At 71.6% G+C, this 48,229-nt stretch carries 49 protein-coding genes and 1 pseudogene; 27 read left to right on the top strand and 23 right to left on the bottom strand.

Features of this window, described 5'->3' with window-relative positions:
* Positions 1 to 451 precede the first annotated feature (451 nt).
* Positions 452 to 1,120 carry a hypothetical protein gene (locus AB0367_RS18925; protein ID WP_366227627.1) on the bottom strand — a complete coding sequence of 223 codons (669 nt, stop codon included), beginning with the start codon at positions 1,118 to 1,120 and terminating at the stop codon, positions 452 to 454.
* 696 nt (positions 1,121 to 1,816) lie between these two features.
* Here AB0367_RS18925 and AB0367_RS18920 point away from each other — a divergent pair.
* From AB0367_RS18920 to AB0367_RS18910, 3 genes are read left to right on the top strand one after another with little or no spacing between them, the layout of a single operon-like run.
* Positions 1,817 to 2,023 carry a hypothetical protein gene (locus AB0367_RS18920; RefSeq protein WP_366227626.1) on the top strand — a complete coding sequence of 69 codons (207 nt, stop codon included), beginning with the start codon at positions 1,817 to 1,819 and terminating at the stop codon, positions 2,021 to 2,023.
* 19 nt (positions 2,024 to 2,042) lie between these two features.
* Complete coding sequence (locus AB0367_RS18915; RefSeq protein ID WP_366227752.1) at positions 2,043 to 3,350, top strand: DEAD/DEAH box helicase; 1,308 nt, start codon at positions 2,043 to 2,045, stop codon at positions 3,348 to 3,350.
* A 47-nt stretch (positions 3,351 to 3,397) separates the two neighbouring features.
* Complete coding sequence (locus AB0367_RS18910) at positions 3,398 to 4,003, top strand: putative glycolipid-binding domain-containing protein (RefSeq protein WP_366227625.1); 606 nt, start codon at positions 3,398 to 3,400, stop codon at positions 4,001 to 4,003.
* A 5-nt stretch (positions 4,004 to 4,008) separates the two neighbouring features.
* Here AB0367_RS18910 and AB0367_RS18905 read toward each other — a convergent pair whose 3' ends face one another.
* Positions 4,009 to 4,455 carry an Lrp/AsnC family transcriptional regulator gene (locus AB0367_RS18905; RefSeq protein WP_366227624.1) on the bottom strand — a complete coding sequence of 149 codons (447 nt, stop codon included), beginning with the start codon at positions 4,453 to 4,455 and terminating at the stop codon, positions 4,009 to 4,011.
* Between the two features lie 185 nt (positions 4,456 to 4,640).
* Here AB0367_RS18905 and AB0367_RS18900 point away from each other — a divergent pair, with 185 nt between their 5' ends.
* A complete protein-coding gene (locus AB0367_RS18900) occupies positions 4,641 to 4,874 on the top strand; it encodes a BldC family transcriptional regulator (RefSeq protein ID WP_350554451.1) in 234 nt (77 codons plus the stop codon).
* Here the strand turns inward: AB0367_RS18900 and AB0367_RS18895 are convergent.
* The gene (locus AB0367_RS18895; RefSeq protein WP_366227623.1) at positions 4,831 to 5,469 is read right to left on the bottom strand and encodes a UbiX family flavin prenyltransferase; all 639 of its coding nucleotides are present in this window, start codon (positions 5,467 to 5,469) and stop codon (positions 4,831 to 4,833) included. The two genes, AB0367_RS18900 and AB0367_RS18895, sit on opposite strands and share 44 nt — an antisense overlap.
* A gap of 134 nt (positions 5,470 to 5,603) precedes the next feature.
* Between AB0367_RS18895 and AB0367_RS18890 the strand changes: the two genes are divergently transcribed.
* From AB0367_RS18890 to AB0367_RS18870, 5 genes are all read left to right on the top strand, one after another.
* Complete coding sequence (locus AB0367_RS18890; protein WP_366227622.1) at positions 5,604 to 7,064, top strand: menaquinone biosynthesis decarboxylase; 1,461 nt, start codon at positions 5,604 to 5,606, stop codon at positions 7,062 to 7,064.
* A complete protein-coding gene (gene mqnP, locus AB0367_RS18885) occupies positions 7,061 to 7,987 on the top strand; it encodes a menaquinone biosynthesis prenyltransferase MqnP (protein ID WP_366227621.1) in 927 nt (308 codons plus the stop codon). Before AB0367_RS18890 ends, mqnP begins: the two co-directional genes overlap by 4 nt.
* 179 nt (positions 7,988 to 8,166) lie before the next feature.
* Positions 8,167 to 8,301, top strand: a complete 135-nt coding sequence (locus AB0367_RS18880) for a hypothetical protein (RefSeq protein ID WP_366227620.1) — start codon at positions 8,167 to 8,169, stop codon at positions 8,299 to 8,301.
* A gap of 16 nt (positions 8,302 to 8,317) precedes the next feature.
* Entirely contained in the window at positions 8,318 to 8,779 is a 462-nt protein-coding gene (locus AB0367_RS18875) for a PH domain-containing protein (RefSeq protein ID WP_366227619.1), read from the top strand.
* Entirely contained in the window at positions 8,766 to 10,355 is a 1,590-nt protein-coding gene (locus tag AB0367_RS18870) for a mannosyltransferase family protein (protein ID WP_366227618.1), read from the top strand. The genes AB0367_RS18875 and AB0367_RS18870 overlap by 14 nt, the downstream gene beginning before the upstream one ends.
* A gap of 11 nt (positions 10,356 to 10,366) precedes the next feature.
* Here AB0367_RS18870 and AB0367_RS18865 read toward each other — a convergent pair whose 3' ends face one another.
* Positions 10,367 to 12,334, bottom strand: coding sequence for a SpoIIE family protein phosphatase (locus tag AB0367_RS18865; RefSeq protein WP_366227617.1), 1,968 nt, complete (start codon positions 12,332 to 12,334; stop codon positions 10,367 to 10,369).
* A 92-nt stretch (positions 12,335 to 12,426) separates the two neighbouring features.
* Between AB0367_RS18865 and AB0367_RS18860 the strand changes: the two genes are divergently transcribed.
* Both AB0367_RS18860 and AB0367_RS18855 read left to right on the top strand, forming a co-directional pair.
* A complete protein-coding gene (locus AB0367_RS18860) occupies positions 12,427 to 16,803 on the top strand; it encodes a HAMP domain-containing protein (protein ID WP_366227616.1) in 4,377 nt (1,458 codons plus the stop codon).
* A gap of 46 nt (positions 16,804 to 16,849) precedes the next feature.
* Positions 16,850 to 17,428: a response regulator gene (locus AB0367_RS18855; protein WP_366227615.1), complete on the top strand. Its 579-nt coding sequence runs from the start codon at positions 16,850 to 16,852 to the stop codon at positions 17,426 to 17,428.
* Between the two features lie 24 nt (positions 17,429 to 17,452).
* Here AB0367_RS18855 and AB0367_RS18850 read toward each other — a convergent pair whose 3' ends face one another.
* Positions 17,453 to 17,776 (bottom strand): STAS domain-containing protein, encoded by a 324-nt coding sequence (locus AB0367_RS18850; protein ID WP_366227614.1) that lies wholly within the window; start codon positions 17,774 to 17,776, stop codon positions 17,453 to 17,455.
* Between the two features lie 100 nt (positions 17,777 to 17,876).
* Between AB0367_RS18850 and hemL the strand changes: the two genes are divergently transcribed.
* Genes hemL through ccsB form a run of 6 tightly spaced genes read left to right on the top strand, consistent with a single transcriptional unit; the run spans position 17,877 to position 23,742 of the window.
* A complete protein-coding gene (gene hemL / locus AB0367_RS18845; protein WP_366227613.1) occupies positions 17,877 to 19,217 on the top strand; it encodes a glutamate-1-semialdehyde 2,1-aminomutase in 1,341 nt (446 codons plus the stop codon).
* The gene (locus tag AB0367_RS18840) at positions 19,214 to 19,858 is read left to right on the top strand and encodes a histidine phosphatase family protein (protein WP_366227612.1); all 645 of its coding nucleotides are present in this window, start codon (positions 19,214 to 19,216) and stop codon (positions 19,856 to 19,858) included. The genes hemL and AB0367_RS18840 overlap by 4 nt, the downstream gene beginning before the upstream one ends.
* A gap of 3 nt (positions 19,859 to 19,861) precedes the next feature.
* Positions 19,862 to 20,401 carry a TlpA disulfide reductase family protein gene (locus tag AB0367_RS18835; protein WP_366227611.1) on the top strand — a complete coding sequence of 180 codons (540 nt, stop codon included), beginning with the start codon at positions 19,862 to 19,864 and terminating at the stop codon, positions 20,399 to 20,401.
* 16 nt (positions 20,402 to 20,417) lie between these two features.
* The gene (locus tag AB0367_RS18830; protein ID WP_366227610.1) at positions 20,418 to 21,176 is read left to right on the top strand and encodes a cytochrome c biogenesis protein CcdA; all 759 of its coding nucleotides are present in this window, start codon (positions 20,418 to 20,420) and stop codon (positions 21,174 to 21,176) included.
* Positions 21,176 to 22,747, top strand: coding sequence for a cytochrome c biogenesis protein ResB (locus AB0367_RS18825; protein WP_366227609.1), 1,572 nt, complete (start codon positions 21,176 to 21,178; stop codon positions 22,745 to 22,747). Before AB0367_RS18830 ends, AB0367_RS18825 begins: the two co-directional genes overlap by 1 nt.
* Positions 22,747 to 23,742 carry a c-type cytochrome biogenesis protein CcsB gene (ccsB, locus tag AB0367_RS18820; protein ID WP_366227608.1) on the top strand — a complete coding sequence of 332 codons (996 nt, stop codon included), beginning with the start codon at positions 22,747 to 22,749 and terminating at the stop codon, positions 23,740 to 23,742. The genes AB0367_RS18825 and ccsB overlap by 1 nt, the downstream gene beginning before the upstream one ends.
* Before the next feature lie 16 nt (positions 23,743 to 23,758).
* Here the strand turns inward: ccsB and AB0367_RS18815 are convergent.
* The 8 genes and pseudogenes from AB0367_RS18815 to AB0367_RS18780 all read right to left on the bottom strand — a co-directional run.
* Positions 23,759 to 24,229, bottom strand: a pseudogene (locus AB0367_RS18815) (oxygenase MpaB family protein); the annotation flags it as partial.
* Positions 24,230 to 24,272: 43 nt separating this feature from the next.
* Positions 24,273 to 24,986, bottom strand: a complete 714-nt coding sequence (locus tag AB0367_RS18810) for a hypothetical protein (RefSeq protein WP_366227607.1) — start codon at positions 24,984 to 24,986, stop codon at positions 24,273 to 24,275.
* Between the two features lie 99 nt (positions 24,987 to 25,085).
* A complete protein-coding gene (locus tag AB0367_RS18805; protein ID WP_366227606.1) occupies positions 25,086 to 26,303 on the bottom strand; it encodes an ABC transporter permease in 1,218 nt (405 codons plus the stop codon).
* Complete coding sequence (locus tag AB0367_RS18800) at positions 26,300 to 27,022, bottom strand: ABC transporter ATP-binding protein (RefSeq protein ID WP_366227751.1); 723 nt, start codon at positions 27,020 to 27,022, stop codon at positions 26,300 to 26,302. The genes AB0367_RS18805 and AB0367_RS18800 overlap by 4 nt, the downstream gene beginning before the upstream one ends.
* 13 nt (positions 27,023 to 27,035) lie before the next feature.
* Positions 27,036 to 28,208 (bottom strand): efflux RND transporter periplasmic adaptor subunit, encoded by a 1,173-nt coding sequence (locus tag AB0367_RS18795; protein ID WP_366227605.1) that lies wholly within the window; start codon positions 28,206 to 28,208, stop codon positions 27,036 to 27,038.
* Between the two features lie 81 nt (positions 28,209 to 28,289).
* Positions 28,290 to 29,891: a HAMP domain-containing sensor histidine kinase gene (locus tag AB0367_RS18790; RefSeq protein WP_366227604.1), complete on the bottom strand. Its 1,602-nt coding sequence runs from the start codon at positions 29,889 to 29,891 to the stop codon at positions 28,290 to 28,292.
* Positions 29,888 to 30,619 carry a response regulator transcription factor gene (locus tag AB0367_RS18785; protein ID WP_366227603.1) on the bottom strand — a complete coding sequence of 244 codons (732 nt, stop codon included), beginning with the start codon at positions 30,617 to 30,619 and terminating at the stop codon, positions 29,888 to 29,890. The genes AB0367_RS18790 and AB0367_RS18785 overlap by 4 nt, the downstream gene beginning before the upstream one ends.
* A gap of 11 nt (positions 30,620 to 30,630) precedes the next feature.
* Complete coding sequence (locus AB0367_RS18780) at positions 30,631 to 31,803, bottom strand: HlyD family efflux transporter periplasmic adaptor subunit (protein ID WP_366227602.1); 1,173 nt, start codon at positions 31,801 to 31,803, stop codon at positions 30,631 to 30,633.
* Between the two features lie 203 nt (positions 31,804 to 32,006).
* Between AB0367_RS18780 and AB0367_RS18775 the strand changes: the two genes are divergently transcribed.
* From AB0367_RS18775 to AB0367_RS18765, 3 genes are all read left to right on the top strand, one after another.
* The gene (locus AB0367_RS18775) at positions 32,007 to 32,555 is read left to right on the top strand and encodes a hypothetical protein (RefSeq protein ID WP_366227601.1); all 549 of its coding nucleotides are present in this window, start codon (positions 32,007 to 32,009) and stop codon (positions 32,553 to 32,555) included.
* A gap of 411 nt (positions 32,556 to 32,966) precedes the next feature.
* Positions 32,967 to 33,458, top strand: a complete 492-nt coding sequence (locus tag AB0367_RS18770) for a hypothetical protein (protein ID WP_366227600.1) — start codon at positions 32,967 to 32,969, stop codon at positions 33,456 to 33,458.
* Positions 33,459 to 33,674: 216 nt separating this feature from the next.
* A complete protein-coding gene (locus tag AB0367_RS18765; protein ID WP_366227599.1) occupies positions 33,675 to 33,995 on the top strand; it encodes a hypothetical protein in 321 nt (106 codons plus the stop codon).
* A gap of 71 nt (positions 33,996 to 34,066) precedes the next feature.
* Here the strand turns inward: AB0367_RS18765 and ddaH are convergent, their stop codons facing one another.
* Positions 34,067 to 34,870 carry a dimethylargininase gene (gene ddaH / locus AB0367_RS18760; protein ID WP_366227598.1) on the bottom strand — a complete coding sequence of 268 codons (804 nt, stop codon included), beginning with the start codon at positions 34,868 to 34,870 and terminating at the stop codon, positions 34,067 to 34,069.
* A 68-nt stretch (positions 34,871 to 34,938) separates the two neighbouring features.
* On the opposite strand from ddaH, the gene AB0367_RS18755 reads away from it, so the two are divergent.
* On the top strand, positions 34,939 to 35,433 hold the full coding sequence (locus AB0367_RS18755) for an Lrp/AsnC family transcriptional regulator (RefSeq protein WP_366227597.1): 495 nt from the start codon (positions 34,939 to 34,941) through the stop codon (positions 35,431 to 35,433).
* Between the two features lie 12 nt (positions 35,434 to 35,445).
* Here the strand turns inward: AB0367_RS18755 and AB0367_RS18750 are convergent, their stop codons facing one another.
* From AB0367_RS18750 to AB0367_RS18740, 3 genes are read right to left on the bottom strand one after another with little or no spacing between them, the layout of a single operon-like run.
* Entirely contained in the window at positions 35,446 to 36,543 is a 1,098-nt protein-coding gene (locus AB0367_RS18750) for a hypothetical protein (RefSeq protein ID WP_366227596.1), read from the bottom strand.
* 46 nt (positions 36,544 to 36,589) lie between these two features.
* The gene (locus AB0367_RS18745) at positions 36,590 to 36,826 is read right to left on the bottom strand and encodes a DUF6457 domain-containing protein (RefSeq protein WP_366227595.1); all 237 of its coding nucleotides are present in this window, start codon (positions 36,824 to 36,826) and stop codon (positions 36,590 to 36,592) included.
* Complete coding sequence (locus tag AB0367_RS18740; protein WP_366227594.1) at positions 36,819 to 37,472, bottom strand: NTP transferase domain-containing protein; 654 nt, start codon at positions 37,470 to 37,472, stop codon at positions 36,819 to 36,821. Before AB0367_RS18740 ends, AB0367_RS18745 begins: the two co-directional genes overlap by 8 nt.
* Positions 37,473 to 37,706: 234 nt before the next feature.
* On the opposite strand from AB0367_RS18740, the gene fdhD reads away from it, so the two are divergent.
* Entirely contained in the window at positions 37,707 to 38,543 is an 837-nt protein-coding gene (fdhD, locus tag AB0367_RS18735; RefSeq protein WP_366227593.1) for a formate dehydrogenase accessory sulfurtransferase FdhD, read from the top strand.
* Here fdhD and AB0367_RS18730 read toward each other — a convergent pair.
* The 4 genes from AB0367_RS18730 to AB0367_RS18715 form a co-directional block, all read right to left on the bottom strand.
* Positions 38,449 to 39,717, bottom strand: coding sequence for a DUF4192 domain-containing protein (locus tag AB0367_RS18730; RefSeq protein WP_366227592.1), 1,269 nt, complete (start codon positions 39,715 to 39,717; stop codon positions 38,449 to 38,451). The two genes, fdhD and AB0367_RS18730, sit on opposite strands and share 95 nt — an antisense overlap.
* Positions 39,718 to 39,838: 121 nt before the next feature.
* Positions 39,839 to 40,372: a GNAT family N-acetyltransferase gene (locus AB0367_RS18725; protein ID WP_366227591.1), complete on the bottom strand. Its 534-nt coding sequence runs from the start codon at positions 40,370 to 40,372 to the stop codon at positions 39,839 to 39,841.
* Positions 40,373 to 40,611: 239 nt separating this feature from the next.
* Entirely contained in the window at positions 40,612 to 40,812 is a 201-nt protein-coding gene (locus AB0367_RS18720; protein WP_366227590.1) for a DUF397 domain-containing protein, read from the bottom strand.
* Between the two features lie 29 nt (positions 40,813 to 40,841).
* Positions 40,842 to 41,681: a helix-turn-helix transcriptional regulator gene (locus tag AB0367_RS18715; RefSeq protein WP_366227589.1), complete on the bottom strand. Its 840-nt coding sequence runs from the start codon at positions 41,679 to 41,681 to the stop codon at positions 40,842 to 40,844.
* A 175-nt stretch (positions 41,682 to 41,856) separates the two neighbouring features.
* Here AB0367_RS18715 and AB0367_RS18710 point away from each other — a divergent pair, with 175 nt between their 5' ends.
* The 5 genes from AB0367_RS18710 to AB0367_RS18690 all read left to right on the top strand — a co-directional run bounded on the left by AB0367_RS18710 (position 41,857) and on the right by AB0367_RS18690 (position 46,608).
* Entirely contained in the window at positions 41,857 to 42,114 is a 258-nt protein-coding gene (locus AB0367_RS18710; RefSeq protein WP_366227588.1) for a hypothetical protein, read from the top strand.
* Positions 42,115 to 42,728: 614 nt separating this feature from the next.
* Positions 42,729 to 43,871, top strand: a complete 1,143-nt coding sequence (gene pdhA, locus AB0367_RS18705) for a pyruvate dehydrogenase (acetyl-transferring) E1 component subunit alpha (RefSeq protein ID WP_366227587.1) — start codon at positions 42,729 to 42,731, stop codon at positions 43,869 to 43,871.
* Positions 43,871 to 44,854, top strand: coding sequence for an alpha-ketoacid dehydrogenase subunit beta (locus AB0367_RS18700; protein WP_366227586.1), 984 nt, complete (start codon positions 43,871 to 43,873; stop codon positions 44,852 to 44,854). Before pdhA ends, AB0367_RS18700 begins: the two co-directional genes overlap by 1 nt.
* Before the next feature lie 12 nt (positions 44,855 to 44,866).
* Positions 44,867 to 46,264 carry a dihydrolipoamide acetyltransferase family protein gene (locus tag AB0367_RS18695; RefSeq protein ID WP_366227585.1) on the top strand — a complete coding sequence of 466 codons (1,398 nt, stop codon included), beginning with the start codon at positions 44,867 to 44,869 and terminating at the stop codon, positions 46,262 to 46,264.
* Positions 46,265 to 46,473: 209 nt separating this feature from the next.
* Positions 46,474 to 46,608 (top strand): hypothetical protein, encoded by a 135-nt coding sequence (locus tag AB0367_RS18690; protein WP_366227584.1) that lies wholly within the window; start codon positions 46,474 to 46,476, stop codon positions 46,606 to 46,608.
* 325 nt (positions 46,609 to 46,933) lie between these two features.
* Here the strand turns inward: AB0367_RS18690 and AB0367_RS18685 are convergent, their stop codons facing one another.
* Both AB0367_RS18685 and AB0367_RS18680 read right to left on the bottom strand, forming a co-directional pair.
* Positions 46,934 to 47,386 carry a hypothetical protein gene (locus tag AB0367_RS18685; protein WP_366227583.1) on the bottom strand — a complete coding sequence of 151 codons (453 nt, stop codon included), beginning with the start codon at positions 47,384 to 47,386 and terminating at the stop codon, positions 46,934 to 46,936.
* 596 nt (positions 47,387 to 47,982) lie between these two features.
* Positions 47,983 to 48,229, bottom strand: a 247-nt coding sequence (locus AB0367_RS18680; RefSeq protein ID WP_366227582.1) for a hypothetical protein, incomplete at its 5' end; no start/stop codon positions are given.

Below are 48,229 nucleotides of genomic sequence, written 5' to 3'. Positions count from 1 at the left end.
CCCGCCACCATTCGGCACGCCCACGCCGGCCGCCGACACGCCGGCCACACCCGCCTTCGGCATCCCGGACGCCCAACCGGCACCATCGTTCGGCGCCGCACAACCACCGCCGCTCCCCGGCCCACCCCCACTGCCCGGCCCGCCACCGATCCCTGGCACGGCCGCACCCGCCTACGGCATCCCAGACGCGCAACCGGCACCATCGTTCGGCGCCGCACAACCACCGCCGCTCCCCGGCCCACCCCCACTGCCCGGCCCGCCACCGATCCCCGGCGCGACCGCACCGGCCGCCGACACGCCGGCCACACCCGCCTACGGCATCCCGGACGCGCAGCCCGCGCCGTCGTTCGGGGGTGTACAGCCGCCGCCGATTCCGAGCGCCCCCGCATACGGGATTCCGTCCGCGCAGCCGTTCGGCGGGGCGGACCAGACGCCGCCGCCGGTATCGAGCTCACCCTTCCTCGTGGCGGAGGAGCCGCCGCCGCTCCCAGCCCACGGCGCCCCTGACCAGCCGGCCGAGAAGGCGGAGACCCCGAAGACCCCGGAGGCACCAGCAGCGCCCGCGTTCACGACGCCGTCCGCCGAGCACCCTTGGGGTTACAACGACGCCGCGGCGCCGGCCGAGCAGGCGCCGCAGCGGCCGAGCGGGGCCGCACAGCAGGGCTGGAACCCGCCGCCCGGCCGGCCCGGCTGGGCCGCGCCGCCGCAGGGTCAGCAGGGCTGGGCCCCGCCCAACCACGGCCAACCGGGTCAGCCCGGACACCCGGGCCAGCCGTGGCAGCCCGGCCAGGCGGCACACCCGGGCCAGTCCGGTGCTCTGGGCCAGCCGGGTCAACCAGGCCAGCCGTGGCAGCCCGGCCAGCCAGGCTATCCAGGTCAGCCGGGGCACGCGGGCCAACCGGGCTACCCGGGACAGCCGGCCTATCCCGGACAGCCGGGGTACACGGGCCAACCGGGCCACCCAGCCCAGCCGGGTCAACCTGGTCAGCAGGGCCAACCGGCCTGGGGCCAACAGCCGGCCGCCCAGGGCTGGAACCCACCGCCGCAGCCTGGCTGGCAGCAGCCGCAGACCCCACCCGGGCAGCCGGGCTGGAACCCACCGTCGGGACAGCCGGGCCATCCCGGGCCGCAGCCTGGCTGGGGTCAGCCGCCGGCGTCGAGCCCACCCGCACAGCAAGGCTGGGGACAGCCACCGGCGTCGAGCCCACCCGCACAGCAAGGCTGGGGGCAGCCAGGGTGGAGCCCGCCCGCATCGGTGCCCCCGGCGCAGGGCTGGCAGCCGGCCGGCAACCCGCCGCCCCAGCAGGGCTGGACGCCGCCGCCCGCCTCGGCGGCACCGGCCCAGCCGGGCTGGAACCCGCCAGGACAGCCCGGACAGCAGCCGGGCTGGACCCCGCCGCCCGCGCAGCAGGGCTGGACCCCGCCCCCGACCTCGACCCCGCCCGCGCAGGGCTGGGGACAGCCGGCGACGTCCAGCCCACCGGCGCAGCAAGGCTGGGGACAGCCGCCCACGTCGACCCCTCCGGCCCAGCACGGCTGGGGACAACCCCCGACGTCCCCACCGGCGCAACAGGGCTGGGGACAGCCGCCCTCGCCGCAGAGCGCGCCGCCGGCGTGGGCTCCACCCCCGATGCCGGGTACGGGCCCCGGTGCACCCGGAACGGAGAACGACGATCATGGCGTACAACATCAATGGCCCGGGCGTGGGGACTTCCCGCCGCCGGCCAACCGCGCGCCGGGCGGTGACTAACCCCGCGAGCGGGGCGCCCGCGTAGTTCGCGCCGGAGCACCGGTAGCCCCGTCCAGCAATCGGCGAGTGATCATCATCATCGCGGTGATCGTGGTGGTGCTGCTCCTCGGCGGGTACCTGACCGTCATCCTCGCGCGGGATTACGTGGACAGCGTGTCCGGCGGGGGTACCGCAGAAGTGAGCCGCAGCACGGCGGCTGCGACCCGGCGACAGGGATCGGATATCCTTAGCCGTTCTCCAATCGGAAGGTCCCAGCTCCTTGCTGCTCGCTGACCCCAGCTCGTTCCCCTCGATCTTCGACACGGCCGACGCCCCGGCGGGCCACACCGGACCCGGTTTCGCAGGGCTCGGCCTGCCCCACAAGCTGGTGCGGGCGCTCGACACCCAAGGCATCACCGAACCGTTCCCCATCCAGTCCGCGGCCATCCCCGATGTGCTCGCGGGCCGTGACGTGCTCGGCCGTGGCCGCACCGGCTCGGGCAAGACGCTCGCGTTCGGCCTGCCCATGCTCGCCCGCCTGGCCGCCTCGGGCCGTTCCCGGCCGCACGCGCCGAAGGCGCTCGTGCTGGTGCCCACGCGCGAGCTGGCGATGCAGGTCAACGACGCGCTGACCCCGCTGGCCAAGACCCTGGGGCTGTATTGCAAGACCGCGGTCGGCGGCGTGCCGTATGACCGGCAGATCTGGTCGCTGGAGCGCGGCGTGGACGTGCTCGTGGCCACCCCGGGGCGGCTCGGCGACCTGATCAAGCGCGGCGCGTGCCGGCTCGACGCGGTGGAGATCACCGTGCTCGATGAGGCCGACCAGATGGCCGACATGGGCTTCCTGCCCGAGGTCACCGAGATCATGGCGCAGACGCCGGCGGCGGGGCAGCGGCTGCTGTTCTCCGCGACGCTGGACAAGGACGTCGACGCGCTGGTCACGCGGTTCCTCATCGACCCGGTGACGCACTCGATCGAGCCGCCGGTGGCGTCCGTGGGCTCCATGGATCATCACGTACTGCTGGTGCCCCCCAACGACAAGGTGGCGATCGCGGCGTCGATCGCGGCGCGCAAGGGCCGGACGATCCTGTTCGTGAAGACCCAGGCCGCCGTCGACGAGCTCGTGGAGCAGTTCGCCCGGGTGGGCGTGCGGGCCGGCGCGCTGCACGGCGGCAAGTCGCAGCGGGTGCGCACCCGCACGCTGGCCGAGTTCCGCGAGGGCAGCGTCGACGTGCTCGTCGCGACGGACGTGGCCGCCCGCGGCATTCACATCGACGACGTGTCCCTGGTGGTCCACGTCGATCTGCCTCGTGACCAGAAGGACTATCTGCACCGGGCCGGGCGCACCGCGCGTGCCGGCGCGGCGGGCACGGTCGTGACGCTGGTGCTGCCCCGCCAGCGGCGCCGGGCTGCGGCGCTGCTGGCCAAGGCCGGCGTGACCCCCAACGAGCTGCGCGTCCGTGCGGGCGACCCGGCGCTGGCCGAGGTCACCGGCGCCCGTCAGCCCAGCGGGGTGCCGGTGCGCGTCGTGCACCACAGCCCCGCCCCCGCACCGGGTCGCCGCCGGCAGAACGACCGCCGGCCGCCCCGGAGCCGCCGGTTGACAAATAGCCAGGGATGAGTCGCTAGCAACAGCGCAAATCGCATGCGGTCGGATACGGTCCGGGGATGACCGTGCTACCGCGGGCGTTCGCCTGGCAACGCACCGACACCACCGGCGGCGAGTTCGTCACCCTGGACGACAGGCGAGGCCTGCGCGCCAAGGGTGTCGCGTTCGCATCGGACAACGCGCTGTATTCCTGCCGATACGAGCTGCACACCGACGACGCCTGGGCCAGCACCCGCCTCGAGCTGGCCATCGAAGGCGGGGGCTGGCTGCGCACGCTGCGTATGGAGCGGGCAGCCGGCCGCTGGCGGGTGACCACCAGCGAGCAGGGCAACCTCGAGCGGGTGCTGCCCCAGGCGCCGTTCGCGGGCATCGAGGAGTCCGACCGGCTGCACGCGGTGCTCGACGTGGACCTCCAGAACTCGCCGCTGACCAACACGCTGCCGGTGCGCCGGCTTGGCCTGCACCGGGCGAGCCCCGGCACGGTGGTGCGGATCGAGGCCGCATGGGTGCTGCTGCCGAGCCTCGCCGTGCTGCCGGTGGAGCAGAGCTACGAGGTGCTCGGCCCGCGGCGGGTGCGGTATCGCTCGGAGCACTTCACCGCCGACCTCGAGCTGACCGACGACGGCTACGTGGCCGAGTATCCGGGCCTGGCGACGCTCGCATGATGCGCTCAACTCGCCGGCTGCGACCGCCCCTCCCATTTCGTGGAAAGCGCGATGGTGGTGCGGGTGCGCGCCACGCCCTGGACGCGGTTCAGATCGACGATCAGGCGCTCCAGATCACCTATCGTTTTCACCCTCGCCTTGCACAGAAACGATTCCTCGCCCGCCATGAAGTAGCAGGATTCGATCTCGTGGCGGGCGCGCAAGGCATCGAGCACCGCGTCGGTGTCGCCGCTGCTGTCCTGGACGATCCCGATCACCGCGGTGAGCGGAAGCCCCAGCGTCTCGGGCTCCACCTCGGCGCGGTACCCCCGGATCACCCCGGTGGCTTCGAGCTTGCCGACGCGCTCGTGCACGGCGGGGGCGGAAAGGCCGACCTTCCGGGCAAGCTCCGCATACGGAAGCCGGGCGTTGTCCCGCAGAAGGTCGATAAGCTGCCTGTCAATCGCATCCATCGCGACAAGCCTAACGGCCGGCCTTTTAACACAGCTAATTACCCAGAAGTGCGTTTTCCTCGTTTCCCGGACACGACACGTGAGCGGTGCTGTAATGGGCGTACATCCCAGGATGACTCGCGCTTTCAGCTTCGCGGCACGGGGGTGCGCGGATCGGGCGAGCCACCCAGGGTAAAGGAGGGGCCGTGGAGACGGGAGATCGTCTGCTGACGCCCGGAGAGGTCGCTGCCTTGTTCCGCGTCGACCCTAAGACGGTGACGCGTTGGGCCGCGGCGGGCCGGATCAGCAGCATCCGAACCCCGGGTGGACACCGGCGGTTCCGGGAATCCGAGGTGAGGGCATTGCTCGAAGGAGACGAAGCCCTGGATGACACCTCTAACGGGAACGGGAATGGCCGAGCTCACCCGACCAACGAGTGAAGAGACCGTGCGACACGCCGACGGCGTCGAGGACCTTGCCGGCGACGAAGTCGACCAACTGGGCGGCCGTGGCCGCGGCGCCCGCGGCATAGAAGCCGGGGCTCGCGGGCAGGATCACCGCACCCGCGTCGTGTAGTGCGATGAGGTGCTCCAGGTGGCTGCGCGTCACCGGGGTCTCGCGTGGCACGATCACGACCGGGCGGCGTTCCTTGAGGTTCACCTCAGCGGCGCGCTGAAGGAGGTCCTTGGACAGTCCGATCGCGATGCCGGCGCACGCCGCCGTGCTCGCCGGCACGATCAGCATGCCCTTGACCGGGTAGGACCCGCTGCTGGGGCCAGCTGCCAGGTCGCCGGCCGGCCAGTAGGCCGCGTCCGCGCCGTCCAGCGGGCGGCCGAGCCATGCCGCGAGGTCGTCCTTCCAGTGCGCGTCGCGGAAGGACACACCTGTCTCGTCGAGGACGGTCAGCCGTGCCGCGCGCGAAACGACGAGGTCGACGGCCTCGCCGGCGTCGAACAGCGCCCGGATCACGGCCGCCGCGTAGGGCGTGCCCGACGCCCCGGACACTCCGACGACCCACGGCCTGCGCTCATCCACGCACCAACTCTGCCATGGCGCAGGGCGGTCCCCGGCCGGGAGCCGTCCCTGAAACCGCGCGTCGCGCGACCCCTCCGGGGCCGTATGAGGAGGCCGCTGCGGGAAATGTCGTACCCGGTTGGGAGGATGACGGCATGGCGCGCGGATTTCCCTATGCAGACCTCAACGAGTTCCTGGCCGCTTTGCAGAAGGCAGGCGAGCTGCACCGGGTGACCGCGCCCGTCGATCCGCACCTGGAGATCAGCGAGGTCGTCACCCGCACCGTCCGGGCCGGTGGGCCGGCCCTGCTGTTCGAGCGGCCGACCCGCGGCGACATGCCGGTCGCCATCAACCTGTTCGGCACCGAGCGGCGCACCGCCATGGCACTCGGCGTCGAGCGGCTCGACGAGGTCGGGGCGCGGATCGGCGAGCTGTTGCGGCCCGAGCTCCCGGTCGGCTGGGCCGGGATCCGCGACGGCATCGGCAAGCTCATGCAGCTCAAGTCGCTGCCGCCGAAGCACGTCAAGACCGCGCCGTGCCAGGAGGTCGTCTACAAGGGTGACCAGGTCGACCTCAACCGGCTGCCGGGGCTGCAGGTGTGGCCGGACGACGGCGGGATTTACCACAACTTCGGCCTGACCCACACCAAGCACCCGGAGACCGGCAAGCGCAACCTGGGGCTTTATCGGCTGCAGCAGCACAGTCACAACACGCTGGGCATGCACTGGCAGATCCACAAGGACTCCACGGCGCACCATGCGGTCGCGGAGCGGCTCGGGCAGCGGCTGCCGGTGGCGATCGCGATCGGGGCCGACCCGGTGGTGTCCTACACGGCCAGCGCACCGCTGCCATCAGACATCGACGAATACCTGTTCGCCGGTTTCCTGCGCGGCGAGCGGGTCGAGATGGTCGACTGCCTGACCGTGCCGCTGCAGGTGCCGGCCAACGCGCAGATCGTGCTCGAGGGCTATCTGGAGCCGGGCGAGCGGCTGCCCGAGGGCCCGTTCGGCGACCACACCGGCTTCTACACGCCGGTCGAGGACTTCCCGGTGCTGCACGTGGAGTGCATGACGATGCGCCGCCAGCCGATCTACCACTCGATCATCACTTCACAGCCGCCGCAGGAGGACCACGGCCTGGGCAAGGCGACCGAGCGCATCTTCCTGCCGCTGCTCAAGCTGCTGATCCCGGACATCGTGGACTATGACCTGCCGGCCGCCGGCGTGTTCCACAACTGCGTGATCGTCTCGATCCGCAAGCGGTATCCGAAGCACGCGCAGAAGGTGATGAGCGCGATCTGGGGCGCCCACCTGCTGTCCCTGGCGAAGCTCATCGTGGTCGTGGACGAAGACTGCGACGTGCACGACTACGCGGAGGTCGCCTTCCGCGCGTTCGGCAACGTCGACTACACGCACGACCTGCTGCTCACGCAGGGCCCGGTCGACCACCTCGACCACGCCTCCTACCAGCAGTTCTGGGGCGGCAAGGTGGGGCTGGACGCGACGCGGAAGACGGCGGCCGAGGGCTACCATCGCGGCTGGCCGGAAGAGATGGTCATGTCGCCCGAGGTCGTGGCTCGGGTCGACAAGCGCTGGAGAGAGTATGGGTTCAAGTGACGCTCGCTGAGGCACCTGAGGCACCGTCGAGCCGGGTCAAGGCCTTCCTGCGACTGGTCGCGATCGAGCACTCCGTGTTCGCGCTGCCGTTCGCCTACCTGGCCGCCCTGACGGCGATGACGACCGGCCCGCAGTGGGGCGGCCAACCGCACGTCCGCTGGCTCGACCTGCTGCTGGTGACGATCGCCATGGTCGGCGCCCGCACGTTCGCGATGGCCGCCAATCGGATCATCGACCGGCGCATCGACGCGCGAAACCCGCGCACCGCCAAGCGCGAGCTGGTGACCGGCGCGGTGAGCGTGCGCACCGCGTGGACCGGCGCGGCCGTCGCCCTGGTCGTGTTCCTCGGCGCCGCGGCCCTGCTCAACCCGCTCTGCCTCGCGCTCGCGCCGTTGGCTGTGGTGCCCCTGATCGTCTATCCGTATGGCAAGCGCTTCACCAACTGGCCTCACGCGATCCTGGGCCTGGCGCAGCTCGTCGGGCCGGTTGGCGCGTGGCTGGCGATCACCGGCGACCTGCACGGCTCCGGCCCGGCCTGGGTCCTCGGCGCCGCGGTCGGGCTGTGGATCGGCGGCTTCGACCTGATCTACGCCTGCCAGGACACCGAGGTCGACCGGGAGATCGGCGTGCACTCGGTCCCGGCCCGCTACGGCGTCCCGTTCGCCCTGCACCTGTCGACGATCGCGCACGTCGTGACGTTCGCCCTGTTCGCCTGGTTCGGCCAGCTGGTCGGCCTGGGCTGGCTGTGGTGGATGGGCCTGCTCGTGACCGCGGTGACCTTCGCCTACGAGCACGCGATCGTGCGGCCCGGCGACCTGTCGCGGGTCAATCGGGCGTTCTTCACCGCCAACGGGTTCGTCGGCATCGCGCTGTTCGTGTTCGCCCTGCTCGACCTGGTCGTCCGCGGCGGCCTGAGGCCCTGACACGACCGGCCTGAAGCGATGCGAGGAGGCCGTGGCCGGGGCATGGTGAGGGCGACGGCGTGAGCGGCGCTTCCACGTTGCAACGAGCGGATGCGGAACCGGAGTCCCGGGAGCCGGCTGCACCGGAGGTGGCCGACCGGCCATGGCAGCGGCCGTGCTGTCCGCGCGGGATCTTCGCGGTGAGCAAGGCCGGGCTGACCGCGATGCCCACGCTCGGCGCGCGGCCGGTGCTCGATCGGGTCGTGCTCGCCCTGTTTCTCATGCCGCAGGCGATTCTTGCCGCTTACTTCGTGCGGGGCGGCCGGGTCGCGTAATCGTAGGAGTGTGCATATGCGCAGCGGTGCCTTTTCCGAACAGCCCGCGGCGTCGCCGACCAGCCGTCGCTGGCGGGTTTCGCCGGGCTTCACGGCGCTCAAGTGCGCCGTCACCGTGCTACTGGCGCTAGCCGCTGTCCTTCTCGCCGAGGACCGGCCGGCGCTGAGCGCCGCCCTGGTCGCCACCGTCGTCGCCGGCGCGTATGCGCTGCGCGACCTGCTGGCCCCGGTCCGGCTGGCGGCCGACCCGGACGGCGTGACCGTCGTCGCCGGCTACGCGGGCCACCGCCGCCTCGAGTGGTCGCAGATCGAGCGGGTCCGGGTCGAGTCGCGGACCCGCGCCGGCCTGCGCAGCGAGTATGTGGAGATCGACACCGGCGACATGCTGTACCTGCTGAGCAACTACGACCTGAACGCCCGCCCGGCCGACGTCGCCGACGAGCTCGTCCGCATCCGGACCGCTGGTGGGAGCGGCTGACGGCCCCTGGCGGCGGGCGCTGCTGTCCGGCCTCGCGATCTTCGCCGCGAGCCGGGCCGGCCTGGTCGCCATCTCGGCGTTCGCCTGGATCGGCGACCAGGGCCACAATCGCTCCGCCGCGCAGGTCGCCCGGCTGTGGGCCACGCAGTACGACTCGCCCTGGTTCATCGCGATCGCCGAGCACGGCTATCAGCGCACCGAGGACGCCTCGCCGGCGGCGTTCTTCCCGCTGTACCCCGTGCTGATCCGGCTTTTCACGCCGCTGTGCCTGGGCCGTTCGTGGGCCGCGGCCCTCGTGGTCGCCAACGCCGCCCTGCTCACGGCGCTGATCGTGCTGTTCCGGCTCACGGAGCACGAGCTCGGCCGCGCCGCCGCCGGCCGCACGATCTTCTACCTGGTGGCCTTCCCGACCGGCTTCTTCCTGAGCGCCGCCTACAACGAGGGCCTGTTCATCGCCCTGCTGGCCGCGACGGTGTACTGCCTGCGCCGCGAGCACTGGTGGCGCGCCGGCGCCCTGGGCGCGCTGGCGGCGGCGACGCGCTCGGCCGGGATCCTGCTGCTGTTCGCCTTCGCCTTCGAATACGCCCGCGCCCACGGCTACCTCCGCCCGCGGACCTATTTCCGCTCGCAGAGCTACTTCCGCACGCGCATCTACGTCCGCGCCCGCGCCCTCGTGCTGAACCGGAAAAGCAGGATAAATCCGGAAACGTCATATTCGGATTCATCTGAAAAATCGTCGTCGGTCGCAATCGGCGCAGGCGGTGCGACACAGGATATTCGCGCTCACGCCGGGGCAGACGGGCCCGGCGCCCACGCCGCGGCAGACGGGCCCGGCGCCCAGATCGCGGCACGCGGAGCCGGCGCTTATGTCGCGGCACACGGCGAAGGTGCGCACCGGGCCCGGACAGGGCTGCGCCAGCGGCGCAGGCCGGGCGGCGCGCGACCGCGCGACATCGACCGGCCCGCGCCGGACGGTCGCGACATCCCACCCGGCGACCGCGGGCCTAGCCACCGCGGCCACCGCGGCCTCCACGGCCGAGTCGCGGCGAGCGCGCTGGCCACGCTGCTCATCCCGCTCGGCCTGGGCGCCGTGATGATCGCCGATCGGATGGCATACGGCGACGCGCTCGCCTTCTCACACACCCAGGCCGCGCACTGGGGCCGGCACCTGGCGTGGCCGTGGCGCGCCCCGATCCACGCCGCCCGCGCCCCGGGGCCGCCGTTCACCGAGATCTGGGCCCACAATCTCCTGGAACTCGCCACGGTGGCGCTGCTGGGTGTACTGCTGATGCTCGCCCTCGCCGGCCCCTGGCGCCTGCGCCGCGATCAGCTGCTGTTCCCGCTGCTCGGCGCCGCCCTGCTGATCTTCATGATCAGCTTTCCGAGCCGGTACACGGCCGACATCCCATACCCGTTGTACTCCGCCTCACGGATCGGTCTCGAGGTCTTCCCTGCGTTCATGATGCTCGGCCGGATGGGCCGCAACCGATGGCTGGACCGGACGCTGCTCGCCGCGTTCCTGACCACCCAGGGCGTGCTGGCCGCCCACTTCCTGCACTCCGGTTGGGTGGCGTAACCGGGCGCGCGTCAGGCGTCGTTGCGTACGGCGAAGATGGCGATGTCGTCGCGCGGCGACTCGGGCGAGAAGCCCAGCGTGCGCGCCCGCAGCCGGGCCGCCACCACATCGGCCGGGAAGCCGGCCAGGTTGGCGGCCTCGTCGCGGAGCCGGTCGACGCCGAAGAGGTCGATGCCGCGGCGTCGCTCGGTGACACCGTCGGTGAAGAAGATGAGCGTGTCGCCCGGGTCCAGCAAGACCTGCGTGCGCGGGGTGCTGATGGTGTCGAGCAGGCCGAGCGCGGTGCCGCAGGCGCCGACAAGCTCGGTGCGCCCGTCCGCGCGCAGCAGGACCGGCTGGTCGTGGCCCGCCAGGTGCAGCGTGACGTCGAGCCGCCCGTCCTGGCGGCGCAGCACCTGGGCCAGGCAGAGCGTGCAGAAGCGCCCGCCGCCACGCTCCAGCAGGGTCTCGTTGAGGCGCAGCAGCACCTCCGGCAGCGGCCGGCCGTCACGGACCAGCACCCGGGTCACGTCGCGAACCAGGCCGGTGACGGTGGCGGCCTGCACGCCCTTGCCGGAGACGTCGCCGACCACGACCAGCCAGCGACGGCTGGAGAGCGGGACCACGTCGTAGAAGTCGCCGCCGACGTCGACGCCCTCGCCGGTCGGCACATACTCGGCGCCGAACTCGACCCCGTCCGCCTTCGGCAGCTGGGGTGGCAGGAGGGAGCGCTGCAGAGCCTGAGCCACGCTGCGCCGCTCCGCGTGGATGTTGGCGTTGTCGATGGCCAGGGCGGCTCGGCGGGCCACGTCCTCGACGACCGCCACCTCCTCGGCACTCTGCCAGGTGTCGCGGTTGCCGCCGACCGTCAGTGTGCCAAGGTGCTGCCCGCGGGCGATGAGGGCGACGACGTAGCCCTCCAGGGGCGGTGCCAGCGGTACGACGGCATCGGTCCCCATCGCCTCCTTCAGCTGCGGGGTGGCCTGGGCGAGCTCGTCGCGCAGGTCGCCGACCAGCGACTCGTCGGCGTGGGCGACGGCGGCCAGGCGCAGCTCGCCCCCGGCGTCAGCGGCGTGGATCGCGCACCACCGGCCGAGCCGCGGCACCACCAGCCGGGGGATCAGGGCCAGCGTGAGCTCGACGTCGAGGGACTGGGCGAGCAACTCGCCGGCCTCGGCGAGGAACGTGAGCCAGGTGCGCCGCTCGGCGTCGGCGCGGCGCAGCCGGTGGTTCTCGACCAGCAGCGTCAGACGGTCGGCGGCGAGAGCGGTGAGCGGGCGCGCATACGGGCTGTCCGGGCCTCCAGCACCGGCGACCACGAGCAACTCGGCACGCCAGGGCCGGGCGACGCGTAGCGGCACGCGGCGGCCGCTGTCGGTGGAGGTGCCGACGCGCCCGTACGCCGCGGCGGTGCGCGGCCCCTCGCCCTCGTCGACGGTGAGCGCCGCGCCCTGCGCGCCGATCACCCGGCACAGCCGTTGCAGCAGCTCCTCGGAGATCTCCTCGAGCGAGGTCCCCCGGCCCGACCAGGTCAGCGCGTCGACCGCCGACGGCAGGTCGATCACGGGCGCGACAGTGGGCTCGCCCGGCGCGACCGGCCGCCGCGGCGACGGCCGGTCGAGGCGAAACCAGACACCCTTGCCGCCGGCGAAGTGCAGTGTGCCCCAGGCGGTGGCCAGCTGCTCGACGAGCAGCAGGCCGCGGCCGCGCTCCGGCACCTCGCCGGAGGAGGCGTCGGGAAAGCTGGGTGTGACCGTGCCGGGCCGGAAGTCCAGCACGGATACCGTGAGCGAATCGTCACTTGCCGTGATCTCGACATCGACCTCGGTGCGGGCGTGCACGACGCTGTTCGTGGTGAGTTCGGTGACGAGCAGCAGCGCCTCGTCCAGGATCACGCCGAGGTCCCGTTCGTGCGTGATCGTCCGGATTGCCTCGCGGGCCAGACCGGGAGAGCTATGGTCGGCCGGGAGCCTGATCCTCCGGACGGTCTGGGTTGTCACGTATCGCAGTCTCCACTGAACGGTGGTAACAATCCAACCTGAAGGACGACGATGGGTGGACGCCGCCTGCCCCCGACACCGGTGGAGACGCTATGACCACAGTCGAAGAAGTCACCCAAAAGAGTCCGGAAACACTGCTGCTCGAGGAGCTGTCTTCTGCGCTGGACCGGCTGGCGGCCGGCGATTTCAAGATCCGGCTGAACCGGCGCGACGGGCTGCCCGGCGAGGTGGTCGAGCGCTTCAATCGGCTCGCGGAGATGAAGCTTCGGCACACGCGAGACGTGCTGCGCATCAGCCGGGTCGTCGGGCGCGAGGGTCGCATGACCGAGCGGCTCGACGAGGAGGGCTTCGAGGGTGCCTGGCTGGACCGCATCCACGCGGTCAACTCGCTCATCGACGACCTGGGGCGCCCGACCACGGAGATCGCCCGCGTGATCGTGGCGGTGGCCGAGGGCGACCTGACCCAGCAGCTGGCGCTGGAGATCGACGGGCGGCCGCTGCGCGGCGAGTTCATGACGATCGGCCGCACGGTCAACACGATGGTCGACCAGCTCTCGTCGTTCGCCGACGAGGTGACCCGGGTGGCCCGCGAGGTCGGCACCGAAGGGAAACTCGGCGGCCAGGCCCAGGTCACCGGCGTCGCCGGCACCTGGCGCGACCTCACCGACTCGGTGAACTCGATGGCGGCCAACCTGACCGGCCAGGTCCGGTCGATCTCGATGGCGGCGACGGCCGTGGCGCGCGGCGACCTGTCCCAGAAGATCACGGTGAGCGCGAAGGGCGAGGTCGCCGAGCTGGCGGAGACGATCAACTCGCTGGTCGACACGCTGCGGATCTTCGCCGAGCAGGTGACCCGGGTGGCCCGCGAGGTCGGCACCGAGGGCAAGCTCGGCGGCCAGGCCGACGTGCCGGGCGTGGCCGGCACCTGGAAGGACCTCACCGACAACGTCAACTCGATGGCGTCCAACCTCACCAGCCAGGTGCGCAACATCGCCCAGGTCGCCACCGCCGTGGCCCGCGGCGACCTGTCCCAGAAGATCACCGTCGCGGCGCAGGGCGAGATCCTGGAGCTCAAGGACACCGTCAACACGATGGTCGACCAGCTCTCCTCCTTCGCCGACGAGGTCACCCGCGTCGCCCGCGAGGTCGGCACCGAGGGCAAGCTCGGCGGCCAGGCCCAGGTCACCGGCGTCGCCGGCACCTGGCGCGACCTCACCGACAACGTCAACTTCATGGCGTCCAACCTGACCAGCCAGGTCCGCAACATCGCCCAGGTCTCGACGGCGGTGGCGCGCGGTGACCTGTCGCAGAAGATCACGGTCGACGCCCGCGGTGAGATCCTCGAACTCAAGTCCACCGTCAACACCATGGTCGACCAGCTCTCCTCCTTCGCCGACGAGGTCACCCGCGTCGCCCGCGAGGTCGGCACCGAAGGGAAACTCGGCGGCCAGGCCCAGGTCACCGGCGTCGCCGGCACCTGGCGCGACCTCACCGACAACGTCAACTTCATGGCGTCCAACCTGACCAGCCAGGTCCGCAACATCGCCCAGGTCGCCACCGCCGTGGCCCGCGGCGACCTGTCGCAGAAGATCACCGTCGACGCCCGCGGTGAGATCCTCGAACTCAAGTCCACCGTCAACACCATGGTCGACCAGCTCTCCTCCTTCGCCGACGAGGTCACCCGCGTCGCCCGCGAGGTCGGCACCGAAGGCAAGCTCGGCGGCCAGGCCCAGGTGCGGGGCGTCGCCGGGACATGGCGGGACCTGACCGACAACGTGAACTTCATGGCGTCCAACCTGACCGCCCAGGTCCGCAACATCTCCCAGGTGGCGACGGCGGTGGCCCGCGGCGACCTGTCGCAGAAGATCACCGTTGACGCGCAGGGCGAGATCCTGGCCCTGAAGTCGACGGTGAACACCATGGTCGACCAGCTCTCCTCCTTCGCCGACGAGGTCACCCGCGTCGCCCGCGAAGTCGGCACCGAAGGCAAGCTCGGCGGCCAGGCCCAGGTGAAGGGCGTGTCCGGCACCTGGCGCGACCTCACCGACAACGTCAACTCGATGGCGTCCAACCTCACCAGCCAGGTCCGCAACATCGCGCAGGTGACCACGGCGGTGGCCCGCGGCGACCTGTCGCAGAAGATCACCGTCGACGCGCACGGCGAGATCCTCGAGCTCAAGAACACGGTCAACACCATGGTCGACCAGCTCTCCTCCTTCGCCGACGAGGTCACCCGCGTCGCCCGCGAGGTCGGCTCGGAGGGCAAGCTCGGCGGCCAGGCCCAGGTGAAGGGCGTGTCCGGCACCTGGCGCGACCTCACCGAAAACGTCAACCAGCTCGCCTCGACGCTGACCACCCAGCTGCGCGCCATCTCGCAGGTGTCCACGGCGGTGACCCGCGGCGACCTGACCCAGCGGATCGCGGTCGAGGCGCTCGGCGAGGTGGCCGAGCTCAAGGACAACATCAACCAGATGATCGTGACCCTGCGCGAGACCACCAAGAAGAACGCCGAGCAGGGCTGGCTCGACTCCAACCTGGCCCGCGTCGGCGGCCTGCTGCAGGGCCAGCGCGACCTCGGCGAGGTCTGCCGCATGATCATGGCCGAGGTGACGCCCCTGGTCGACGCCCAGATCGGCACGTTCTTCCTGTCCGGCACCGACGCCGCGAGTGGGCTGCGGCTGCGCCTTGAGGCGTCGTACGGCTTCGTGGCCCCCGGCACCGACATCAGCTTCGTCCCCGGCGAGGGCCTGATCGGCCAGGCGTCGCTGTCGCGCCGGGCGATCCGCGTGACGGCCACGCCGGACAGCCGGCTGCTCGTGCGCTCCGGCCTCGCCGAGACCCCGCCGGCCGACCTGGTCGTGCTGCCCGTGCTGTTCGAGGGCGAGCCGCTCGGCGTGATCGAGTTCGGCAGCGTGTCGCCGTTCAGCGACCTGCACCTGGCGTTCCTCGACCGGCTCGTGGTCACGATCGGCGTGGCGCTCAGGACGATCCTCGCCAACCGGCGCACCGAGGAGCTGCTGTCGCAATCCCAGCGGCTGGCCCTCGAGCTGCAGGACCAGTCGGCGGAGCTGCAGCGCACCAACGCCGAGCTAGAGGAGAAGGCGACGCTGCTGTCGGAGCAGAAGGGCAACATCGAGAAGCAGAACCGCGAGATCGAGATGGCGCGCCTCGGCCTGGAGGAAAAGGCGCAGCAGCTCGCGCAGGCCTCGCAGTACAAGTCGGAGTTCCTGGCCAACATGAGCCACGAGCTGCGGACCCCGCTCAATTCGATGCTGCTACTGTCCCGCCTGCTCGCCGACAACCCGGACGACAACCTGACCGCCCGGCAGATCGAGTTCGCCGCGACCATCCACAACGCCGGCTCCGACCTGCTGGCGCTGATCGACGACATCCTGGACCTGTCGAAGATCGAGGCCGGCCGGATGGACGTCGAGCCGGGCGAGGTCTCGTTCGAGGACATCCGGGCGTACGTCGAGCAGGCCTTCGCCCCGCAGGCCGAGGACAAGGGCCTCGACTTCACCGTGGTGGCCGATCCCGCGCTGCCACCGGCGATCGTCACCGACCCGCAGCGGCTGCAGCAGATCCTGCGCAACCTGGTCTCCAACGCGGTGAAGTTCACCGACCACGGCTCGGTGACGCTGACCATCGGGGTCGCGCCCGCCGGGCTCGCCTTCTCCGCGCCGACGCTGGCCGGCGCCCGTCGCGTGATCCAGTTCGCGGTCTGCGACACCGGCATCGGCATCTCCGACGACAAGGTGGCGCTGATCTTCGAGGCGTTCCAGCAGGCGGACGGAACGACGAGCCGCAAGTACGGCGGCACGGGTCTCGGCCTGTCGATCAGCCGCGAGCTGGCCCGCCTTCTCGGCGGCGCGATCGGCGTGACGTCCGAGCTCGGGAGCGGGGCCATCTTCACGCTGTACCTGCCGGACGTCATCGCGACCGAGGTGATGCCGGCCATCCACCCGGTCCCGGCCCAGCCGCAGTCCCCGCCGCCGGCCGCCCGTCAGCTGTCCGCCGCCGCGCCGATGCTGCGCTCGCTGCCGGCGGCGGAGCGCCGCCCCACGGCCGCGGCCCACCAGCTCGACGGCGCCACGGTGCTCATCGTCGACGACGACGTGCGCAACGTGTTCGCCCTGACCAGCGCGCTCGAGCTGCACGGGATGACGGTGCTGTACGCAGACAACGGCACCGACGGCGTGCGGATCCTCTCCGAGCACCCCGGCGTGAACATCGTGCTGATGGACGCGATGATGCCCGACCAGGACGGCAACGAGACGACCCGCGCGATCCGCCGCAACCGCCGATTCGCCGACCTGCCGGTGGTCTTCCTGACCGCGAAGGCCATGCCCGGCGACCGGGAGTCCTCGCTCGCCGCGGGCGCGAGCGACTACATCACCAAGCCGGTCGACCTCGACGAGCTGCTTGACGTGATGGCCGCTTGGGTAAATGGAGAGGGTCGGGCGGTGTAGGTTGCCTCAGACGACACGGGAGAACTCCGCGAAGGGAGCGGCATCCTTGACTGGACCGGATCGGCCGGCGAAGGTGCTGCTCGTCGACGACCGGCGGGACAACCTGCTGGCCCTGGAGGCGATCCTGCAGGGCCTGCCGGTGCAGACCGTCGGCGCCGACAGCGGCGAGGACGCGCTCAAGTGCCTGCTCGTCGACGACTTCGCACTGATCCTCCTCGACGCCCAGATGCCCACGATGGACGGCTTCGAGACGGCCCAGCACATCAAGCGCCGCGAGCGTACGCGCCACGTGCCGATCATCTTCCTCACCGCCGCGGACCGGGACTCGCATCTCGCGCTACGCGGCTACGCCGCCGGCGCCGTGGACTATCTGACCAAGCCGTTCGATCCGTGGGTACTGCGTGCGAAGGTCTCCGTCTTCGTCGAGCTCTGGACGATGACACAGCAGCTGGCCGCCCAGTCGGAGCTGGTCCGCACGCGCGAGGCGGAGCTGCGCCATGCCGGCGTGGCCCTCGACGAGGCGACCGCGCTGCTGAGGGGCGCCTTGGCCGCGGACGGCGAGCTGGGCCGTGAGCAGGTCGAGAGGGCGATGGCCGCCCTGGCGAAGGCCCGAGGCAAGCTCTGACCGCCCGCCGCCAGGCACGCGGCGCTACGCCTCTTGGATCATCAGCGCGTTGCGCAGGCCGGTGATGTCCAGGACGCGAATCAGGAACGCGCCCACGTTGACCAGCACCAGGTAGCTCTGCGTCAGCGTCGCCTTCCGGCTGAGCACCACCAGCGTCCCGAGCCCCTGCGAATCGCAGAATGTCACCCCGGCCATGTCCAGCACGACCCGCGCCGGGGGCTCGTTCAGCACCTCGCTCACGGCCGCGGCCAGCCGCGGCACCGTCGACATGTCGATCTCGCCGGTCAGCGACACCACGGTTTCGGTCGGGGCGCGGACTACGGAGACGCGGAGATCGGGGCGATCCACCGCCACAGCCTATATCCGACCGGCCCGGAAGTGGTCTCGGGCACACGGGCCCGAGGGCCGCGCGGAGCTGGTCCGGCGAGGCTGTCAGAATGAGCAGGCTGTGACCGATTTTGACGCCGCCGGTCTCGGCCCGCACGCGGGTGACGCGCCGGCATCCCAGGCCCTGTTCGACCGTGCCCAGGCCATCGTGCCGGGTGGGGTGAATTCACCTGTCCGTGCCTTCCGGGCGGTCGGGGGCACCCCGCGCTTCATGGTCAGCGGCTCCGGCTGCTGGCTCACCGACGCCGACGACCGGCGCTACCTCGACCTGGTCTGCTCGTGGGGGCCGCTGATCCTCGGCCACGCGCACCCCGAGGTCGTCGCGGCGATCACCGCCGCGGCCGCGCGCGGCACCAGCTTCGGCACGCCGACGCCCGGCGAGGTCGCGCTCGCCGAGGAGATCGTCGCGCGCACGCCCGTCGAGCAGGTGCGCCTGGTCAACTCCGGCACCGAGGCGACGATGAGCGCCCTGCGGCTGGCGCGCGGGTTCACCGGGCGGCCAAAGGTGGTCAAGTTCTCCGGCTGCTACCACGGGCACGTCGACGCGCTGCTGGTCGCGGCCGGCTCCGGGGTGGCCACGCTCGCGCTGCCCGACTCGCCCGGCGTGACGGGCGCGGCGGCCGGCGACACGCTGGTGCTGCCGTACAACGACGTCGCCGCGGTCGAGGCGGCCTTCGAGGCCCACGGTGACCAGATCGCCGCGGTCATCACCGAGGCTGCGGCCGGCAACATGGGCGTCGTCGCCCCGCTCGACGGGTTCAACGCGAAGCTCGCCGAGCTCGCGCACCGCCACGGCGCGCTGCTCATCCTCGACGAGGTCATGACCGGCTTCCGGGTCAGCCGCGGCGGCTGGGCGGGGCTCGAGCCGGTGGACGCCGATCTGTACACGTTCGGCAAGGTCATGGGCGGCGGCATGCCGGCCGCGGCGTTCGGCGGGCGCGCCGAGATCATGGGGCGACTGGCCCCGGCCGGCCCGGTGTACCAGGCCGGGACCCTCTCCGGAAACCCGCTGGCCTGTGCCGCAGGCCTTGCGACGCTGCGCCTGGCCACCCCGGAGGTCTACGCCCGCCTGGACGCGACCGCGGTCACGGTCGGCAAGCTCGCCTCCGAGGCGCTTTCCGCCGCGGGTGTAGCGCACGTGCTTTCGTCCGCCGGCAGCATGTTCTCGATCTTCTTCACCGACCGGCCGGTGCACTCGTTCGCCGACGCGCAGACGCAGGACGTGGGCGCGTTCCGGGCCTTCTTCCACGAGATGCTCTCCCGCGGTGTGTACCTCCCGCCGAGCGCTTACGAGTCCTGGTTCGTCTCCACGGCGATCGACGACGAGGGGCTCTCGGTGCTTGAGGCGGCACTGCCCCACGCGGCGCGGGCCGCGGCGCAGGCGGGGACCCCGCGGGCATGAAGACCGTCGTTCACGTGCTGCGCCACGGCGAGGTGTACAACCCGGACAAGGTGCTCTACGGCCGCCTCCCCGGCTTCCGCCTCTCCGAGCTCGGTGTGCAGATGGCCAAGGCCGCGGCCGAGGCGGTGTCCGGCCGCGACATCACCTACCTGGTGGCAAGCCCGCTGGAGCGCGCCCAGCAGACCGCCGCGCCCTTCGCCGAGCAGCTCGGCCTGACGACCGCGATCGACGACCGGCTGATCGAGAGCGCCAACTTCTTCGAGGGCAAGCGGGTCAGCGTGGGCGACGGCGCGCTGCGCGACCCGCGCAACTGGTGGGTGCTGCGCGACCCGATGACCCCGTCCTGGGGCGAGGCCTACACGGCGATCGCGGCACGCATGTTCGCCGCGCTGATGGCGGCTCGCGAGGCGGCGGAGGGGCACGAGGCCGTCTGTGTCTCGCACCAGCTGCCCATCTGGACGCTGCGCCGGCACGTGGAGAAGAAGCGGCTGTGGCACGACCCACGGCGCCGCGAGTGCGCCCTGGCCAGCCTCACCAGCTTCCACTTCGAGGGCACCAAGATCGTCGGCATCGGGTATTCCGAGCCCGCCGCCCACCTCATCGCGCTGTCGGCCTCGGCGCGACAGGCCAAGGGGGCGTGACCGATGCGCCGCCTCCTAGCCGCCGTCGTGGTGACCGCGACCCTGCTGGCCCTCGCGGCCTGCACCGGCAGCACGCCGAAGAACGCGCTCGGCAGCCGCAAGATCGCGGTCGCCGACCGGGTCGCCGCGCCCGCGATGCGCGGCGAGCTCATGAATGGCGGCGGCCAGTTCGACCTGTCCCAGCACAAGGGCCAGGTCGTGGTCGTGAACTTCTGGGCCTCGAACTGCCCGCCGTGCCGCACCGAGGCGCCCGAACTGGAGAAGGTGCTCGCCGCCACCAAGGACCAGGGCGTCACCTTCATCGGCGTCAACGTGCGCGACCAGCGCGGCCCGGCCAACGCCTACCTGGCCGACACCAAGCCCACGTACGGCAGCATCTTCGACCCGTCCGCCTCGCTCGCGCTGGACTTCAGCGTGCCGCCCAACTCGATCCCGGCCACGCTGGTGATCGACAAGGCCGGCCGGCTCGCCGCCGTCATCCGCTCCACGGTCGACCAGAAGCTGCTCGAGCCGATCGTCCGCGACCTGCTGGCCGAGTCGTGACCACGGGGCGCCCGACATGACGACCGTGCTCGCCGACGCCAGGACGATCGCCGCGAGCGGCCCGCTGCTGGCGGCGATCGCGATCGCCGTCCTGGCCGGCCTGGCCAGCTTCCTGTCGCCCTGCATCCTGCCCCTGGTGCCGGGCTATCTCTCCTACGTCACCGGCCTGGCCGGCGCCGACCTCGACTCGGGCCAGCGCCGCGGCCGGGTGCTCGCCGGCGTCGGGCTGTTCATCGCCGGCTTCGCCGCGGTGTTCGTCGGCCTGATCGTGCTCGCCACCCAGGCCGCGATGTCGCTGATGCTGCACCGCCGGCTGATCGAGGTGATCGCCGGCGTGGCCGTGATCGTGCTCGGCCTGGCCTTCATGGGCCTGGTGCCGGGCCTGGAGCGGCAGTGGCGCATCCAGCGGCTGCCGGCGGCCGGCCTCATCGGCGCGCCGGTCTTCGGCATGGTGTTCGCGCTGTCCTGGGCGCCGTGCACGGGCCCGACGCTCGGCGCCGTGATCGCGCTCGGCTCGACCAGCGGCTCACAGGCGCGCGCGGTCACGCTGGCCATCGCGTACTCGCTGGGCATCGGCATCCCGTTCATCGCCGTCGGGCTGGGCTTCCAGCGACTCATCGGGGTCATCAAGTTCATCCGCCGCAACAGCCGCTGGGTGACCCGCGTCGGCGGTGCGCTGCTCGTGCTGGTCGGGATCGCGCTGGTGACCGGCGTCTGGAGTTCCCTCATGATCGCGCTGCAGTCCAACCTCGGGCCCGGATCGGTGCCGATCTGATGCGCTGGCTCTACCACACCGCTGTGGCCGTGAGCCGCCGCGCCTGGCGCCAGTTGACCAGCATGCGCACCGCGCTCGTGCTGCTGTTCCTGCTCGCCGTGGCGGCGATTCCCGGCTCGGTGCTGCCCCAGCGCAACGTGTCGCCGGAGAAGGTCCGCACCTATCTGGACACGCACAAGCAGTGGGGGCCGACGCTCGACCGGCTCTTCTTCTTCGACGTGTACGGGTCGCCGTGGTTCTCGGCGATCTACCTGCTGCTGTTCGTCTCGCTCGTCGGCTGCCTCGTGCCGCGGTTCCGCTCGCACATCGCGGCGCTGGTGAAGGTACCGCCGAAGGCTCCGAAGCGGTTCGACCGGCTGCAGGCTCACGCCACGCTGCCCGGCCCGGCCACGCCGGAGACCGCCGAGCGCATCCGCCAGGTCCTGAAGAAGCGGCGGTTCCGCACGGCCGTGCGGCGTGACGGCGACGTCACCGAGATCTCGGCCGAGAAGGGCTACCTCAAGGAGACCGGCAACCTGGTCTTCCACTTCGCGCTGCTGTCGCTGCTCATCGGCGTCGCGTATGGCTCGTGGTTCGGCTGGCACGGCAACCGCCTGCTGGTGCAGGGCGAGGACTTCGCGTTCTGCAACACGCTGCTCAACTACGACGAGCACGCCCTGGGCGCGCAGGTCGGCGAGAACGACCTGCCCCGCTTCTGCCTGCGCATGGACAAGTTCGCCGCGACCTACCTGCCCAACGGCCAGCCGATCAGCTACCGGGCCGACATCAACGTGAAGCAGCACGGCCGCGAGAGCGAGCGGGTGCTGCAGGTCAACGACCCGCTGCGGCTCGACGGCGCGACCGTGTCGCTGCTCGGCCACGGGTACGCGCCGATCCTGAAGTACACCGACAAGTACGGCAAGTCGTCGGTCAACGTGGCGCCGTTCCTGCCGAGCGACGGACTGCTCACGAGCCAGGGCGTGGCGACGTTCCCGGACGTCAACATCAACCCGCAGACCGGCACCCGCGACGACAAGTCGCAGATCGGGTTCTCCGGCGTCTACGTGCCCACGCTGCCGTCCGACCCGTCGGTGAACTCTTCGGCCTTCCCGGCCGAGAACGACCCGAGGATCATGCTGCAGCCGTACTCCGGGGTGCTGGGCTTCGACGCCGGCGCGCCGCTGTCGGTGTACACGCTGGACACCCGCCAGATCGAGGCCGGCCGGCTCACGAAGTTCGGCAGCCCGATGGCGCTCAAGCCCGGCCAGACCGGCACCCTGCCGGACGGCACGACCGTCGAGTTCGTCGGAACGGCCCAGTGGATCAGCCTCTCGATCCGGAATGACCCGGGCGAGCCGATCGTCCTCGGTGGCTCGATCGCGCTGCTGGTCGGCCTGCTCGGCTCGCTGAGCGGCAAGCGCCGCCGGATCTTCTTCCGCATCTCGCCCACCGGCGTCACGGCGGGCGGCCTGCCCCGCAGCGACTACCCCGGCTTCGCCGACGAGTTCGACGAGATCGTGCGCGCGACCGCCCCTGCCACGAGCGTCCCGGAGCAGGTGCCGCAGACTGAGGACGTCGAGGAGGTTGTGTGATGGGTGCACTGTCCAACCAACTGCTGGTCGTCACGATCTTTAGCTACGTGCTCGCGATGATGGCGTACGCGATCGAATACGCTTTCGGCGGCCGCAGCCTGGTCGCCCGCGCCGCGACGCGCGTGGCCATCCCGGTCGGCGCCGGCGTCGGCGCGGGCGGCTCGCTCCCCCCGGCCGACCTCCCCGAGATCCCCGCAACCCCCTCCGAGGTCCCGGCGGAGACGCCGGAGCGCTCGATCGGCGCACGCCGGGCCGGCGTCGCCGCGGTCGTGCTGACCGTGCTCGGCTACGCGGCCCACGTGGGCACCCTGGTCACGCGCGGCATCGCGGCGGAGCGCGCCCCGTGGGGCAACATGTACGAGTTCGTCATCACCGCCGCCCTGGTCGGCGTGACGGCGTGGCTGGTCGTGCTCGTCAAGTGGACCAACCTGCGCCACCTGGGCCTGTTCGTCACGCTGGTCGCCGCGCTCCTGCTGTCGGTTGCCGGCATGACCCTCTACGTCCCAGAGGGCCCGCTGGTCCCGGCCCTGCACTCGTACTGGCTGGTCATCCACGTCGGCGCCGCCTCGGTCGCGACGGGCATCTTCCTGGTCGGCTTCGTGGCCGCCGCGATGCACCTGATCCGCTCGGGCCACGACGCCGGCAAGACCCGCTTCCCGTACTCGCTGGGTGCGCGCCTGCCGCAGGCCGTCTCGCTGGAGCGCGTGACGTTCCGCATCCACGCCTTCGGCTTCCCGATCTGGACCTTCGGCGTCATCACCGGCGCCATCTGGGCCGAGGCGGCGTGGGGCCGTTACTGGAACTGGGACCCGAAGGAGGTCTGGTCCTTCGTCGCGTGGGTCGTGTATGCCTGCTACCTGCACGCCCGCTCGACCCCGAGCGTGAGCCGCCGCCTGGCGAGCTGGATCGCCGTGGCCGGCTGGGCGACGATGCAGGTCAACCTGTGGGGCGTCAACCTGTTCGCCAGCGGCCTGCACTCCTACGCCGGCATCTAATCGGACCCGGCTGCCACTACCGTCCGGCCCCGCGCACCGCGACGTCATCGGTATCGGCCGCGTCGCGGCGGGTCCGCGGGGTGGTGGGCACGGCGCGGGGCGGCAGCCATCGCACGACGCGGCGGCGCACGCGCAGCGCGGCGAGCACCACGGCCCGGGCCGGCGCGGGTGGCGTTCGCAGCCCCACGGCGGCGCGCGTGCCCGGGGCGAGCAGGGTCGCGATGAGCGGGCGGACGAGCGGGCGCAGCCACGGGCGGACGCGGGCGCGGGCCATCGCCAGGGTGCGCTCGCTGCACACGCGGCCGGCCGGGGTGTAGGCGAAGCCAGCCTCGCAGCGCTGCAGGTAGGCGGCCAGCCCGGCGTAGTCGCCCGGCAGGTCCGGGGCGCCCATGCGGCGGCCCAGTTCGGCGTAGAAGGTGACGATCGCGGTGCGCTCGGGCGGGGTGAGGCGGCGCCCAGCCCGGATCCAGGCCGGCGATGTGATCCATGATCTCGAAGCGGCGCACGCCGCCGAGGATAGGAAAGCGAGGCTACTTCGTCTTTGTGATGGACGTGGCGGTGACCGAGCCGTCGGCGGTCTGCCCCTGGACGGTGACCGTGGCGCCCGCCGTCAGGTCCTTCAGCGCACCGGGCGTCGAAACCGTCGTCTTGTCACTGGTCTTCACGATGACCGTGGCGCCGTCCGGGGTCTCGATGTACACCGTGGTGCCGTCGACGAGCTTGACCGTGCCGGTGACGCCACTGCGGGTGCCGCCGCCCCCGGTGCCGTTGCCGCCGCCCGGGAAGCCTTGACCGCTGCCGCGGTTGGCGAAGGCGCTCGCCAGGGCGGCCGGGTTGGCACCGCCGGGAACGGTCGCGGCCGGTGCGGTGCCGTAGCTCTTCTGCACCTGGGCGCCCCCGACGAAGCCGATGACCACGAGCGCCAGGCCGGCCAGGACGTACGTGGCGCGATTGGCCAGGCGCCGGGGTGCGGCCTTCGAGATCCGGTCGTTGAGGTCGTCGTCGAGCGCCGGATTCGCGAGCAGATCCGACTCATCCGACTCCTCCGAAATGTCCGAGAAACCCGGCACCACGGGCAGCGTCTCCGTGTCCGCATCGGCGTCCGCGTGCGGCGCACGGCCATACGGGGAGATGTCGTCGGACAGGTGCGCGTCGGCGTCCGCGTGCTGCGGACGGCCGTACGGGGAGATGTCGTCCGACGGGTGCGCTTCCGCACGGCGGAAGGGCGAAGCGGCGTGGGTCACGGAAAACTCCTCGTCGACTGCCGCGCGGGTGGGACCGGGCTGCGGCGCCCGCGGGGAGTCGGGCACCGCAGCCAGGACCCGCCCGCACGGAGGCTGGTGTCACTCATAACGAAGGGCCTCGATGGGGCGCAGTCCCGCCGCCCGGCTGGCCGGGTAGCTACCGAAGAACAGGCCGATCGCCACCGAGAAGCCCAGCGCGAGGGCGACCGAGCTCGGCACGATGACCGGCTTGATGCTGACGATCGTGAACTGGCTGCCGATGATCGCGGCGAGCACGCCGAGCAGACCGCCGAGGACCGAGAGCACCGTGGCCTCCACCAGGAACTGGGTGAGGATGGTGCGCTTCGGGGCGCCGAGCGCCTTGCGGATGCCGATCTCACGGGTCCGCTCGGTCACCGTCACCATCATGATGTTGGTGATGCCGATCCCGCCGACCAGGAGGCTGATCCCGGCGACGGCCCCGAGCAGCAGCGTGAACGTCTGCGCGGTGTTCGCCCGGGTCTCGAGCAGCTGCGACTGATTGAGGATTCGGTACGCGGAGGTCGTCGCCGAGCCGCTGACGTTGAGCTTCTCGTTGAGGATCGCCGTGATCTCCGCCTGCGCCTCGGCGACCGCGTCCGGCGAGGTGGCCTGCACGAGGAGCTGATTGAGCGAGCCGTACCCGGTCAGCGACTCCTGCACCGCGCTCACCGGCGCCATGGCCACGTCGTTGGGGTCGTTGAAGCCGCTGCCGCCCTTCTCGGCGAGCACCCCGACGACCGTGAAGAGCTTGCCGGAGACGGTGATCTGCTTGGACAGCGGGTCGACGGTGCCGAAGAGCTCCTCGGCGACGGTCGAGCCGATCACGACGACCTTGCGGGACTCCTTGACGTCGTCGTCGGTGAACAGCGCACCCTTGGCGATCTTGAAGTTGGACGCGCCGACATATCCGGGATAGGTACCGACGAACTGCGTGATGGTGTGGTCGGTGCCCTCGTAGGTCGCCGACTGCGACCCGCTGACCACCGGCGACACGCTCTTGACGTGCGGCGCCTCGTCCTTGTCCTGCAGCGCCGGCACGAGGTCCATGCTCAGCGCGGTGTTCTGCGTCGAGGCGGCCCCCCGAGCCCCGCCGCCGGCGCCGGCCGTCACGGTCAGCGTGTTGGTGCCCAGCGACTCGATCTGCTTCTGCACCGCCTGCGCGGAGCCGTTGCCGACCGCGACGAGCAGGATGACGGCCGCCACGCCGATGAGGATGCCCAGCACGGTGAGGCTGGAGCGGAGCTTGTTCGAGGTGATCGCGCGCAGCGCGAAGCGGACGGTCTCGAAGATGTTCACTTCAGCCGCTCATCCTGGACGATGCGTCCGTCGACCAGCCTGATCAGTCGCTTCGCGCGCTCCGCGACGTCCGGCTCGTGGGTGATCAGCACGATGGTCCGGCCCGAGTGGCTGAGCCGGTCGAACACGGCCAGCACGTCGTTGGTGGACTGGGTATCGAGGTTGCCGGTCGGCTCGTCGGCAAGCACCAGGGCCGGCGCGGTGACCAGCGCCCGGGCGACCGCGACGCGCTGCTGCTGGCCGCCGGAGAGCTGGTTGGGCTCGTGGTCCTCGCGCTCGGCCAGGCCGACCATGCCCAGCGCCGCCCGGGCCCTGCGGCGCCGCTCGGCCGCCTTCACGCCGGCGTAGGCGAGCGGCAGCTCCACGTTGGCCAGCGCGGTGGTGCGGGCGATGAGGTTGAACGCCTGGAACACGAACCCGATCCGCCGGTTGCGCACCAGGGCGAGCTGGCGGTCGGTGAGCCGGCTGACGTCGACGCCGTCGAGGAGATACCGTCCGGTCGTCGGGATGTCGAGGCAACCCAGGATGTTCATCAGCGTCGACTTGCCGGAGCCGGACGAGCCCATGATCGCGACGTAGTCGCCGCGCTCGACGGTGAGCGTCACGCCCCGCAGGGCGTGCACCTCGGTCTCGCCCTGCCCGTAGATCTTCTTGACGTCGCGGATGTCGAGCACCGGCCGCACGGCCGGCCCCGGCCAGGCATCCGCCTCGGCGATCATCTGGATGCTCACGTCAGTTGCCCCTACGGACCACGCCGCCACCACCGGGGAAGTTGCCGCCGCCGCCCGGGAAGTTGCCGCCGCCGGGGAACTGCTGGGTGTTGGGGCCCGTGGTCGACGTGGTCGTCCTCGTGGTGATCACGACCTGGTCGCCGGCCTGCAGCCCCGACTTGACCTCCACGAAGCCGCCGCCGGTGATGCCGACCTCGACCTGCCGCTCCTCGTTCTGCCCGTTGACCCGCACCGTGACCGTGCGCTGGCCGCCGGCGGTGCGCAGCGCCGTGCTCGGGATACGCAACACGTCCTGCGCCTCGGCGACCGTCACGACCGCGGTCGTGCTCTGCCCCAGCCGTACCCCGTCGGGAAGGGAGTCCAGCGTGATCACCACCGCGTAGGAGTTGACGTTGTTACTGGTCGTGGCAGTGGGCGAGATGGTGCTGACCTTGCCCGTCGCCCGCGTGCCGCTCAGCGCGCTCCACGTGATGCCGGCGGTCTGGCCGGCCTTGAGCTTGGTCGCGTCCGCCTCGGCGAAACTCGCGTCGATCTGCAGCTTCGACAGGTCCGCCAGCTGGATGAAGCCGCTGCCGGAGCCCGAGCTGGAACTGGAGCCGGACGCGGGGTTGTTGCCGCCCCCACCACCCGACGAGGACGAGCCGGACGACGACGAGCCGACCGCGCCGTTGACGGCGGTGACGGTGCCGGCGATCGGCGCCGTCAGCACCGTGCCGTTGACCGTCGCCTGCGCCGAGGAGACGTTGGCCTGCGCGGTGGCGACCTGCGCGTCCGCGGAGGCGATCGTGGCGTCGTCGGCGTTGTTGTTGCGATCGCGGGTCAGCGCGGCCTTCGCGGCGTTGAGATTGGCCTTCGCGGTGTCCAGCGCGGCCTGCGCGGCGGCCGGGTCGACCTTCGCCAGCGTCTGGCCCTTGGTGACGACATCGCCGACCTTCACGTCGACCTCGGTCACGGTGCCGGAGGTGGTGAAGTTGGCGTTGGCCGTGGAGGCGCTCGCCACCGAGCCGGACGCGGAGACGGTCTGCGAGACCGTGCCCTGCGTGACGGCGACGAGGCGGGTGCGCTCGGTGGTCGTCCCCGTGTCCGCGCTGGCGGCCGGTCCGCTGATGATCTGGTACGCCCAGAAGGCGCCGCCGGCCGCGACGAGCACGAGCACGGCGTTCACGAGGGTCACGGAGTTGAGCCGTGGCCGACTCGGAGACGGCAGCGACAAACGCATGAGGGGAATCGTCGTGGGCGTCGCTCGGAGCGACCCTCAGCGAACCTCGGAGTTCCCTCGGAATCCGGTTGCCCGCATTTCAACGGATTCGTCCGTGGCGTCACCGAGTTCGATGTCCGCCTCGTCGGCGGCGTAGTCCTCCTCCTCGTCACCGTCGTCGAACTCCGGCATGTCGAGGGCGGGCAGCAGCACGCGGAACGTCGCACCCTGCCCGGGCGCGGTCCACAGCTCGACGCGCCCGCGGTGCGCTTGCACGATCGAGGCGACGATCGACAGCCCGAGGCCGGCGCCGCCGGTCCGCCGCGAGCGGGAGCTCTCCGCGCGGTACAGCCGCTCGAAGACGCGCACCGCGTCCTCCGGCCGCATCCCGGGTCCGGTGTCGGTGACCTCGATGGCGCCCAGCGGGACATCGCCGGACAGCGGGGCGCCGACCGTTGCGATCGGCAGCATCTTCGCCGGCCCGGCCCGCCCGACCCGCACCACGATCCGGGTGTCCTCCGGCGTGTGCTGCAGCGCGTTGCTGATCAGGTTGGCCACGACCTGGCGCAGGCGCGCCTCGTCGCCCTCCACGGTCACCGGCTCGAAGGTCACCGAGCGCTCGTCGAGCGCGGCGAGTTGCACAAACCGGGTCGGCACCCGCACGTGCGCGTCGCGCACCGAGTCGGCGGCGACGGCGAGCAGGTCGACGGGGTGCTGCTGCAGCGGGCGCTCCTCGTCGAGCCGGGCCAGGGTCAGCAGGTCGTTGACGAGCAGGCGCATCCGGCTGACCTCGGCGTCGATGCACTCCATCGCCTCGTCGAGGGCCGGGCCCGGCGGGGCGCCGCCCCGGCGGTACAACTCGGCGAACCCCTGAACGCTGGTGAGCGGCGTCCGCAGCTCGTGCGCGGCGTCGGCGAGGAACTGCCGGAGCCGCCGCTGCGACGCGGCGCTCTCGTCGACCGCCCCCTCGATGCGGGTCATCATCGTGTTGAGCGCGATGCCGAGCCGCCCCGACTCGGTGTGCGGATCGGCGTCGTCGACGCGCCGGGACAGGTTGCCGGCGGCGATGTCGGCCGCGGCCTCCTCCATCCGGGTCAGTGGCGCCAGCCCGACGCGCACCAGCGTCGCGGTGGCGAGGCCGACGAGGATCAGCAGCGCCGCGCTGATCCCGGAGGTGTACTGGACCATCTGCTCCCGCGTCGCCCCGACGTCGGCGAGGGAGATGGCGAACGCCAAGTAGCCGGTCCCGTTCGGCGACGCGAAGACCCGGACCCGCCACTGCGCCTTCGGCCCGTCGACGGTGAACGGCTCGGGGCGCGCCGCGCGCTCCTTGATGTCGCCGAACAGCCTGGGGTCGACCAACGGTGTCTCGCCGTTCTCCAGCCCGCCGTCGGCGTTGAAGCGGTAGATCTGGAAGTCGGGGCCGGGTGAGAACACGCCCTCGGGCCGCTTGTTCTGCGTCGCGCCGCTGGACGGCCGCCCGCGCGGCGAAACCATGAGCTGCTGGTCGACGCGCTGCATGAGGTACCAATTGAGCAGCAGCACGCCGATGACATTGGCGACGATCAGGGCTACCGCGGCGATCGACACGACGGAGACGACGATCCTGGTGCGGACCGTCCATTGTCTCCAGGGCCGCAGTGAGGGCCGCGTCGTCACGCCTCGGGTCTCGGCAATCGCAGCGCGTAGCCGACTCCGCGCACGGTGTGGATCAGCGGCGGGTCCCACTTGTCGATCTTGCGACGCAGGTAGTACACGTAGGACTCGACGATCCGGCCGTCGCCGCCGAAGTCGTAGTTCCAGACGCGGTCGAGAATCTGCGCCTTGCTGACCACGCGGCCGGCGTTGGTCAGCAGATATCGCAGCAGGTTGAACTCGGTCGGCGACAGGTCCACGCGGTGGCCGCCGCGGTGCACCTCGTGGGCGTCCTCGTCCATCTCCAGGTCGGCGTAGCGCAGCACCCCGCCGTCGACGAGCTGCTGCTGCTCGCCCAGGCTGCGCCGCAGGATCGCGCGGATCCGCAGCACGACCTCCTCGAGGCTGAACGGCTTGGCGACGTAGTCGTCGGCGCCGACCGTGAGCCCGGAGATGCGATCCTCGACCGAGTCCCGCGCGGTCAGGAACAGCACCGGCACCGGCCGGCCGCTGGTGCGCAGCCGCTGCGCGACCTCGAAGCCGTCCAGGTCGGGCATCATCACGTCGAGCACGACGAGGTCCGGGCCGTACTCCGCGGCCGCCGCCAGCGCCTCGCGCCCGCCGGTCGCGACCCGCACCTCGAAGCCGGTCAGCCGCAGCGTGGCCGACAGCAAGGCGCGGATGCTCGCCTCATCGTCGACGACGAGGACCTTCGGCTGGCGTTCGGTCGCCTGGGACACGGTTACAGGCATCGGCTCCATCGTCACTGACCCGCCGTCAGGATCTCGTCGCCTTGGGCAAGTCCGCTCTTGATCTCGGTGTTGACGTCGCCGCGCAGCCCGGTCTCGACGGCCCGCTCCTCGTCCCTGCCGTTGACCCGCACCGTCACGTAGCCGTTGTGCACGGCGGTCGAGGGCACCGACAGCACGTCGCCTGCGGACGCGGTGACTACAGCGACAGTAGCGCTCTGGCCGTACAGGAGCGTATCGGGCACCTTGTCGAAGGAGATCAGGGCCGTGTACCGCACGAGGCGGTTGGACACCGTGCCGGCGGGATCGATCTGCATGACCTTCCCGTCGTACTTCGTGCTGACGTCGTCCGGCAGCGTGATCGTCGCGGTCTGGCCGACCCGCAGGTGGGCCACCTCGGCCTCGGTGAACTGCGCCTTGACGACCACGTCACCGGCGCCGGCCAGCGTGATGACGCTGGAGCCGGCCTGGCTGCCGACGGTGCCGCTGACCGCGAGGATCTTGCCGCCGACGGGCGCCGTGATGACGGTGCCGGCGAGCTTGGCGTTGGCCTGGGTCAGGCTGAGCCGGGCGTTGTTGAGCCGCTGCTGGGCGTTCGTCAGGTTGTCGCTGGTCGACTGGATCTGGTTGGCCCGGTTCTGCGCGGTGTTCTGGGTGCCGGAGCCGCCCTGGGTCCCGCTCCCCCCGCCCTGCGCAGTGCCGCCCTGCACGGTGCCCGGCTGCGTGCCGCCGCTCTTGGTGCCACCGCCCGGCGTGGTGCTGGCGGCGGGACGGGAGATGGCGGTCGACGGCGTCGGGCTTGCGGTGGGCGCGCCGAGCGCGGTGTCGTGCGCCTGCTGGGCGCGGACCAGCGCGTCCTGGGCGCTGGAGACGTTCTGTGTGGCCTGGTCGACCACGTCCTGCGCGGACGAGGCGTCGATCTTCGCGAGCACCGCCCCCTCGGTGACCACGTCGCCGGGCTTGACGTTGAGCTCGGTGAGCGTGCCGTTCGACGTGAAGCCGAGGCTGCGGCTCACCTGCGCCTGCACCGCGCCGGAGGCGGACACCGTGCTGGTCACCTGACCACGCGCCACCTTCACCGTGCTGATCTTCACCGGTGCCGGCTTGTCATCGCCGGTCAGCACGACCGCCGTCACGGCCGCGGCCGCGAGCACGGCGGTGCCTCCAGCCAGCCACCAGACCTTCATGGCTCAGTAGTTCAGCCGGTTCTCCTCCCGGCTACCTAGGCCGGACCTCAAAGTTCGCTGAGAGCCGGCGGCAGGGTGGGCGGTCGGGTGGGCGGCCGGGCAATTCACCGCATACCCCGGCGGATCACCCCCGCCGGTTGTGAGGCAATTTTGAGGTTCGGTCGACTTCGCGTCGAGGTTCGCGCCGTTGCATCACACGGGTGATGAACAAGCGGATCGGCGGCGCCGCACTCGCGCTCGCCGCGGTGGCCCTCTTCGCCGCCGCCTGCGGCTCCTCCGACGACAAGGCCCCGGCCGCCGCGGGTGCGTCCGGCGGCAGCGGCTACGCGTCGTGCTTGCGCGACAACGGCGTCGACCTCCCGCAGTTCAACGCGTCGAACCGCCCGACGGTCCGCCCGTCCGGTCATCGCTCTGGCCAGGCGCGCCCGTCCGGCGCGCCACGCCCGTCGGGCGACAGCACCTTCCGCGGCGGCCCCGGCGGCTTCTACGGCTCGGTCGCCCCGAGCGGCGTCGACCAGCAGACCTGGGAGAAGGCACAGAAGGCGTGTGAGTCGCTGCGCCCGACGGCGTTCCCGGGCGGCGGCAACGGTGGCGGGGGTGGCCGCGACGCGGCGTACCGTAACTGCCTCAACGAGCACGGCGTCACCGTGACCGGCCCGACGGACCAGCTGGACACCGCGGACGCAAAGGTCGAAGCGGCGATGCAGGTGTGCGCGCCGCTGAAGCCGAGCCCGCGCCCGTCGGCCTCCTGACCCGGCGCTGATGTGACCGGGCTTCTTGACTCGGGCGTTCGTGCTCCGCGCCTGCGCTCGTCTCAGTCGCCCGCCCGGTCGGTCGCCGGACCCGACGGGCCACTCCGTCGGGTCACTGCGCCCGGCGACCGCCCGGGCGGGCCCTCACACTCGACGGTCCGGCTTCCCGGCGGGTCACCGGGAAGCCGGACCGCCGGCGGGCGGCCCGCACCACGATCTTGGCCATAGGTCAAAGAGCGATAAGGCATGCAGGCTTAACTCCCGGGTGCGTCGGCGTCGCACCCTCTGTGCGCCGATCTCGCGGCCGCAACCAGGCCTGATCCGGACATCGTGGGAGTGTCGGGATGCCGCGGTCGCGAGATCGGTGCCGGAAATGCGTGTCACTCCGCGTGGCGGGTCGTTGCGCACGGCATGGAAGCGCTGGACACCTTCTCGCGGACGTTCCCGCCGGCCACAGCGCTGGCGAAGCTATCGGGCAGCATGGTCGCGCGGCACGTCCACGTGCTGCGCCGCTGCGCCGGGGACCGCGACGCGGTCGCCGTCGTAGCCCGCTGCACCACGCGAGGGCGGCGCCGCAACGTGCTGATGCTGACCCGCGGCCGGCTGGTCGTCACGAGCGAATCCGCGGTACTGCGCCGCGTGAGCCTCCACCTCAACGCCGACCTGCACCAGCTCGCCGACGTCACTTGGACGCCCGAGCCCGACCGCACCGGCATCCAGCTCGGCCTCACCGCGATCGACGGGGTGCGCGAGAACTTCTGGGTGCGCCTGTGCGGTACCGCCGAGATGTGGCGCCTCGACGAGGTCCTCCGGCAGGCGTTCCGCACGCCGTGGGGCGTGATGGAGCCGGCTCGCCAGACCGTCCGGCACGTGACGGCCCGCCCCGAGCTCCGCCTGGTATAGATCCAGCGCTCCTTATGTCAGGTTTGCCGCACGGGAGCCGAGGTAGTTGGGCCAGTCGGCCCGATTCCGAGGAGGTACCCGATGAGACGCTCGCGGATAGGCTTACTTTGCGGCGCGGTGGCACTGACGTTCGTCGGCGCATTACCGCCCGCAGCGGCGGTGGCACAACCCACCCCAACCCCCGCAACCACGCCGGAAGCGCCATCCCACCACGACATGCTCCAGGGTGTGCTGCACGGCGAGGGGATCGTGCAGACCACGAAGGGGCCGGTCCGGGTGGCCATGCAGCGGGGCGCGGCGACGAACCTGACGTCCACGGCGGTGACGGTCAAGTCGTCGGACGGCTTCACGCGGACGTGGACGCTGAACAACGGCGTCAGGGTGTATGACAAGCGGCACACGCTGCAGCCGGGCGCGCTGAAGACAGGCGCCCAGTTGTCCGTGGCCGGCACCGCGCCGGTGAGCGGCGGGCAGCCCGGTGGGTCCCCGGCCGCCGCCACGTTCACCGCGAAGTGGATCGTGGTCCAATCGGCGTAACGACGGCTCACAAGACGAGCCGAACACGAAGCCCGGCGATCACGGTCGCCGGGCTTCTCGGATGTTTCGATCTAGCCGCGCAACTCGGCGACGCAGCACTTCACGCTGCCGCCGCCCTTCTTGAGCTCCGTGAGCTCCACCGGTACCGGCGTGTAGCCCGCCTCCCGCAGCCGCGCCGCGAGCGCCGTCGCCTCGCCGCTCAGCACCACGTTGCGGCCGTCGGAGACGAGGTTGAGGCCGAACGCGAGCGTGTCGTCCTCGGTGGCGATGATCGCCGACGGGAACAACTGCCGCAGCACACGGCGCGACGACTCGGAGAACGCGCCCGGGTAGTACGCGATGTTCTCGTCGTCCAGCGGCGCGAGCGCCACGTCGAGGTGATAGAAGCGCGGGTCGACCAGTCGCAGCGAGACCACCGGCCGGCCCAGCGCCTCCTGAGCCTCGGCGTGCGCGGCGACCTCGGTGCGGAAGCCGTGGCCGGCCAGCACCAGTCCGCCGAGCGCCGCGGGCAGGTAGGTGAAGTCGCCCTCGCCTTCGTTGGTCTCGCCTGGCGTGACGAACCGCCAGCCGAGCGTGTCGTAGAAGCGACGATGGGCGGCGGCCTCGGCCGTGCGCTGCGGGTACTTGAACCGCGCGCCGTACACGACGCCGTCGACCGAGAACGCGCCGTTGGCCGCGTAGACCATGTCCGGCAGGCCGATCTCCGGCGTCAGCACGTGGACCTCATGGCCGAGGCGGAGCAGCGTCTCACGCAGGCCCTCCCACTGCTTCACCGCCAGCTCGGTGTCCACCGCAGTGTTGGTGTCCATCCAGGGATTGATCGCGTACTCCACCACGAAGTGCTCGGGTGGCGACATCAGGTACGACCGCGTCACGACATCAAACGGTAGATACCCTGTGGTGCGCAAAACAGCGAGAATAGTTGCTTTCGAGGAGGGATTCGTTGCGACTCGACGCGCTTGATCAGCGAATCATTGCGCTTTTGCAGGAGGACGCCCGTTCTTCGTATGCGGAGATCGGCGAGAAGGTCGCGCTGTCCGCCCCGGCGGTCAAGCGGCGCGTCGACCGGCTCCGATCCAGCGGAGTGATCCGCGGCTATACGGCCCTCATCGACCCCGGCGCGGTCGGATGGACCACCGAGGCGTTCGTCGAGCTGTTCTGCACCGGCCGCACCTCGCCGCAGCAGATCCGCGCGGCGGCCAAGCGCCACCCGGCGGTCGTGGGGGCCTACACGGTCTCCGGCGAGGCCGACGCGCTCGTCCACCTGCGGGCGATGGACATGGCCGGGCTGGAGGAGGCGCTGGAGAAGCTGCGCGCCGAGCCGTTCGTGACCTCCACGCGCAGCATGATCGTCCTGTCCCGGCTGGTGGAGACCCTCGCACCGCGAATGCTTACAGACTCGGGAGCGGCGGTGACCCCACCGCCGCCGCCTGCCTGATGCTTCCTTGTCTTAGAGATACATCCCGGTGCGCTCGCTGTCGCCGGTGATGGCCTGCTTCGGCTTGTCGCCCTCGCCGAAGAACCGCTTCCCGCCGAACTCGCCGTGCAGCCGGTCGTCGAGCTCGTCGGCCAGCCCGGTCATCACCTGCACGGCGAGCATGAGGTGCGTGGCCTGAAAGTCGCGCCCGAACACCGGGACGCTGGCCCAGACGGTGTCGTTGGTGCAATACAGCCGGCCGATCGGCATCCGGTTGGTCAGCTCGGACAGCTTCACGTAAAGCCGCTCGGTCGGCTCGACCTCCGTGAGGATCGGCGAGAACACGTCGACCAGCGGCGGGTTGTCGCGCACGCGCACGAACACCATCGCCGAGCCGGACCGGATGCCGATGTCCCCGTCGGGGTCGATCGGCAGCTCTTCGGGCGTGGTCTTCATCAGCCGGGCGACGACGGTGATGACCTTGTCATACAGCGCGAGGTCCTCGGTCTGCTCCGCGAGCTCGGCGAGGGCGTCGTCCGTCCCGGGCTGGACCGCGTCGACGACCCCGTCCCCGTCGGCGTCGACCAGCGACGCGATCGACCGCGCGACCCCGAGGGCCGGCACCGCAGCGACCCGCCCCTCGCCGTCGTGCGCCAGGTAGGTGAGAAACGCCGGGTGCGGCGCGCCGTAGATGTCCCGCAGGGTGCGGGTGATCAGGCGGCTCAGCTGCGCCGAGTCGCCCTTGCCGACCCGCAGCCCGAACGACTCCCCCGACCCGGCCACGACCCCCGGCGGAGACCAGCCGAGCGCCACGATCTCCGCGATGACGTTGCGGTCGAGCCGATACGCGGCGGGCAGGTCCGCGTTGCTCACCGCGGTCGCCGCGAGCTGATCGCCGTCCTCGCCGGTCACCTGGATCGAGTACACCGCATCGCCGGTGCCCGAGGCGGTGGGGTCCAGGGTCAGGTCGAGCGTGGTGCCGGCCGAGAGGTCGCGCAGCCCGTCCACGAGGTGCCGCGCGAAGTCCCGCCAGGCCTCAGCGACCTTCTCCTTAAGGTTGCCGCCCGCGGGGTCCTCGTCATCGAACAACGCGTTTTCAAACGACGCGGCGTCGTCCCGCTCACCAGCCATGATCGCCTCCCTATCCCCCGCCATCACCCTATCCAGAGTCGATCGCTCACTCGGAAGGGGTGGCCAGCCGGCTCAGCTCCTCCCGCGAACGCTGCAGGTCCGCCCCGCGCCCCACGGCCACCCCCAGCAGGAACGCCGTCAGCGGCGCCCCCGGCCGGGCGACGTTGTGCGCCACGTCCCGGGCAAGGTCGAGCACCGCCGCCCGAGCCGCCGCGTCGGGCGCCTCGACCCCGAGCACGCCGGCGGCCTCGACCAGCCAGCGCTCCAGCACGTCGTCACTCACTCGCGTCCATCCTTCGCAGATCTTCCTCGGTATCGCAGTCGAAGTAGGGCGGCTGCGGCCGTTCCCACCGCACTTCCCGCACATCGAGCCCCGCGACGAGCGCGCGCAGCGAGGCCCCTTCCACCACGCCGTGCCGGGCGATCGTCTCCGCCAGGGCGGAGGTCCGCCAGACGCCGCACAGCAGCTGCCGCCGCCCCTCCCCGTCGAGGAACACCGCCCCCTCGACGCCGCCCTCGTCCACGGCCCGCGCCAGCATCTCGATGCTCTTGCCCGTAAGCAGCGGCAGATCCGCCGCGAGCAGGGCCACCAACCGGGGAACAACGGCCCGATCGCCCCGAGGTGGCACAGGACGCACCAGGGCACCGAGCTCCGCGAGCCCGGCAGCGGCCGCGGCGACGGGCCCGCCCCCGGCCGGCTCCTCCCGCACGACCCGCACGTCGCCGGGCAGCCCCTCCCGCCCCGGCCCGACGACGACCCGGGGCGCCGCGCCCACCTCGGTCACCGCGGCCAGCACGCGGTGGAGCATCGGCACCCCGCCGACGGCCACCATCGGCTTGTCCCGGCCGCCGAGCCGTCGCGCCCGCCCACCCGCGAGAATCACTGCCGCGAGTCGCGCGGGCGCCGGGTCCAGGTGGCCGTCGCGCACATGCAGAACCTACCGTCGAGCGGAAACCGAAACACGCTCCGGCAGAAGGGCGGCACCATGGGCCGCGTCACGCAACGCCGCACCATCGTCCGCGTCACCATCACCCCGCCCCCCGCAACGCCAGCACCGCAAAACGAACCACTCACAACACCCAGCAAAACGGACACAGCGCCCGGTCAAGCACGAGCCGAACCGCACGCCGCAACGCCCGCCGCCCACGGCGGGACGCACGCGGTGGTTGTGCAGACGCGGGTCGGGCCCGACTCGCTCGCCGCGGAGGAGCCACTCGAGATCCGCGTCGGAGGTCCGCTCGCGGTCACCATGCGCACGCCCGGGGACGACCTCGACCTGGCCATCGGCTTCCTGCTCACCGAGGGCGTCATCCGGCGGACCTCGGACGTGCTCACGGCCAAGCTGTGCTCCGGCGACGAGGAGCCCAACTCATACAACGTCGTGGACGTCAGGCTCGACCCCGGCGTGCCGGCGCCGGACGGCGGGCCGGCGGCCCGGAACTTCTACACCACCTCCTCCTGCGGGGTCTGCGGCAAGGCGAGCATCGAGGCGGTGCGCACCCGGTCGACGTTCGACGTCGGCGCCGACCCGGTCACCGTGGCGCCCGCCGTGCTCGCCGCGCTGCCCGACGCCCTGCGCCGCAGGCAGCGCGCGTTCGATACGACCGGCGGGCTGCACGCGGCGGGCCTGTTCACCCCGGACGGCGACCTGGTCTGCCTGCGCGAGGACGTGGGCAGGCACAACGCGGTCGACAAGGTCGTCGGCTGGGCGGTGCGCCACGAGCGCCTCCCCCTCGCCGGCCACGTGCTGATGGTGAGCGGCCGAACGAGCTTCGAGCTCTGCCAGAAGGCGTGGATGGCCGGCATCCCGGTGCTCGCCGCGGTGTCCGCGCCGAGCACGCTCGCCGTCGACCTGGCGACCGAGGCCGGCCTCACCCTGGTCGGCTTCCTGCGCGGCCCGACCTTCAACGTCTACTCCGGCGCGCATCGCGTCCAGGGTGTCCAGGCTGCCCCGCCCGACCGCCTCCTCCCGACGGCCCGCCCCGCTCCGGCCCATTGAGCCGCTCCCCCGCGTTGCCCGGCCCGCAGTCCCCGACCGGTCCCGTTGCCGGGCCGGCGTCCGGGCCCGGCGCCTCGCGGCGGTCGGGAGCGGCGCGGCCGGGGCGGGTCGGCAGGGTGCCGCGGCCAGGGCGGGCCGCGGAGCGACGCGGCCTTCCCGGCGGGCGGCGCCGTCGGTCCCGCGAGATGGCCGGCACCTGCGCCGGGGACAGGCCGCGGCCCAGGATCTCCGCCATCAGGCCAGCGGCGGAGTAGTCCGGATCGGCGTCCAGCGCCCGGTCGAGCGCGATCGACGCGTGCAGGCCGTTGCCGTCGCGCCAGCTCAGGTAGGACAACAGCGTCGCCGCCGGCGCCACCGAGCACGGCTCGCAGCGGCGCACCAGATCGGTCCACAGCAGGCGGTGGTGCTCCGCGCCGGCGCCGCCGCGGCGCACGTCCCGGTCGAGGCGCTCCCAGACGCGGTCACGGAAGGCGACCACGTGCAGCAGGACCTGCAGCCACGCCACCTCGTCGTCGGTCAGCCGGCGGCCCGCGGCGTAGCGGGCGAGCGCCGCCTCGAGCGCGGCCCGGCCCGCGCCCACCACGGCCGCGCGGACGCCGGCGGCGTCGCGGCCGGTGACCAGGCGCAGGACGCGCAGGTTGGCGCGGTTGCCGGCCTCTTCCATGGCCGCGAGTGCCGGGCCGGTCGGGCCCGCGAACCGGGCCGCCACCGCGTCGCGGTCGGGCAGCGCGACGAGCCCGGCGAGCGTGGCCTCCGCGGCAACGATCGACGTCTCGGGGTCGAACGGCCGGCCCTCTGGCGGGCAGCAGCCCGGCGCGTCGCACAGCAGCGACCAGTAGCGGCCGTCGTGCGTGCGCAGCATGTCGAGGATGACGATGCCGCAGCCGGCCAGCGCGGCGCCGACCGCCCGCAGGAACGGCTCGGCCCGGCCGGGTGGGCCGTATCCGATCAGCAGGGCGCCGTCGATGCCGTTGCTGCGGAAGAGGTGGGCGTAGTGCTCGGCCAGGACCGCACCCGCGTCGCCGTCGTCGGGCAGGTCGCCGCGCAGCTGCAGGTGCAGCCCCGAGCCGCGCAGGCCGAGGGCGACGAGGCTGTCGGAGGGGTGGAAGCCCATGAGATAGGGCATGGCCGAGAGGAGTTCGGCAGGGCCGCGCAGGCGCATTCGGGAAGCCATGCACATCAGCCTGGCGGCGATCCGGCCGCGGGTGAACGACGAATTTCGGCTGTGGATAACCGGGAGAATCCATCCACAGCCCTGGCGGGATGGGCGGCGAGCTGCTAGTCGGGCCGAACCGTCAGTATCGGAATCGAAGATCATGCAGGTCGATGCCGTCCTGCCAGACCGAACCCTTCCGATTGAGGTCGATCGCCAGGGTCACGCGGGCCAGCGCGTCATACCCCGCCGCGTGCAGACACCGGATCGCGTCCCGGTTTCGCGCCGCCGGTGAGATGCTCAGCTGCCCCAGCCCCCGCCGCCGGGCCTGATCCGCCACGTGCGAAAGCAGCGCCCGCCCGATCCCGCAGCCGCGCCGCGCCGACGCGACGACCAGCGGCTCCACCTGCCCCGCGCGCCCGTCCAGCAGCAGCCCCACCATGCCGACCACGAGGTGGTCGGCGTCCGAGGCCACCCACATCCCTGACAGGTCGAGCCGCGTGAGGTACTCCTCGAACGCCGCCCCCGAGTCGTCGTTCGACGTCGCCCCGTAGAGCCCGGCGTTCGCCGCGGTCATCTCCGCCCACAGCTGGCGGCACTCCCGATGGTCGGGCGGGCGGTACGCCCGGATGGTGAGGGCCGACACCTCGGAGGCCGGTGACGCCTGAGTGGTCATAACTCATAGTTACCCCGCCGGCGCCGCCACAACACCCACATCGCCGGATTGCTACCCGGCCCGATTCGCGACTTTTGCTACATCGCGCACTGCGGAACACAAAGTTTCGGCCACACCCGACCGAGCGTTAACATGAATACAGCTCGCAGCTACGACGAAGGGACGGCCGGTCGGGGCCGTCCCTTCGCTGTTGCCACACGGTTCAGAATCGCCCCGAGCCGGCGGGGCGGAGATCCGGGTTACGGAAGGCGGAATTCGCCGTCCTCGTCGACCGCGGCGATGAAGGTGTTCCATTCCGCGCGGGTGAAACGCACCAGACCCGCGTCCGGGGCGTTGGAGTTGCGGACCTCGACGACGCCGTCGACGAACCGTGCTTCGACGCACTGTCCGTTGTTACCGCTCCGGGTGGGCTTGTGCCACCGCTCGTTCAGCGCAGCCATCTGCGCACTCCTTCGGGTCAGGGCCGGGCTCAGTGCACGGAATCCTCGATCAGTTTGATCGACTCAAACGGGCTGAGCGCGGCAGCTCGCAGATTCTCGAACACGTCGTGATACCGCTGCACATCGTCGGCGGCCGGATAGATGTCGCCGGCCATGGCCTCGGCATACACGACGCTTGGTGCATCTTGGAACCTGAGGATCGCGAAGGATCCAGCCATGCCGGCATATGCCCCTCCGGAGAAGGGCAGGATCTGGACCGTCACGTTCCTCGCCCGGCCCATGTCGGCCAGGTGCTTGAGCTGCGACCGCATGACGTCGGGTCCGCCGATGCTGCGCCGGATGACGCTTTCGTCGAGGACCGCGATGAGCTGCAATGGTTGGCTGGGGCGGGTGAGCAGGTTCTGCCGCTCACGGCGGGCCTTGACGTGCGCCTCCACGGCGTCCTCGGACTCCCCGGGCGAGGCGGCGAGCAGCGCCCGCGTGTACTCCTCGGTCTGCAGCATGCCGGGCACCACGAGCGCCTCGTAGTCGCGCATCTCGATGGCGTTGTACTCCAGCCCGATGTACCGGGAGTAGCTCGCCGGGAGGTCGCCGTAGCGGGCGAACCAGCCGCGCGTCTTTCCCTCCTTCGCCAGGACGACCAATGTGTCGATCAGTTCCTGGTCGTGAACCCCGTAAATCTCAAGGAGGCGCTCCAGCGTGCTGCGCCGGATGCCGACCTTCCCGCCTTCCATCCTGCTGACCGTGCTGGGGGAGCAATCCAATTGCAGCCCTACGTCCTCCGTCGTTAGCCGCGCACGCTCACGCAAGTCGCGCAGCTGCTTGCCCAACTGGAATCTGGGGAACGTGGGGCTGTGGGCGCTGGACACCGCTCACCTCCATTACTCAAGACGAGTGTGTCCGTTACCGGGTTAGTACGCAAGCGCCCCAAGCTTCTGAGCGAAAGGCTTGCTCTACTCAACTTCGCCATGACGTATTGCCGCCCGAAACCTGCATGTGCACTCTGGACGCGTCAGATACCTCCCGGCCGGAGGGAGATCAGTGGTGTTCGAGGACGACACGCTCCTGCTCGAAGGCGCACCACGGCTCTTCGGCATTGTCGCCGATCCACTCGACGATGACCACCCGCAGGTCGTCGCCTGGGGCCACGAACTGCCCGATCAGGCCGTGCTCACCTGGCGCCTCGGCAACGGCAAGACCGAGGTGGCCGTGTTCCGATCGGCCGAGGCGGCACTCGCCACAGCGCAGCAGCTCTACACTTCGCGCCTGCTCTGGACCGCACCCGCGGCACAGGGCGTCTGACGGAGCGTCAATGGCTGCCATCTACGACCATGCGGTCACGGACGCGCGGCGCCGCGTCGAACGGCACCGGCCCGTTCGCGGCCGGCACGGCGCGAGTTGCGCGGCGGGGTGCGGACAATGGCCGTGCATGCCGTTCACGACCGCATGGGCGCTCGCCACGCGCAACTCCAACACGCGGGCCGGACGGTAGCCCTGAAACGCCGGATCGGCCGCCCGGACATGACCGGTCGACCGACCACGATGGATACCGTTCCCCCAAGGCGCCGGGCCGTTGCCAGGCGACCGCCGGCGGCGCAGGAGCAGGCATTCGGACCAACGCGACGTACCGCAGGACAAGCTGCCCGACTTGGGGGATTTTTCGGGATTAGCGCGACGGTGAGCCGGGGACTCCATAGTGTCGATCGACACGCCTTCTGCGATGCTGGACACACACCGGCAACGGCGCCGTAGCCTCCGCATACCCTGCGAGGCAGAGCCCGGGGCCGGCTCCCGGCATGACACGGTCATGCCCAAGCGCGACGCGCCGACCCCACCGGGTCGCCGCGTAGCAGCCACCCCCGCTGCGCGGCAGGGTCACCCCCGCTGCCGACGCGAGAGACGACAGGGAGATACGGATGGCGAAGGGCGAAGTAAAGGCCCGGACACGCACGACACGGGCTGCGCCTGAACCCGCGTTCGTGCAGCTACTCACCCCCGAGGGCGATCGTGTCGAACACCCCGACTACACGGTCGACTTCACCGACGAGGAGTATCGCTCGCTGTACCACGACCTCGTCGTGGTCCGGAAGCTCGACGCCGAGGCGACCGCCCTGCAGCGCCAGGGCGAGCTGGGCATCTGGGCCAGCCTGCTCGGCCAGGAGGCGGCCCAGGTGGGCTCGGGCCGTGCGCTACGGGCGCAGGACATGGCCTTCCCGACGTACCGCGAACACGGCGTCCTCTACTGCCGCGGCATCGACCCGATCATGCCGCTGAGGCTGTTCCGCGGGGTCGACCAGGGCGCCTGGGACCCCAACGAGTTCAAGTTCAACATGTACACGATCGTCATCGGCGCGCAGACGCTGCACGCAACCGGCTACGCGATGGGCGTGGTCAAGGACGGCAAGGTCGGCTCCGACGACGGCGAGGCCGTGATCGCGTATTTCGGCGACGGCGCCACCAGCCAGGGCGACGTCAACGAGGCCTTCATCTGGGCGTCGGTGTTCAACTCGCCGCTGGTGTTCTTCTGCCAGAACAACCAGTACGCGATCTCCGAGCCGCTGGAGCGCCAGACCCGCGTGCCGCTCTACCACCGGGCCAGCGGTTTCGGCTTCCCCGGCCTGCGCGTCGACGGCAACGACGTGCTCGCCTGCTACGCGGTCACGCGCAAGGCGCTCGACGACGCGCGGCACGGCCAGGGCCCGTCGTTCATCGAGGCCTACACCTACCGCATGGGCGCGCACACCACCTCCGACGACCCGACCCGCTACCGCATCGCGAGCGAGGTCGAGGCCTGGCAGGCCAAGGACCCGATCAAGCGGCTCCGCACGTTCCTGACCAAGCAGGGCATGGCGAAGGACGACTACTTCGACGCCATCGACGAGGAGGCCCGCGTGGCCGCCGTCAGCCTGCGCGAGCGGGTGCTCAACATGCCCAACCCCGACCCGTCGACGCTGTTCGACCATGTGTACCCGCACGGCTCCCCCGAGCTCGCGCAGCAGAAGGAACAGTTCGCCAAGTACCTTGCGTCGTTCTCGGCTTCCGAGGGGAGTGGGCACTGATGACCGCCGCGGAGAACCTCACCCTCGGCAAGGCGCTCAATACCGCCCTGCGCCGGGCGATGGAGCGCGACCCGAAGGTGCTCATCATGGGCGAGGACGTCGGCAAGCTCGGCGGCGTCTTCCGCATCACCGACGGGCTGCAGAAGGACTTCGGCGACGACCGGGTCATCGACACCCCGCTGGCCGAGTCCGGCATCATCGGCACCGCGGTCGGCCTCGCCATCCGCGGATACCGGCCGGTCTGCGAGATCCAGTTCGACGGCTTCGTCTACCCCGCGTATGACCAGATCGTGTCGCAGGTGGCGAAGCTGCACTATCGCTCCCAGGGCAAGGTCAGCCTGCCGATCGTCATCCGGATCCCGTTCGGCGGCGGCATCGGCGCGGTCGAGCACCACTCGGAGTCGCCGGAGGCCTACTTCGCGCACACGGCCGGCCTCAAGGTCGTCTCGTGCGCCAACCCCGACGACGCGTACTGGATGATGCAGCAGTCGATCGAGTCCGACGACCCGATCATCTTCCTGGAGCCCAAGCGCCGCTACTGGGAAAAGGGCCCGGTCAACGTCGACAGCGCGAGCCTGCCGCTGCACGCCTCCCGCGTCGCCCGGCCCGGCACCGACGTCACCGTGCTCGCCTACGGCCCGATGGTGCGCACCGCGCTCGACGCCGCCACCGCCGCGGAGGAGGACGGCCGCTCGCTGGAGGTCATCGACCTGCGCACGCTCTCGCCGCTGGACATGCGCCCGGTGTACGACTCGGTGCGCCGCACCGGCCGTGTGGTCGTCGTCCACGAGGCCCCCGGCAACCTTGGCCTCGGCGCCGAGGTCGCGGCCCGGATCACCGAGGAGTGCTTCTACTCGCTCGAGGCCCCGGTCCTGCGGGTCACCGGCTTCGACACGCCCTACCCGGCCGCGCGCCTGGAGGAGGAGTATCTTCCGGACCTCGACCGGGTGCTCGACGCCGTCGACCGCACGTTCGGGTTCTAGGGGGACGCACGGATGACCAGGGTCAAGGAGTTCAACCTGCCCGACCTCGGCGAGGGCCTCACCGAGGGCGAGATCCTCAAGTGGCTGGTCGGCGAGGGCGACACGATCACGCTCAACCAGCCGATCGTCGAGGTGGAGACCGCGAAGGCCGCGGTCGAGATCCCGGCGAAGTGGGCCGGCAAGGTCACCAGGATCTTCCATCCCGAGGGCACCATGGTCGAGGTCGGCCAGCCGATCATCGCGATCGACACCGACCCGGGCGCGGGCGACCTGCCCACCCCCTCCGCCGCGTCGCTCGCCGCCGTCGAGGTGGCCGGCGACGCACCGGTCGAGCCCGGCCTGATCGGGGGTCCCGCCCCGGGCGGCCGCACCGCCGTCCTGGTGGGTTACGGCCCCAAGACGACCGTGGCCAAGCGCCGCCCGCGGGCCGAGTCGGCGTCCGCGCCGGTTCAGCGGCCCCCGGTCGTACCGCATGAGCCGGCAACGCCGCCGCCCCCGCCCACCCCGGAGCCGCCCCCGGCACCGGCCCCGGCGGCGGTCCCGCGCAACGGGGCCGTCCTGGCCAAGCCGCCGGTGCGCAAGCTGGCCCGGGACCTCGGCGTCGACCTGGTCGGCATCGAAGGCACCGGCCCCGGCGGCTCGATCACCCGCGACGACGTGCTGGGCGCGAAGTCGGCGCCACCCGCCGCCGCGCCGGCGCGCGTCCCCGGCGAGCGCGAGGAGCGCATCCCCGTCAAGGGCGTGCGCAAACTGACCGCCGAGAACATGGTGGCCAGCGCGTTCACCGCGCCGCACGTGACCGAGTTCCTCACGGTCGACGTCACGCGGTCGATGAAGGCGCTGGAGCGGCTCAAGGGCATGCCCGGCTGGACCGACGTGCGCATCTCGCCGCTGCTCATGGTGGCCAAGGCCGTGTTGGTGGCGCTGCGCCGGCACCCGATGGTCAACTCGACGTGGGCGGGCGACGAGATCGTCGTCAAGCGCTACGTCAACCTCGGCATCGCCGCCGCCACCCAGCGCGGGCTGATCGTGCCGAACATCAAGGACGCCCAGCAGCTGACCACCCGGGAACTGGCCGACGCCATGACCGCGCTCGTCGGCACGGCCCGGGAGGGCAAGACTCCTCCCGCGGACATGACCGGCGGCACGTTCACGATCACCAGTGTCGGCGTCTTCGGCGTGGACTCCGGGACCCCGATCCTGCCCCCGGGCGAGTCGGCGATCCTGGCCTTCGGCGCCGTACGCGAACAGCCCTGGGTCCACAAGGGCAAGATCAAGATTCGCCAGGTGACGACGCTGGGCCTGTCCTTCGACCACCGCGTCATCGACGGCGAGCTGGGCTCCAAGTTCCTGCGCGACGTCGGCGCGTTCCTGAAGGACCCGGAAGGCGCCCTGCTGGCCTGGGCCTGAGCAGGCCAATCCGCCCTCAGTGGCCCCGTGCTCCGGCACGGGGCCACTGTCGTATGACCGACGAACAGGGCGTTTAGGCCCCGAACAGCCTACGAATCATCGGCCGGTGTGCCGTATCACTTCATATTCGCTGGCTTTGGGTCTCCGCGTGGACGTGTAATGGATGCGAAATCAAGTCGTCCTTACACCGAACCCCGCAGGAGCCGACCGTGAGCACCTTCCTCGAGCGCTACAGGGCCCGCCGCAACGCCGCCCGCCGCCTGGAGGCCATCGAGCGCGCCATCGCCAAGAGCCCGTCCAGCGCCCTCCGCGACGAACTCCACGCCATGATCAACCGTGACTAGTCGCGGGGTTTGCCCCGAAAGACCTCTTCCGAACCGCCCCGGTCCGCCCCCTCCCCGGACCGGGGCGGTTTTTCATGCATTGCCCGGCCCTGCTTTGCTTTCACAAACCGACGAACCTCGGTACCGGCTCTGCCATGGCCGTCCCCGGTCGGCTACGGTCGCAAGGGTCTGACCAGAAGGGGTCTGACCAACAGGAGGCACGCATGACGTCCGACCAGCAGCACCCGTCCGAGCAGCCGGACGAGAGTGCGGCGAGCACGCCGCCGGTCGGCTGGGCGCCGGCCGTCCGCGCGAAGGCGTCGGTCCCCGTCCCGTCCTCCCCGGCCTACCCCCAGCTCACGACGCCAGAGGACGACGCCGACGATCTGTCCGCCCGCCCCGGCCCGTTCCCACCGGCCGGCCCGTTGCCGCCCCGTGTGCCGCAGATGCCGCCGGGAGCACCCACCTCCGGCCCGGGCGCGTCAGGCAAGGCCTCCGTGCCCGGCCAGTTCGGCCAAGCGCAGCCGCCAGGCCCGGTCGGCAGCTTCCCCGGCTTCACCCCGGCGACGCCCGCCGCCCCACCGCCGCCAACCTCGGAGCCGAGCTCCTGGGCCGCGACGTCTGCTCCCGAGCCGAGCTCCTGGGCCGCGACGCCCGCCCCCGAGCCGAGCTCCTGGGCCGCGACGCCCGCCCCCGAGCCGAGCTCCTGGGCCGCGACGCCCGCCCCGACCCAAGCCACGCCGCCCCAGTTCGCCCCGTCCTCCGGCGCCGGCGCACCCGGCGCACCGGTCTCGGGCACCGCGCGCGGCTCCTTTGGCAGCGCCCAGGTCCCGCCACCCCGCGACGGCGCATGGATCCCCTCCGGCTCCGACCATGTCCCGAGCGGCAGCGCCCAAGTTCCGGGCGCCCACTTCCCCGGTGGCAGCGCCCAGGTTCCGGGCGCTCAGTTCCCCGGCGGCAGCGCGCAGGTTCCGCCCGGCGGCCAGTTCCCGCCGCCTTCCGGCAGCGCCTCGGTTCCGACGGGCTCCGCGCAGGTGCCCGGCCCGGCCGCGCCCGGCGTGCCCGTCCCGCCGGAGTCCGGCCAGCCGCCCCGCACATACCAGGCCCGCGCCCAGGTCTCCGTCCCGCCCGCGCCCGGCTACCCCACCTCGGCCCCGCCCGCCGGCGGGTACCCGTCCTCCGCCCCGCCCGCTTCCGGCCCCGCAGGGGTCTACCCGTCCTCGGCGCCGCCCGCATCCGGCTTTGCTGGGGCACACCACTCCGCCGTGCCGCCCGCATCCGGCTCCGCGGGGGTCTACCCGTCGTCCGTGCCTCCGTCGAGCGCGCCGCCGTTCGGCGGGCCGGCCGCCGGGTCGGCGCCCGTGAGCGGGGCCGGCACCGGGATCTACCAGTCGTCTACGCCGCCGGGAGCCAGCGCATATCCGGGCTCGGCACCGCTGGCAGCCGGCGGATATCCAAGTTCGGCGCCGCCGGGAGCTGGCGGATATCCAGGCTCGGCACCGCTGGCAGCCGACGGGTATCCAGGCTCGGCACCGCCGGCAGGCGGCGGGTATCCAGGCTCGGCACCGCCGGCAGGCGGCGGGTATCCAGGCTCGGCACCGCCGGCAGGCGGCGGGTATCCAGGCTCGGCACCGCCGGCAGG

It is taken from the genome of Dactylosporangium sp. NPDC051484 (assembly GCF_040689395.1).
GTDB lineage: Bacteria > Actinomycetota > Actinomycetes > Mycobacteriales > Micromonosporaceae > Dactylosporangium.
The sequence above is the reverse complement of the archived record's forward strand: the minus strand, read 5'-3'. Positions and strand labels throughout refer to the sequence as shown.

Bases quoted from the DNA above. Each gene is read 5' to 3' on its own strand.
- AB0367_RS18720 (WP_366227590.1), bottom strand. From the start codon at position 40,812: ATGGCTGCGCTGAACGAGCGGTGGCACAAGCCCACCCGGAGCGGTAAC.
- ccsB (WP_366227608.1), top strand. From the start codon at position 22,747: ATGGGTGCACTGTCCAACCAACTGCTGGTCGTCACGATCTTTAGCTAC.
- AB0367_RS18825 (WP_366227609.1), top strand. From the start codon at position 21,176: ATGCGCTGGCTCTACCACACCGCTGTGGCCGTGAGCCGCCGCGCCTGG.
- AB0367_RS18770 (WP_366227600.1), top strand. From the start codon at position 32,967: ATGGAAGCGCTGGACACCTTCTCGCGGACGTTCCCGCCGGCCACAGCG.
- AB0367_RS18875 (WP_366227619.1), top strand. From the start codon at position 8,318: ATGCGCAGCGGTGCCTTTTCCGAACAGCCCGCGGCGTCGCCGACCAGC.
- AB0367_RS18765 (WP_366227599.1), top strand. From the start codon at position 33,675: ATGCTCCAGGGTGTGCTGCACGGCGAGGGGATCGTGCAGACCACGAAG.
- AB0367_RS18840 (WP_366227612.1), top strand. From the start codon at position 19,214: ATGAAGACCGTCGTTCACGTGCTGCGCCACGGCGAGGTGTACAACCCG.
- AB0367_RS18860 (WP_366227616.1), top strand. From the start codon at position 12,427: ATGACCACAGTCGAAGAAGTCACCCAAAAGAGTCCGGAAACACTGCTG.
- AB0367_RS18800 (WP_366227751.1), bottom strand. From the start codon at position 27,022: ATGATCGCCGAGGCGGATGCCTGGCCGGGGCCGGCCGTGCGGCCGGTG.
- AB0367_RS18890 (WP_366227622.1), top strand. From the start codon at position 5,604: ATGGCGCGCGGATTTCCCTATGCAGACCTCAACGAGTTCCTGGCCGCT.
- AB0367_RS18730 (WP_366227592.1), bottom strand. From the start codon at position 39,717: ATGGCTTCCCGAATGCGCCTGCGCGGCCCTGCCGAACTCCTCTCGGCC.
- AB0367_RS18785 (WP_366227603.1), bottom strand. From the start codon at position 30,619: ATGCCTGTAACCGTGTCCCAGGCGACCGAACGCCAGCCGAAGGTCCTC.
- AB0367_RS18830 (WP_366227610.1), top strand. From the start codon at position 20,418: ATGACGACCGTGCTCGCCGACGCCAGGACGATCGCCGCGAGCGGCCCG.
- AB0367_RS18695 (WP_366227585.1), top strand. From the start codon at position 44,867: ATGACCAGGGTCAAGGAGTTCAACCTGCCCGACCTCGGCGAGGGCCTC.
- AB0367_RS18905 (WP_366227624.1), bottom strand. From the start codon at position 4,455: ATGGATGCGATTGACAGGCAGCTTATCGACCTTCTGCGGGACAACGCC.
- AB0367_RS18750 (WP_366227596.1), bottom strand. From the start codon at position 36,543: ATGGCTGGTGAGCGGGACGACGCCGCGTCGTTTGAAAACGCGTTGTTC.
- AB0367_RS18910 (WP_366227625.1), top strand. From the start codon at position 3,398: ATGACCGTGCTACCGCGGGCGTTCGCCTGGCAACGCACCGACACCACC.
- AB0367_RS18725 (WP_366227591.1), bottom strand. From the start codon at position 40,372: ATGACCACTCAGGCGTCACCGGCCTCCGAGGTGTCGGCCCTCACCATC.
- AB0367_RS18700 (WP_366227586.1), top strand. From the start codon at position 43,871: ATGACCGCCGCGGAGAACCTCACCCTCGGCAAGGCGCTCAATACCGCC.
- AB0367_RS18775 (WP_366227601.1), top strand. From the start codon at position 32,007: ATGAACAAGCGGATCGGCGGCGCCGCACTCGCGCTCGCCGCGGTGGCC.
- AB0367_RS18835 (WP_366227611.1), top strand. From the start codon at position 19,862: ATGCGCCGCCTCCTAGCCGCCGTCGTGGTGACCGCGACCCTGCTGGCC.
- AB0367_RS18925 (WP_366227627.1), bottom strand. From the start codon at position 1,120: ATGGCCCGGCTGTCCCGACGGTGGGTTCCAGCCCGGCTGCCCGGGTGG.
- AB0367_RS18780 (WP_366227602.1), bottom strand. From the start codon at position 31,803: ATGAAGGTCTGGTGGCTGGCTGGAGGCACCGCCGTGCTCGCGGCCGCG.
- pdhA (WP_366227587.1), top strand. From the start codon at position 42,729: ATGGCGAAGGGCGAAGTAAAGGCCCGGACACGCACGACACGGGCTGCG.